Consider the following 47,798-nt stretch of genomic DNA (forward strand, 5'->3'; position numbering starts at 1 on the left):
AGGCATACATGCCGAGGTTGCCGGGGTTGGAACCGAAGCCGGTCACCGGCGTGAGACCGGCCGACTCACCGTTCGCCGCCACAGGCGCCGCGAGCATCCCGGCGACCAGGGCCAGCGGCGCCGCCAGCGCACACAGCACCACCCGGATACGCGCACGGACACGGGTACGGTCACGAACCGCCATGGAGNNTCTCCCGTCGTGAGGGGGGTGAGGGACGGGCGCACGGCCCGGGCGTCCTTCCCACGCCGGGCACCCGACCCCGCACGCTAGACAGGCACCGGCACCGCGCCATCGGANGCGGCACACACTCCTGAGAACTCCGGCCTGTGGCCAGCCTCCAGTGCGGCGCACCTGGCCGGCGATTCCCCCAGTGAACCAGACCTGCAGAAGGCCGCAGGAGTCTTTACACGCGGGTAATCTACGTGCATAGATAATGACGCGAACACGTCACTCTCTGCCTCCCGTCACCGCATCGCACGGCGTGACCGCGTTCTGCCGAAATCCCACTGATCCGTTCGCCCGACAGGGCCTCGCGTACGGAAAGGGGTACCACTCATGCTCTCCAGACTGTCCGTGAGAACCACCCTCGCCACTCTCGCCGTCGCCGGTCTGCTCGCCACCGCGCCCTCGGCGGTGGCGACCCCCACCGCCCCGGCAGCACAGCCCCTCGCGACACCGGCGTCCGCCACGTCGCCCTCCGCCGGTGTCACCGTGAAGATTCCGGACAAGGTCGCCGACCGTCTCGGCGCCGGCCGCACAGCGCTGATCGACGCCGTCGCCGCCGACGTTCTCTCCCGGTCCGACGACGCCAAGGGCCTCACCCCGTCGAAGGCCGTCGGCAAACTCGCCGCCGAGGACCGCGAGGTGGTCGTCGACGTCCGCACCGTCTCGCCCGGATGGGCCCGCGGTGTCGCGTACGTCGAAGCCCCGCGCACAGTCCACGCCCAGCCCGAGGGCTGGCTCTACATCGCCCACCGCAAAAACGGGCGCTGGGTCTCCGGCCTCGAAGGCGACCGCGAGTTCGCCGCCCACGTGGCGGCGTCACCGCTGGTCGGCAAGGCGGAGCGGAAGACCATGACGGACTACGCGCAGCGTCAGGCGGCCCCGGACCAGGAGGCGTCGCCGACCGGGGCCACGGCCAACACCGGCGGGCTGCTCCTGCCGTGGATGCCCGACTACTACATGACCGTGACCGGCGGTCCGCACTCGCACACCGGCGGGTCCGGCTACTGGAGCAGCCTCGACTTCGCCGGCGGCAACGCCAGCGGGCGGGTCCGCTCGTCCCGTGAAGGCACGGCGACCTCGATGTGCGGTGCCGGCGGCGGCTGGACCCGGGTCATCCACCCCGGCGGCTTCTCGACGGACTACTACCACATGCGGAACACGACCTACTACAACGGAACGTCGATCGGCAGCAGCGCCCTGCTCGGCACCATCGGCACCGACGTGTGCGCCGGCGGTTCGGCGTCCGGCGCGCACGTGCACTGGAGCCTGCGCACGTACGACGCCAACCTCGTCGGCCAGTACACGTGGCTGAACGGCCGCACCATCGGCGGCTGGACCTGGTGGAACGGCGCCAGCCAGTACACCGGCTGCGGCACCCGCCTCGGCGTCACCGCCTGCCCCGGCACAGCGATCTACAACCGCACCAGCTGACAGCCGCTCATCGGCGAAGGCGTGCGGGGCGCACCGTGGGCCGGCGATATCCGGTCCACGGTGCGCATCAGCCCGCAGTCGGTCCGGGACGAAAGGGAGATCCGCGTGCCCCGGCTCCTCGTCTACCCGGCCCAGGTGAGTCCTTCTCCGGCCATCCTGGCGAACGCCTCGTCGAGGTCGGCGGTACAGGCACCGAGGCAGACGCGGATGCGGCTGCCGGAGGCGTTGAGAGGGCCGCTGGGGCTGCTCATGTGCGCCTCGCCCAGAAGGACGCCGCAGCGGTCCAGCACCAGCTCACGGAAGTTGGTTCCGGGCTCGTCGAACACCGGCGGGATGCGTGCCAGCAGGTACGCGCCGCAGCAGCCGGCGGCATAGCCGTGCGGCGGGTAGCCCAGTACGCCGGTCAGCAGCCGTACGACCTGCTGGCGCCTCGCCTCGTACGCCACCCGCTGTGCGTCCAGATACGCGCCGCTGGCCTCGTCCGCAAGCCACTGGGCCATGGCCGCCTGCGCCGGGACGGCCGTGACGTTGGCTTGCCTCCAGGCGGCCAGGGAGTTGAGGGAAGCAGTGACGCCGGCCGAGTGTCACCAGGGAGGACCACCGCACGGCGATGAGTTTCGCGCCCTGCGCGAGTCATGATCAGTGGAGGCAGTACGCCACGGAAGGACACACCATGACCGACGCAAGCCCCGCCGCACCGGCCGCCAACCCGGACCTCGGCCCGCAGACCAGAGTTGTCGCCCGGCTCGCCGCCAGCGTCCCTGACGACCGACTGGAGGACCCCACGCCGTGCGAGGGCATGGCCGTACGCCACCTGCTGGGCCACCTGGTCGGCCTGACGGTCGCTTTCCGCGACGCGGGCCGCAAGGACCTGGGCCCCACCACCGGCACCGACCCGAACTCCGCGCCGCGCCCCGACATCGGCCCCGGCTGGCGCGAGGAACTGGCCCAGCAGCTGCCCGAGCTCGCCGAGGCGTGGCACGACCCGGCGGCCTGGGAGGGCGAGACCCAGGCCGGCGGCGTCACGCTCCCGGCCGCGTCGGCCGGCCGGGTCGCCCTCAACGAGCTGGTCCTGCACGGCTGGGACCTCGCCCGCGCCACCGGCCGGCGTTACGAGCCGGACGAGGAAGCGCTGCGTGTCTCGTACGAGCTGGTGGCGGCCACGCCCGACGGGCCCGCGCGGGAAGGGATGTTCGGGCCGGTCGTCGCGGTGCCGGAGGACGCGCCGCTGCTGGACCGGGTGGTGGGGCTCAGCGGCCGCCACCCCGGCTGGACGCCGCCCGGACGCTGACGCGCGTCCGTCGAGGGCGGTCTCGCCGCAGCTTGGGCGCGGACACGTGTTGATGCGGGTCGGCGCCCACCTCGGCGAGGACACCGTCGCCACCCGGGATCCCCCGCAGCGGCTACTGCTGGCCGACCGCAGCCGGGCCGAAGCGGCGGCGGTACTAGGCTGAGGAATCCGGCGACTCCGTCCGTGCCGGGGTCGTGTGACAGGCGTGGTACAGCTCAGCCACATGATCGTCAACTGCTGGTCAGTGCACGCACGTTGCTGCCTAGCATCGTGGCTGAGACGTAGTGAACAGATGATCTCAGGAGGCTCGTGGTGCGGAGCGGGGGGCCGGTGCACCTCGGCCGTACGGTCGCGGTGTGCGGATTACTGCTGGTCGGCTGTACCTCAGGTGGAGCTGACGCGTCCGGACCGGCTGCCGCGCAGAAGGCCGGTCCCACGGGAACCGCCGCCCCATCGCCGACCGCCGTCGCCGACATCGATCCGGACAGGCTCCCGGCATCCACGGCTCAGGCTGCTGCTCTGGTGCGAGAGGTCCTCGCGAAACCTTCCGAGTTCGGCCCGGACACGGTCCGCCAGGCTCCGTACGAAAGCGACCCCCGGCTATGGGCGGTTCTCGGGGACGACTGCGTCTGGCATCAGCAGGCGCTCCCGAGCGATGTCCTCGCTACCCTGACCCGTTCCTACGAGATACCGGCGAGCGGTGCCAAGGGCCCGCTGCGGCTCAGCGCCGTCGTCACGGTGCACCGCACCCCCGAGCAGGCCGACTGGGAGAACGCCGAGGTCCTGGAAGAGATGATGCGCTGCCCCGCGCAGCAGCTTCGCTCCGACGAGACGGTCACGTCGCTGAACGACGTCCCGAACTCCTTCGGTGACTCCGGGAACGAGTACGCCGATGACGCGCTCACCGAGTTCGGCTCCTACACGAGTGCCGAAGCCGGCGGCCCGCACCCGTACATCTGGGAGCAGACCCGCATCGGCCAGTTCACCCTCGCCGTCTCCGCCAAGGGCGCCGAGGGCTGGTCCCGGGCAGACCTGTTCGACCGGCTGCGGGATCCGCACGCCGGCATGCGCGCCCGCCTCAGAGCCGCGATCGAACGGAACGCGCCGCAGCCGAGCGGCAGCAAGCAGGCTGAGGACCGATGACCGGGAAACTGACCCCCTCCGACCCGGCCCGCATCGGCGGTCACCGTCTGCTCGCCCGGCTCGGCGCCGGCGGCATGGGCGTCGTCTACCTCGGCCGTGCCGAGTCGGGAGAGCTGGCCGCCGTCAAGGTGATCCTGCCCGAGTACGCCGACCAGGCCGAGTTCCGCGCGCGCTTCCGCCGCGAGGTCGCCGCCGCACGGCGCGTGGACAGCCCCTGGGCGGTGCCGGTCACCGGCGCCGACCCGGACGCACCCGCGCCCTGGCTGGCCACCGCCTTCGTCCCCGGCCCTTCGCTCGCCGAAGCCGTCGCCGCCTGCGGACCGCTGCCGCCGCACGGTGTGCGCGTCCTCGGCCGGATGCTGGCCCGCGCCCTGACCGCCGTACACGACGCGGGACTTGTCCACCGCGACGTCAAGCCCGGCAACGTGCTGCTCGCCGTCGACGGCCCCCGCCTCATCGACTTCGGCATCGCCCGTGCCACCGAGGAGACGGCGCTCACCTCGGCCGGCATGGTCGTCGGCACGCCCGGCTTCCTCGCCCCGGAGCAGGCCCGGGCGCAGCCCGCCTCGCCCGCCAGTGATGTTTTCGCCCTCGGCTGTCTCCTCTCCTACGCCGCCACCGGCCGCCCGCCCTTCGGCACCGGTGCCGTGGACGCCCTGCTGTACCGCACGGTGCACGACGAGCCCGACCTCGACGGTGTCCCCGACGCCACGCGCGCCTTGCTGGTGCGCTGTCTGGCCAAGGATCCGGCCGCCCGGCCCGTCGCCCGCGAGGTGGACGAGACGCTGGTCGAGGACACTCCCCCGGACACCGTCGACTGGCTGCCCGACGCCGTCGTACGACTCATCGCGGACCGCTCCGCATCGCTGCTCGCCCTGCCGGACATCGAGGCGACGGCCCTCGACGCGACGGCGGACGAACAGCCGGCGGAAGTTCCCGCGGACGCGCCCACTCCCACCAGCCGCCGCCGATTCCTCATGCTCGGCGGCGGCGCGGCCCTCCTCGCGGCCGGTGGCGGTGCCGCCCTCTGGGCCGCACAGCGCGACGACGGCACCGCCCCGGCCGCCTCGTCCGGCGCCCGCCGCTGGATCCTCGGCGTCCAGGCCGACTTGACGGGCCCGCAGAAGGCCATCGGGCAGGCCCAGAAACGCGGCGTCCGGCTGGCCGTCGACCAGTTCAACTCCCGCAAGGACAAACCCTTCACACTCACCCTCAAAACGGTCGACGACCGGGGCGATGCGACTCGTGCCGCCGAGGTGGCCCGCGCCCTCGCCGCCGACCGCGACCTGCTCGCCGTCATCGGCTCGACCGGCGACAAGACCACCGGGGCGAGCATCGGCAGCTACGACGCACAGCTCGTCTCCCTGATCACGGCCTCCTCCGCCCAGCCCGAGTACGGCACCGCGGAGCCCCGTCAATTCCTCCAGACCGTCCCCGACTACACGAGCCTGCCCGGCACGGCGGCCTACTCCCTGCACGCCCAGGGCGCCCGGCGCGTGGGCGTGCTGATCGACCGCGCCGGCGGCATCCCGGCCTGGCAGCTCGGCCATACGATGTTCCAGAGCCTCGGCGTCCTCGAGATCGCCGGTGAGCCTCGGGTCGTACCGCAGTTGGCCGGGACCCTCGCGCCGACGGTCGCCGAGATGGTCACCCACCAGCCGGACGGCTTCGTCTACACGGGCACCCCTGCCCGCGCCGCCGCCGTGGCACGCGCCCTCGCGCAGACGGACTTCGACGGGCTGCGCGTCCTCGGTTACCCGGCGGCCCAGCCGGAGTTCCTGACCGCCGCGGACACCGCCGCCGAGGGCTGGCAGACCTTCGCACCGTACGTCGACCCGTCGGCCGCCCCCGTCCGCGCCTTTGCCACCGCCTACCGAGAGCGCTACGGCTCCGTACCCCCCTACTGGGCGGCCGAGGCGTACGACGTGGCCCGCATGGTCATCACCCGCCTCACCGAGGCAGACGGCCGCCCCTCCGGGGACAGGCTGTACGACCTGCTGCAGAAGGGCACGTACAAGGGACTCGTCCGGACCTACGCGTTCGACAAGGAGTACCGGTGGTGGCTCAAGAGCAATGAGGTCTTCCGCTACGAGGTGAAGGGCGGCCGGTACTCCTACGCGGGCAAGGTGGACTTCTGATGCAGCCCCTGACCGCCGACGACCCCGAGGACATCTCCGGGCACCAACTGCTGGCCCGCCTCGGCGCGGGCGGCATGGGCGTCGTCTACCTCGCCCGTACGGCAGGCGGGGCGCTCGTCGCGCTCAAGACGATCCGTGCCGGGCACGCGGCGGACCCGGCCTTCCGCACCCGGTTCCGGCGCGAGGTGACAGCGGTCCGCGGGCTGACCGGGCCCTGGCTGGTACCGGTCGTGGCCGCTGACACCGAGGCCCAGGAGCCCTGGCTGGCCACGGAGTTCGTCCCCGGACCCTCGCTGGCCGAGGCGGTCGACGGCTTCGGCGCGCTGCCTGTCGCCGCCGTACGCACCCTGGGAGTCCGGCTGGCCGACGCGCTGAGTGCCGTACATGACGCCGGACTTGTGCACCGCGATGTGAAACCGGGCAACGTGCTCCTCGCCCTGGACGGCCCCCGGCTCATCGACTTCGGCATCGCGTATGCCGCGGGCGCCACCGCGCTGACCGCGCCGGACGCCGTCGTCGGCACCCCCGGCTTCCTCGCGCCGGAGCAGGCGCAGGCCCGCGCAGGGGAGGTCGGCCCGCCCAGCGACGTCTTCTCACTGGGCTGCGTCCTGGCCTACGCGGCCTCGGGCCGGCGCCCGTTCGGCACCGGGTACGCGGCGGGCGTCCTCTTCCGTACCGTGCACGAGGAGCCGGACCTGGCGGACGTCCCCCGCGAGCTGAGGGACTTGATCGGAACCTGCCTGGCCAAGGACCCGGCCCAGCGGCCGACGGCCCACGGGGCCGCCGCCGTGCTCCGGGACCCGCGCGTCCCCCTCGCGCAGGAGACCTCCGGGGACCAGCAGGAGCACTGGCTGCCGCCCGCGCTTCTCCGCGTGGTCGCTGAACGCTCCGCGCGAGCACTGGACGTGCCCGCCCCCGGGCGCCCCGCACGGCAACCGACGGACGAGGACCCGGCCGCCGGCCCGGCACCGTCGCACCCGGAGGACGCCCGCCCTCCGACCCGACGGCGCGCGCTGCTGATGGGGAGCGCGGCAGCAGCCTCCCTGGCCGCCGTCGGCGGCGGAGCCACCGCCTATCTTGCGGCCGGGAAAGCAGGCTCAGGCGGCGGCGGCCTTCCCGTGCACACCCTCGGCTTCCAGGCCGACCTCAGCGGCACGAACAAGGCGGACGGCCGCGCTCAGGAGCGCGGGGCGCGGCTCGCGGTGGAGCACCACAACGCGCGCGCCGGCATCACCTTCCGCCTCGCCCTCGACGCCGCCGACGACCGGGGCGACGCGACGAGGGCCAGAGACGCGGCCCAGCGCCTGACCGAAGCCGGGGTGAGCGCGGTCCTCGGACCCAGCACGGCCACCGCGGCGCTCGCCGCCGGCCCGCTCTACCAGGCCGCCGGCACCGCCATGGTGCTCATCTCCGTGGACGACGCGAGACTCGGCGACGCCGGACTGCGTACCCTGTGCAGCACCCGCGCCCCGGACAACCACCTGGCGCTCCCGCTGATCTCGTACCTGACCGACGTACGGCCGGTCGACCGCACCGCCGTCATCGACGACCGGGAAGCGGGCCCGGAGGGCTCGGACCTCACCGACTCCGTCGCCCAGAACCCGCCCCAGCAGGGCACGGCCAGCATCCACTCCGTAGCCGCCGAGAGCGACGACTTCAGCTCCGCCGTCCGCGCCGCCCTCGCCGCCAGGGCACAGGCTGTCGTCTTCAGCGGCACATCCCCCGAACGCGCCGCCCGCTGCGCCCGCGCCCTCACCGAGGCGGGCTTCTCCGGCCCGCGCCTCGGCACCTGGCACATCATGCAGCCGGCCTTCCTCCAACGGGCCGGAACGGCAGGCCAGGACTGGCTGTTCGGCACCCCCTTCACCGACCCCGGCAGCGTGTCCCGCGACTTCCGGGCCGCCTACCGCGCGCATTACGGCACCGCATCTGCCCGCTGGTCCCCGGAGGCGTACGACGCGGTGGGACTGGTCGCCCGCGCCCTCACGTCGCTGGGCGGCTCGGCGGACATCCGGCCACGATCCGTAACGCCGCGGCTTTTCGACGTCACCTACCGGGGACTCGCCAAGACCTTCCACGTCAGTACTGACGGCATCGACCCCCAGAAGTCGGGGGCTCTGTACTACCTGTTCCAGGCGAAGGGGAATGCCTTCCGCTTCCTGGGACGCTACGACCAGGTCAAGTGAGCTTGAAGGAGGGCCGCCGCACGGCCGGTCGCGCGGGCAGTGCCCGTCAGCCGACGGGCTGTACGAGGCGGGTCTCGTAGGCGAAGATCGCGGCCTGGGTGCGGTCCCGCAGCCCCAGCTTCTCCAGGACGCGGCCCACATGGGTCTTGACCGTGGACTCGGCGACGACGAGGCGGGCCGCGATCTCGGCGTTGGACAGCCCCTGCGCGATGAGGGCGAGGACCTCGGTCTCGCGGCCGGTGAGACCGGCGACGCGGGCTTCTGCCGGGAGGTTGAGCACCGGCTTGCGCTCGGCGAAGACGGTGATCAGGCGCTTGGTGACGGTGGGCGCGAGCAGGGCCTCGCCGGCGGCGACGACGCGAACGCCCTCGGCGAGCTGGCTGGCGGAGGCGTCCTTGAGGAGGAAGCCGCTGGCGCCGGCGCGGAGGGCCTCGTAGACGTACTCGTCGAGGTGGTACGTGGTGAGGATCAGGACCTTGGTGCCGAGCCCGGTGCCGGCGATCTGCCGGGTGGCCTCCAGCCCGTTGACCTCCGGCATCCGGATGTCCATGAGCACGACGTCAGGTGCCAGCAGGCGCACCTGCTCCACCGCGTCGCCGCCGTGGGCGGCCTCGCCGACGACCTCGATGCCGGGCTGGGCGTTGAGCAGCACGGTGAACCCCTCGCGCACCATGGACTGGTCGTCGGTGATGAGCACCCGGATGGTCATGTGCCGGCTGCCTTCTCGCGGATGTCGTCGGCGGAGCCGGCCACGGGAGCGCCGGCGGAGCCTTCGTGGGGGTCATCGGCCGGATCGCCGGTGGGGAGCAGCACCGCCACCTCGTAGCCGCCGTCCGGGGTCTCGCCCGCGGTCATCCGGCCGCCCAGCATCGCGACGCGCTCGCGCATCCCGGTGACGCCCTGCCCCGCGCCGGGCGACGGCGGCGGCTCGCCGGCCGGCGCCTCGTTGACGATCCGCAGGGCGAGACCGCCCAGGACGTAGGACAGCTCGACCTTCGCTGGGGCGCCCGGGGCATGGCGCAGCACGTTGCTCAGGGCCTCCTGGACGATGCGGTACGCCGACAGCTCGACGCCCTGCGGGAGTTCGCGTCGCGCGCCGGTGACGGTCTTCTCGACGGCCAGGCCCGCGTCGCGGACGTTGCCGAGCAGCCTGTCCAGGTCGGCGAGGGTGGGCTGGGGCGCGGACGGCGCCTCGTAGTCCTCGGTGCGTACGACGCCCAGGACGCGCCGCAGTTCGGCGAGCGCGGCGATGGCGTTCTCCCGGATCGTCGTGAAGGAGGCGGTCAGTTCGGGCGGCGGATTCTCCACCCGGTAGGGAGCGGCCTCCGCCTGGATCGCGATGACGGACATGTGGTGCGCGACGACATCGTGCAGCTCGTGCGCGATGGACGTGCGCTTCTCCAGCCGCGTACGCCGGGAGCGCTCCTGGGCGGTGAGCGCCCCGCTGGCCTCGGCGCGGCGGCTGGCGGCGGTCCAGCCGCGTACCGAGACGGCGACGGCGACCACGACGGCCGAGGCGACGGCCATCTCGACGACGTTCACGTCGTCGCGGAGCCGTGACGTCAGCGACAGGGCGGCGACACCGGCCAGGGCCGTGAGGAGCCACATCGCGACGGCGGTGCCGACGCCGCGGCGCGGCACGGCCAGCGCCAGCACGACCAGGTGCGACGCGAACGTCGCCTCCGCCCAGGGCCAGTCGTGGGAACCGCCGACCGTGGCGGCGATGCCGAAGCACATCACCATGGACAGCCACCAGGCGCCGACCGGCCGGAACAGGGCCAGCAGCAACGGGAGCGCGGCGGCGCAGCCGACGGGCAGGCCCACGTGGGCGCTGTCGAGGGGGCCGGTGAACGCGGAGGACCCGTACTGGTCGACGTACTCGCTGCCGCCGGTTCCGTACCACCCGCTGCCCCAGCCGAAGAGGACCCCGGCAAGGGCGATGACCGCGAGGTGCGGCAGCCAGACGACCACGCGCCTGAGGGCGGGGGGCAGGCTCATCCTCACCGGCGGCAGCGCGGGCAACGGCGTCAGCGCGAACGCTTCCTTGAACAGCTCGCGGCGCGTCGTACGCGTCCGGAGGCCCAGCAGCCGCAAGCCGTCCCGGATCACGTCGAACTCTCCGCGGACGCGGGGTGCTTTGCGCGTGGACTCGGTCACCCGCACACCGTACGGGGGCGCGGGGCGCGGCGGCGTCCTTCCGGATACGGATCCGGGCGGGTCCTCCTCAGGTACTACGCCGGGTCGCAGCGGCCGGGGCGCGCGTAGACGGCGACGCGCGCGCCGTGGACCTCCGTGGTGCCGCAGCGGCGGAAGTGCGCCCGCAGGACGGCCCGTTTCACTTCTTCGACGGGGGTGACGTCGCCGGGCTCGCCGGCCGGGTCGCGCAGCACGACGATCCGGTCGGCCGTGAGCATCCGGGTGCGGACGGCGGCGGGCGGCAGCTCCACCCCGTAGAGGGTGGCGGACGCGCGCGGGTCCGCCCGCGCCGCGAGGTCGATGAGCCCGGCGAACGCCGCGGGGTCGGCCGCCTGCCAGCCACGGCGCCTGGCCGGCAGGAAGAGCAGCCCGTCACCGGGCCGCCCCTGCGTCTCCACGGCGCGGGCGATGGCGCGCAGGTCGTCCTGGCGGCTCTCCGGGCTGCGCAGATGCAGCCCGACCGGAACCAGCGCCACCAGCACGGCCGCCGCGGTGAGGGCGGCGAGCAGCCGCCGGTGGCACCGGCGGCGCCAGAGTTGGTCCAGTGCGGTGCCGAGGAGCAGCGCCAGGCCCGCCTCCTCGTACAGGACGTAGCGGGAGACGTAGAGAGGGACGATCGCGGAGGACAGCAGCAGGAGTCCGCCGGGCAGGATCAGCAGCGCCAGCGCGAGGGCCCGCAGCAGCCGCGCGCCCGCCGGGAGGAAGGCGGCGCAGATCAGGCCGGCGAGGGCGGGGACGGCGTAGCCGAGGAACGCGCCGGAACCGGGCGGGCCGATCCAGGCCACCTGCTCCGACTGCCGGGAGCTGACCACGGCGAGCGGGGCCAGCGCTGCCGCCACCGCTCCCGCCGTCCAGGTCCAGGCCCGCCGGTCGCGGCGGGAGTTCGGCGAGACCCACAGGGCGGCACCGTGCGCGGCGACCGCGAGGACCGCGAACTCGTGCAGCAGGCAACCGGCGAGGGCCACCGCCCCGTAGCCCGCCCACAGCCGGGGCCGGCGCTCTCCCAGGGCGCGTACGAAGAGCCAGGTCGCCCAGGTGACGGCGGCGCAGACGAGCGCGTACGAGCGGCCTTCCTGCGCGTAGCGCTGCACCGCGGGCAGCAGCGCGAAGGCCACGCCCGCGAGCAGCCCGGCACGGGGTCCCGCCAGCCTGCCGCCGAGCAGCGCGACGCCGGCGGCTGCGGCGGACATGGCGAGCAGCGAGGGCAGGCGCAGCGCGTACAGGCTGTCGCCGAACACGGCGAACACCCCGTGCATCAGCAGGTAGTACAGGCCGTGGACCGCGTCCACGGTGGCGAGCGTGTCCAGGAGTTGGGGGAGGCTGCGCCGCGCCATGTCGTACGTGGCGGCCTCGTCCCACCACATCGACCCCCGGCGGGTGAGCCCCCACAGCCCGAGGACGAGGGTGGCGACGGCGGGGGTCAGGGCGCACAGCCATGGAGGCGGGGCGGACCGGCGGGAGGGGGCGCCGGCAGGCGGGGCGGGCACCTTGAGGCGTGGGGCGGGGGCGGCGGGCCGGGTGAGGGCCATGGTCGGGTCTCCTGTACGCGGGGCGGCACGCGCGCCGCCCGGCACGCCATTGCCGGCTGCGGACCCGCGCGCCCGGCGGTTTCAGGGCAGGGGGTGGTAAGGCGGCGGCGGAGCAGGGGGCGGGTGAGGCGGCGGCGGAGGACGGCGGGCGGCGTGCGCTCCCGCTCGGGAAGCGGGGGGCGCCGCGCGGCTCTTCGGGGCGAGCGCTCTGGTTTTCGGTCTCGCCACAACCTAGGACGGCGGCGGCCCCGGACACCTCCCCCTCGATGCGGAACCCCGAAGGTCCGCCTCAGGTGCCAGGTGGCCGCCCCGCGGCCGGTGCCGGGCCCGGGGAAACCGGGGCTTCCCCTTCCCGGCACGGTGTAGCATCTTGTGCGTACAACAGATGCGTACAAGTGCGGCGCCCGCGCCGTTTCCTGATGCCGACGAGGAGGTCGGCGTGAGCGGTCCAGAGAAGTCCAGGGTCCCCCTGTTCGCCACCATGCAGCGCATACCTGGCGGACTGATGCTGATCCCGCTGATCCTCGGCGCGGTCTTCGGCACCTTCGCCCCGGGGCGCTCGGGATCGGCAGCTTCACCACCGCGCTGTTCCAGGACAGCGCGCTGCCCCTCATCGCCCTGCTGATCTTCGCGACGGGTACCCAGGTCTCCCTGCGCACCGGCGGCCCGATCCTCGCCCACGCAGGCACGCTGCTGCTGATGAAGAGCCTGATCCCGGCCACGCTGGTCGTGCTGCTCGGGCTCGGCGTCGGCCTCGACGGACTGCTCGGCGTCTCGCTGCTCGCCCTGCTCGCCTCGATGGACAACAGCAACGGCGGCCTGTGGCTCGCCTTCTCCGGGCAGTACGGCGACGAGCGGGACCGCGGAGCCTACGTCGCCAGCGCCGTCAACGACGGCCCCTTCCTGACGCTGCTCTTCCTCGGCGCATCCGGCCTCGGCGACATCCCGTTCCTCGCTCTGCTCGGCGCGATCGTCCCGTTCCTGCTGGGCGTGCTGGTGGGCAACGTCGATGCCGAGTGGCGCAAGGTCGTCCAGCCGGTGCCGGACATCGTCATCCCATTCTTCGCGTTCTCCCTGGGCACCGGCATCGACCTCGGCGACATCGTCACCGGCGGGGTGACCGGCCTGCTGCTCGGCCTGGTGATCGCGCCGTTCACCGGCTCCCTGGTCTACGTCGGCTACCGGTACATCCTGCGCCGCGGCACCATGTCCGGCCTCGGCTTCGCCGCCGGCACCACCGCGGGCAACGCCATCGCCACCCCCGCCGTCGTGGCCGCCGCGGACCCCCGCTTCGAGGAGTACGTCGGCACGGCCACGGCGCAGGTCGCGGCGTCGGCCCTGGTCACGGCGATCGTCGCACCGCTGCTCGCGGCGTACGCGCTGAAGCGCAAGGGCGCACTGCGGCAGGGAGGCGTCGCCGACGAGACCGGGGACGCGGACGGCTCCGCGGGCGGCATCGCGGACGCCGCCAAGCAGGAGCAGCGCGCATGACGTACGAGGTGGCGATCGTCGCGACGCCGCCGTGCACGCGAGGGCGTCGGGCGCGGTCGCGGGACTGGTCGCCACCGGAGGCGACGGCGCCCGCGCGGTCCTGGAATGCTTGGGCGGGACCGGTATCCGGCTGTGCGACACCGTCGAGCCGGGCGTGCCGCTGGGCGTCGTCGTCGGCGGCCCGGCGGCCGGGCTGCCCGTGGCCACCAAGGCCGGGGGCTTCGGCAGCCCCGATGTACTGATCAAGGCCGCGCAGGCGGTACGAACGAAGAGGAGTCACCGGTGAACGACCCGCAGGTGCCCACGCTCGCCCTCACCCTGGGCGACGTGGCCGGAATCGGACCGGAGATCACGGCCCGTACCCTGCTGCACCACGACGAGCTGCGCGGCGTCAGCCGGCCGGTCGTGATCGGCGACGCCGACGCCGTCCGCAGAGCCGTCGAGCTGATCGGCGCGGACCCCGCCGTCGTACGCGTCGTCGACTCGCCCCGCGACGCCCGGAACGAGCCGGGGACCATCGACCTGGTCCAGGACGGGCCTTCCCTGGGCGCGGTCCCGTACGGACAACTCAGCGCGGCGGCGGGCGACGGCTCCGCCCGCTTCGTCAAACGCGCCTGCGCGCTGGCCCGCGACGGGCTGGTCGACGGCATCGTCACCGCGCCGCTGAACAAGGCCGCCATGCACGCCGGGGGCCACTTCTGGCCCGGGCACACCGAGTTGCTGGCGCACGAGTTCGGCGTCGAGAACTTCAGCCTCGTGCTCTCCGCGGGCGAGCTGTTCTTCTTCCACCTCACCACCCACGTGTCCCTCACCGAGGCCATCGCCGGGGTGACCCCCGCGCGCACCGACAACGTCCTGCGCCTGGTGGGGTCGTTCGCCCGCGCCCTCGGCCTGCCCGAGGAGCCGATCGGCGTCGCCGGCCTCAACCCGCACGCGGGCGAGAACCGCCTCTTCGGCGACGAGGACGCCGACGTGCTGGCTCCGGCGGTGGAGCGGGCGAGCGCCGCGGGCATCCGCGCCGTCGGACCGCTGCCCGCCGACGCGCTCATCCCGGCCGCGGTCAGGGGCGGGTGGAAGTTCGTCGTCGTCTGCTACCACGACCAGGGGCACGCCCCCTTCAAGGCGGTGTACGGCGACGACGGCGTGAACATCACCGTCGGCCTGCCCGTCGTCCGGGTCTCCGTCGACCACGGCACCGCCTTCGACATCGCGGGCAAGGGCGTCGCCCGGGAGGCGAGCCTGGTGCTGGCCACCCGGCGGGCCGCCGAACTGGCGCCGGGCTGGGGTCAGGTGTGGCAGACCGCGAAGGCGGGCGAGCAGGCCGCGGCAGCCACCGTGGAACGGCCGGGCACGGCCTCGTAGACTCCGGGCGATATGGCAGTCGACAGAAGTGACCCGCGGCCACTGCACCAGCAGGTCGCCCAGTCCCTGCGCCAGCAGATCCTGGGCCACGACCTGCCGCCGGGTGCTCCGCTGCCGAGCGAGGCCGAGCTGTGCGCCACGTTCGGCGTCGGGCGCAGCGTGGTGCGCCAGGCGGTGGCGGGACTGGCCGCCGACGGCCTGGTCATCCGCCGCCAGGGCCGGCCGACGCTGGTGGCGTCGCCGGCGGAGTACCGGCGGCTGGTGCAGCGGGCGACCGGTCTGTCCGACCAGTTCGCCGTCGCCGGGCAGGAGTTGCGCACCGTCGTACGCACGCTGGGCCCCGGCACCCCGCCACCGCGCGCCCAGGCGTTCCTGCACACGGCGGACGCGCTGCGCCTGGAGCGCCTCCGCCTCGTGGGCGGCGACCCGCTGGCGTACGTACGCACCTGGCTGCCGGCCGCAAAGCTCCCGGGGCTGCGCGCCGAGGACCTGACCGACGCCTCGCTGCACCGGCTGCTCTCCCGGAACTACGGGCTGCGGCCGGTCAGCGGACGGCGGCAGGTGCGTGCGGTCGCGGCCGACGACATGCTCGCTGAGGAGCTGCGGACCGATCCCGGCGGTCCGCTGCTGATGCTCGAAGGCGAGACGACCGACCAGCACGGGCACGCACTGGAGTGGTTCACCACCTGGCACCGCGCCGACCGCGTGGTCTTCGACATCGACGTCTCCGAGACCACCGAGACCGTACGGCTGAGTGCGCTCGACGCCGCGGGCACCGGGACCCCCGAGCCTGCCACCGGTACCCCCGGCACCGCGCCACCGGCACCTGCCGACCTGGACCGGGCCCGCGAACTCGCCGAGGAACTGCGGCGCCTGCTCGGCTGACGGGCTGCCCGGCCCGGGCGCCCTGGCCGGTACCGCCAGCGGGTGGCTTCGGTGATCCCGGCCCGGGACAGCCTGCCGGCGGCGGGCTCAGTCCGGGCAGAGGGTGTCGGTTGCGGGGCGCCGGCCCGTGGTGAGGAAGGCGGTGACGGCGAGGTCGCCGCAGGCGTTGCCGTTGTTCAGGTACGCGCCGTGGCCGCCGCTGTCGACCGTGACGAGGCGGGCGCGGTCGCCGAGGGCCGCGCGCATCTTCAGCGCGCCGGTGTAGGGGGTGTTCGGGTCGCGGAGGTTCTGCACCATGAGGATGTTGGACGGCCCGTCGCCGGTGATGCGGACGGGCTTGTCGGCGGGTTCGTCCTGCCAGAAGGAGCAGGGCGTGATGTTCACCGGCATGCCGGCGGTCAGCGGGTTGCGGGTGCGGTCGGCGGCTACCGCGCGCCGGTGCGCGGGGACGGAGGCCGGCCAGCGGACGTCATTGCACAGGACCGCGTGGGCCATGGACACGGCGGAGTCGGGCAGCGTCACGGTCAGCTCCGGCGGCAGTACGGGGGTGGCGTCCGGATCCCCGGCCTGCTGGATGAGCCGGGCCAGCGCGGGGAACGCGGAGTCGTCGGCCAGGGCGCTCTGCATGGCCTGCCGCAGCGTGCTGCCGTCCAGCGGGACGCCGTCGGTGGTCGTCTCCTTCGGGGCGCGGTCCAGCTCGGCCGCGAGGTCGAGGAAGAGCGTACGGACGTCAGCGGCCCGCTCCGCCAGCCGCAGTCCTTCGTCCGCGCGGGCAGGGTCGGCCGCCCAGGCGGCGAAGTCGGGAAAGCGGTCTTCGGTGCCCCGGGCCAGGTTCGCCAGCCAGCCGCGCCCGACCCGCTCCGGGTCGGGGTCGCCGCTGCCGTCCATCACCCAGCGGTCGGTGTGCTGCGGGTGACGCTGCGCGTAGCCCGCCGCCACGTAGCTTCCGTACGAGGTCGCATACGCCGAGATCCGCTCTTCTCCGAGCGCCTGGCGGAAGCGGTCGAGGTCGCGGACCTCGTTCGCGGTGGAGAAGCTGCGCAGCACCGCCCCGCCGTTGCGGGCGCACGCCTCGGCGGTGCGCCGGGCGCGGGCGGCGTTCTCGCCGATCCGGCCCTCCGCGTCCGGCCAGGGGCGCAGCGCCATGACGGTCCGGTCCTGCGCGGTGAGGCCGCAGCCGGCCGTCGTGCTGCCGCCCACGCCCCGCGGGTCGAGGCCGACGAGGTCGTACGCGCCGCCCAGCTCCGCGCGCAGCGCCTCCGCGCGCCGCGTCAGCCGCGCCACCCCGGAGTCGCCGGGGCCGCCGGGGATCACCAGCAGCGTCCCGCGGCGTGCCGCCGGGTCCTCGCTGCGGACCCGGGACACCGCGAGGGCGAGCTGCGGACCTTCGGGTCTGCGGTAGTCCAGCGGCACCGGCAGTTCAGCGCACTCCTGTCCGGCGGGGCCGTCGTCCTGAGCGCACGGGTGCCACGACAGCGCGGGCGCCCCGGCTCCGCGGCCCCCGGCGGCGGGGGCCGCGGAGCCGGAGGGCTGGGCGAGGACGTGGGGTGCCGTGACGGCGGAGGCGCAGAGACCGAGGACTATGGCGTGCCGCAGTCGGGACATGAGTCTTCTCTTTCTGCCGGGACCCTGGCCGCGGGTGTGCGGCCCATCGCATCGATGCTGCTCGCCGCGGGGGGACCGGGGACAGCAGCGACCGGTGGAATCCGCCGTCCACCGCTCGATGGACCCCCTCGGCGGCGGGCCGCCGCCGTGGCCAGCGCGAGAAGCGTCCTGAGCAGCTGCGGGACGAGGACGTAGACGACGAGAGGAACGACGATCGCGGTGATCACCAGGGTGCGCAGCGGGACCGCCAACGGCGCCAGCAGCGGGCCGCACACGAGCTGGGCCACGGTGATGCTCGGGTACACGGCCAGCCAGGTCACAAGCGTCCGCACGTGCACGGACGGCGGCGCCGGCGGGGCAGGCTGCGGCGACGGCCGGCGGGTGCGTGCCGTGGTCATGTTGCGCATGGTCGTGCCTCCGTGCGTCGGAGCTGTGCGGTGTGCGGTGTGCGGTGTGCGGTGACGAAGCTAGCCAACTAACTAGTTGGCTGTCAACCATCCGGTTGGTTGGAAGGCCGGCCGGGCGGCCCTAAGCTGTACGCATGACCGACAAGGCAGGCGGGGGCACCAAGGCGCGGTTGCTGGCCGCGGCCAGGCACGAGTTCGCCGAGCACGGCATCGCCGGCGCGCGTGTGGACCGGATCGCGGCGCTGGCGGGAGTGAACAAGGAACGCATCTACGGCTACTTCGGCAACAAACAGAAGCTGTTCGACGCGGTCGTCGCGCAGGCCCTCGACGAACTCGCCGAGGCCGTCCCCCTGCGCCCCGGCGACGACCCCGCGGAGTACGTCGGGCGGGTCTACGACTTCCACCACGCCAACTCCGACCTCGTCCGGCTCCTGATGTGGGAGGCGCTGCACTACCGGGACGACAGGCTCCCGGGCGAGGCCCAGCGCACCTCGCTCTATGACGAGAAGACCGCCGCCCTCGCCAAGACGCTCGGCGACGAGCGGTCGCCCGCGGTCGCCGCCTGCCTGCTCATCCTCATCGGCCTCGCCGCCTGGCCCGACGCCGTGCCGCAGATGACCCGCATGATCCTCGGCGACTCCGGCGCCGGCGCGGACGGCTCCAGGCAACTGCGCCGGCACCTCGTGGACTTCGCCCGCCGGTCCATCGACGGCCTCCAGGACGACACCGCGGCCGCACCCGCGCCGCGGCTCCAGGCCGACCAGGAATAGCCGGCGGAAAGAAGTGCGTCTCCCGCCGCCCGGTCTGCCGGTCCCTGGCGGGCCGTGAACGGTCTACGGGTGCGGCCGAAGGCCGTCTCCGCGCACGGCCTCGTACGGCGTGGCCGCCCGGGCCGCACCGAGCGCGGCCACCGCGGCCTCGATGTCCTGGGCACGCGTGCGGTGGCTGGTGATGCACAGCCGGATCGCGGACCGGTCGTCGAGTCGTACGACGCTGACCCAGGCCCGGCCACCGCGTACGACCCGGGCGACCACCGCGGCATGCCACTCCGCGCCGCGCTCCGGCCCCAGCGCCTCGGCCCCGGGGTCGGCGACGCACACCACCGGCAGCGGTGTGTCGTTCACGCGCCGCCAGCCGTCCCCGGCCAGCCGCCGGGCGAGCAGGCACCCCAGCTCGGTGTCGCGCTCCAACTGCCGCGCAAAGGCGTCCCGGCCGGCCCCCGCCAGCGCCAGGAACACCTTCAGCCCGGCGAAGCGACGCGACCACTGCACGCTCGTGACGTACGGGTCCGGCCCCGCGTCGCTGCCCGGGGGCATGTACGAGGTGCTCACCCGGAAGCTGTCGGCCAGGGCGCCGGGGTGCCGGGTGAGGAAGACGCCCGCGCCCATGGGGGCGGACAGCCACTTGTGCGCGTCGACGGTGACGCTGTCGGCCCGCTCCACGCCGGCGAGCAGCGGACGCAGCCGGTCCGACAGCGCCACCGCACCGGCCCAGGCCGCGTCGACGTGGAAGTGCAGGCCCCAGGCGCCCGCCAGCCGGACCAGCTCCGGCAACGGGTCCACGGCGCCGCGGCCCGTGGTGCCCGCGGTGCCGACCAGCAGGAACGGCACGCGCCCCGCCGCGACGTCCCCGTCGTGCAGGTCGCGCAGCCGCGCCACGTCCAGCCGGCCCGCCGCGTCGACCGGAACGAGCCGCACGGCGCGCCGGCCGAGCCCGGTCATGTGCGCGATCTTCAGCCAGGCCAGGTGGCTCTCGGCCGAGGTGTAGAGCACCGGCCGCCCCGGGAGCGCGGCGAGTCCGCTGTCCGGGTAGGCGGGGAAACGGCGGGTCAGGGCGACGACGACGGCGGTGAGGTTGGCCTCGGCGCCGCCGGTGGTGAAGCTGCCGTCCGCGCTGGGCGGCAGGCCCAGGCGGGCGGCGAGGAAGCGCAGCACGTGCCGTTCGATCTCGACGGCGGCCGGAGCGTGCCCGTAGGCGGCGAGCTGCGGGTTGACGCCGGCGGCGAGCAGCTCGCCGGCGACGCCCCACCATGTGGGCGTGGGTACGAACAGGCCCAGGTAGCGCGGGTGCGTGGGGTGCACGCCCCAGCGCCGCAGCGCCGCGGTCACCTCCTGAAGCAGCTCGCCCGCGGGGCGCGGCCCGGCGAAGTCATGGGCGGCCAGCCAGTCGCGGATCCGGTCGGTGCCCGGCTCGGCGGGCGCCACCGGGCCGTCGGCCACCGCCTCCGCGTGCTGCACGACCAGCCGGACGGCCTCGGCGAGCAGCCCGGCTCCCGCCTCGGCGCCCGCGTCCAGCGGACCCGGCCCGCCGAGGGCAGCGGGCGGGTCCGCGGCACTGTCTTCCATGAGTCCACTCTGGAGCCGGCACCGCGCACCCTCCAGCGCCAAAGTCGACGCACTCCACTGGGCCAAACGACGGGACCGATGTCACTCAGGACGGAGGGCCGGACATGCCGGCCGTCCGCGGGCCCGCCGAAGCGGCGGCGCTCTCCGCGGGCCACCGGCTACGCGGCGTTGAGGAGCCGCTCCCGCAGCAGGGCGGCGCCGGATTCGGCCAGCCAGTCCGCGAGCGTACGCAGTCCGGGGTGGATGACGCGCAGCGCCTCGATGTCGGCACGCCAGCGCGATCCGGCCGCCCAGGACTCCCGGACCTCGGCGATCTCGGGGCTGAGGGCGGTCGCCTCGGCGTGCGTGAGCTGTTCGTAGCGGATCGCGACCCCGGTGGCCTCGCTGATCGCGGCGACCGCCGCGGCCGGTGTGGGGGCGTCCCCGGCCAGCTCCAGGGTCCGTCCCGCGAACCGGTCCGGCTGCTGGAAGGCCAGTGCGGCGAACTCGGCGATGTCCTCCACCGCGATGATCTGGACGGGTTCGTCCGGCGGGAAGAGGTGCCGGTGCACGCCGCCGGCGATCCCGTCGAGCCCCATGGGCAGCGAGCCGAGGTAGTTCGACATGAACCGCACCGGGCGCAGCACGGTCACCGACCGGATCCGCTCACGCAGGTAGTCCTCGATGCGCTTCTTCCCCTCGGAGCCGCCGAGGCGGCCCGGGGTGGACGCGATACCCGTGAACACCACGTGCCCGACTCCCGCCGCCGCGGCGGCATCGACGAGTGCCCGGCCCCGGGCGAACTCCTGCGCCACACCGGAGCCGTCCGGGCCGAAGGCGACGGGCGGCACGGCGAACAGCGCCGCCGCTCCCTCCAGCGCCGCGGGCAGACTCGACGGATCGTCGAAGTCGCCGCGTACGAGTTCGGCCCCCGCGGTCTGCAGCGCCGCGGCCGGCGGAGCAGCCGTGTCCCGTACGAGCGCGCGCACCGGCCTGCCGGCCGCCAGGAGCCGGCGCGCGGTGGCGCCGCCCTGCCGGCCGGTCGCACCGGTCACGACGACCACGCGGTCAGTTGTCATATCGTCCTCCACCCCGGGATGGTCGGCAGTACGGTTCGGATCAGGCAGGGCCCGGGGACGATGTGGAATGCTCCACCCGGTTGAGCGGCACGGACAAGGGATTACGTGACATGACCGCAGCTCCCCGGGACGCCGGCCGGGCCGACGCCCGCCGCAACCGCGCGAAGGTGCTCGCCGCCGCGTCGCGGGCGTTCGACGAACACGGCCTGGACATCTCGCTCAGCGTGATCGCACGGCAGGCGGGGGTCGGCGCCGGCACGGTGTACCGGCACTTCCCCAGCAAGGAGATCCTGCTGGAGGCGGTACTCGTCCGGCAGGTCGACAGCCTGGTGGACGCCGCCAGGCGGTGGGCGACGCGCACCGACCCTGTCGCGGCGCTCTTCGGCTTCCTCCTGGTGACCGTCGACACGTCGTACGGGCGCACGCACGCCTGCGACGCCCTGGCCGCGCAGACGAGCTGGCCGCGGCCGGGCCTGACCGCGTCGGTGCGGCGGTTCCGCCAGGCGCTCGACGGGCTGCTCCGCGCCGCCCAGCAGGCCGGCGGGGTCCGCCGCGACGTCGGCACGGACGACGTCGTCGCGCTCACCGCCGGGTGCGCGGCGATGCAGGCCGCCCACCGTGACCGGAGGGGCGGCACCCGCATCGTGCGGCTGACGCTGGAGAGCCTGCGGACCCCGCACACCGTGACGCAAGGGCGGGCCTTTCGTGACAGCACCCGCACCACCCCTGACACGGCGCCGCGGTGCGAGGACTGCGGGGCCCTGATCGAGGCCCGCCCCACCGGCCGCCCGGCCCGCTACTGCGGCGCGACCTGCCGCCAGCGGGCACACCGCCGCCGTCGCCGCACGGCCACGCCTTCCTAGCGCCCCCTGGCCGACGGCCCTATGACGGAGGACCGGCCACGCAGGACGCCGCCCGGGGCCCTGGTCGCCGTTGCCCAGGACGGTGACGCATGGGGCAGCGTCTGGCACGCGCCCACCCCGCTCGACGTCACGCTCAAGGACCCGGCCGAGGCCGCATGAGGAGGGAGGGCTGGACGCATTATGCAGACCGGTCTAGCGTGTAGGCCATGGCGGTCAAGGGAATGCAGACGCGGGCACGGCTGGTCGACGCCGCACGCACGCTGATAGAGGCGCGCGGCTACCACGGCACGGGCCTGAACGACGTGATCGCGGCGGGCAGCGCCCCGCGCGGCTCGCTGTACCACCACTTCCCCGGCGGCAAGGACCAGTTGACCGCCGAGGCGCTGGTCGTCTCCGGGAGGGAGGTCGGCGGCCTCGTCCGCGACCTCGCCGACGCCGCTCCCGACGCGCGGTCGCTGGTGGAGTCGGTGCTGGACGCGCTGGCCGGCCGGATGGAGGAAGCGGCGTACGCGAAGGGCTGCCCGGTCGCGACGGTCGCCCTGGAGGTGAGCGCCGGCAACGACGCGCTGCAGCGCGTCTGCGCGGAGGTCTACGACGGGTGGCAGCGCACGCTCGCCGACCGGCTGATCGCCGACGGGCGCTCCGGGGCCGACGCCGAGGCGCTGGCCGGCGCGCTGCTGGCGCTGATCGAGGGGGCGCTGGTGCTCTCCCGTGCGCGCCGCAGCCGGGTGCCGATGGAGCAGGCCCGGCGCGCGGCGGGGGTGCTGCTGGGCGGTTGAGGGCGCGGACTCCCGCCCGGGAGCCGCCGCCTGGAGCGTACGTCCCTCGCGCGAAGCGCCTTCCCTTCGTACGTACCGGATCCCTTGCCGCGTCGCATCGCGAAAATATGCAGATCGGTCTACTTATACAGGAGCAGTGATGACCCCAGAGCCCGACACCCTCGTCGCCGGCGCGACCGGCCTCATCGGCCGATGGCTCACCGCGGAACTCCTCACCCGGGGGCGCTCCGTCGCCGCCACCGTCCGCGGCACCCCGGCCCGCGGCGAGGAACTGCGCACCTGGCTCCGCGACCACGACGTCGACGACCGCGCCCTGACGGTCGTCTCCGCCGACGTCACCCGCCCCGGCCTCGGCCTCGCCCAAGTCGCGGCCGACCGGCTCACCGCCGTACGCGACGTCTTCAACACCGCCGCACTCTTCCGCTTCGGCCTCGCCCGCGACGAGGCCCGGCGCGTCAACGTCGACGGCGCCCTGAACGTGCTGAGCTGGGCGACCACCCGCCCCCGCCTGCGCCGGCTGGTCCACGTATCCGGATACCGCGTCAGCGGAGCCGAGCCGCTGCCCCACCCCGCGCCCGAGGACCGACTGGCCCGCCTCTACCGCCGCTACGGCGCGTACGAGGCGTCCAAGCACGAGGCCGACGCCGCCCTGCGCGCCGCCGCCGAGCGGTCCGCCGTCCCGCTGACCCTGGTCAACCCGGCCACCGTCATCGGGCACTCGCACACCGGCGAAGCGGGCCAGTACGTCGGCCTGGCCGAGATGGTCGAGCGGCTGTGGGCCGGGAAGCTCCCGGCGCTGGCCGGCACCCGGCGCACCTTCGTCCCCGTCGTCACCGTCGACCACCTCGCCCGCTTCCTCGCCGCCGTGCCCGGACACGACCGCGAACCGCTCCACGCCCACTGGGTCCTGGACGACGCCACCCCCGAACTGCCGGACCTCATCGCGCTGCTCGCCCGCCACCTCGGCGTACGGTCCCCGCGCGCGACCCTGCCCGTGGGCCTCGTACGCCGCCTGCCCCGCGCCCTGACCCGGACCGAGCCCGAGACGCTGACCTTCCTGTCCGAGGACCGCTACGACACGGCCTCCGCCGACGCGCTCGCCGGCGCCGCCGGATTCGGCCACCCGCCCGTCGCCGACGCGCTGCGCCGCTGGGCCGACCGGCTCGTCGCCGAACGGTTCGGAAGCGCCGACCCGCCGTTGCCCGGCGGGATGACGTCCGTCGCCGGCACCCGGACGTACGTCGCGGGCGACCGCCGCGACGCCGGACACGTCCTGCTCCACGGCCTGCCGCTCGACGCGGAGACATGGCAGGGGCTGCTGCCGGAGCTGGACGGCCCCGTGCTGGTCGCGGACCTGCCGGGACTCGGCCGCTCCGCTCCCTTGCCCGGGAACTCCACGGCCACCGCCGACTGGCTCGCCGACCTGATGGCACCCCTGCACGGCCGGCCGGTCCTCGTCGCCCACTCGGCTGCCGCCGCACCGGCGCTGCGCCACGCGCACGCCCACCCCGACCGGATCGCCGCGCTGGTCCTCGTCTCGCCGTACTTCCTCCAGCCCCGCCCCCGACCGCACCTGCGCATCCCCGCACTCACCGGCCCGCTGCTGCGCACCATGCCGGCCCGCCGGCTCGCCACGGCGCTCCTCGGCGGTGCACCGCCCGGCACCGACGGCGCGGACGCCCCCGGCTCCGCCTCGCGCGCGCTGGACGACGCCGTCGCCCAACTCCGGCGCCCCGGGGTCGCCCGCCGCACCGCCCGCCGCCTCGCCCAGGCCCAGCGCCCCGCCGAGCGCACCGCGCTGCGGGCACTGACGGCCGGCTGCCCGGTGCCGGTCCGCATCGTCACGGGTGCCCTCGACCCGCTCGGTGCCGATGCCCCCGGCCTCCCCCGCACCGTCGTCCCCGACGCCGGCCACCACCCGCAGCTCAGCCACCCCGCGCACGTCGCCGCGGCGATACGGGCCGAAGCCCCGGCCGCCGCACGCACGGAACGGGCCCCGGCGACGGCCGCCGGACCCGAACGGGACGGGACCGCCTGAGCGCCCCCGTCCGCCGGCCGCCGCGCAAGCGGCACCCCCGTACCCGAACTCCCGAGCTGGCCGACGCCTTCCTCACCGTCCTCATGGACGGCCTCCGCCCGCGGCCGTCGCCTCGGGGCGACCAGGTCGGCGCAGTACGCGGCGGAGGAGCGTGACGGCCGGGTGGATCTCGGTGTCCCCGATGTTGCCGTAGCCGATGACCAGGGCGGGGTCCGCCGACTGCCGCGTGCGGTAGTCGGCGAGGTCGGCAACCCGCAGCCCGGCGGCTGCCGCGGCCAGGACCGTGCCGCGGGTGTCGGTGCCCTCCGGCAGGTGCAGCACGAGGTGCAGACCCGCCTCGGTGCCGGCGGTCCGGCCCTCCGGCACCTGGGCGGCGAGCGCGTGGACCAGCAGGTCCCGGCGGGTACGGAACCGCCGCCGGGCCGCGCGCAGATGAGCGTCGTACCACCCGCGGTCGATGAAGGCGGCCAGCGCAAGCTGGTCCAGCACCGGCGGCGCGGCGGCGACGGGGTTGGCCGCCCGCAGCGCCGGGATCACCGCGCCGGGCGTGACCAGCCAGCCCAGGCCGAGTGCCGGCGAGAGCGTCTTGCTCACCGAGCCCAGGAGGAAGACCCGGCCCGGGGCCATCCCCTGCATGACCGCGACCGGGTGGCGGTCGTAGCGGAACTCGGCGTCGTAGTCGTCCTCGATGACGAACCCGTCCACCTCGCGGGCCCAGTTCACCACCTCCGCCCGGCGGGACGCGGACAGGACCACGCCGGTGGGGAACTGGTGCGCCGCCCCGACGACGACCGCACGCGCCGGAGTACGTACGAGGTCGTCGACGCGCAGGCCGTCGCCGTCCACGGGGACGGGGTGCACCCGCAGCCCCGCGCTCGTCGCGGCCACCCGCAGCCGCCCCCAGCCCGGCTCCTCCACGGCCACGTCCGCCACGCCCCGGGCGCGCAGCGCCCGGCACGTACGCACCAGGCCGTCGGTGGCACCGGCGCAGACGGACACGGACTCCGTGCCGGTGTCCGCGCCGCGCGCCCGCCGCAGGTACTGCGCCACGGTGGCGCGCAGCGCCGTGTGCCCGGCGGGGTCGGGCAGGCCGAGGTCGTAGCGGACGGCAGAGCTGGTGACCGCCCGGACGGCCTCGGCCCATCTGCGGCGCGGGAAGGCACGCAGGTCGGTCAGGCCGGGCGCCAGGTCGTAGCGGACCGGAGGCGGCTCCGGCACGCGGCGCGCGGGGCGCGCGGAGGGCCGCGGCGGCGCGGTGTCCGGCGTCCACGAGACGCGCGTCGCGGAACCGACCCGCGCGGAGAGGTAACCCTCCGCGGTGAGCTGTCCGTACGCCTCGGTGACCACCCAGCGGGAGCAGCCGAGTTCCTCGGCGAGCACCCGGCTCGGCGGAACCGCGGCGCCCTCGGTCAGCCGGCCCTCTCTGATCGCCGCACGGAGTGCGTGCGCGAGGCGATCGTGCAGGCCACGGCGTCCGCCTTCGGCGGCACCGACGTCCAGCAGCGTCGCCCAGGCAGAATTGGTCTGGAAATCTGCCATGGCATTGGAGCATATAGCCAAGCCGTATCGGGCTAGCGTGAGTGTCATGACTGAGAACCTGGCCCTGGGGACGATGCTGTTCGGCACGGTGCAGGACGAGCGCCGTTCGTTCGAGATCCTGGACCGCTTCGTGGACGCCGGCGGCGTGTGGATCGACACCGCCGACTGCTATGCCTTCTGGGAGGATCCGACCGGCTTCGGCGGGCAGAGCGAGGCGCTGCTGGGGCGGTGGCTGGCACGCCGCCCGGGTGTACGCGACCGGGTGAAGATCAGCACCAAGGTGGGATGCGAGCCCCGCGAGGCCGTTCCGGGGGCCGCCGCCCAAGGGCTCTCCGCCGCGGTGGTCAAGAGCGGGATCGAGGGCAGCCTACGGCGCCTCGGCACGGACCACGTGGAGCTGTACTGGGCACACAAGCCCGACCCGGACACGCCGCTGGAAGAGACTGTCTCCGCCTTCGCCGAGCTGGTGGCCGCGGGTACGGTCGGACGGCTCGGCTGCTCCAACTACCCCGCCTGGCAGGTCGAACGCGCCCGCCGGCTCGCCCGCGACCAGGGCGGTGCCGGCTTCACCGCGGTGCAGCAGCACCACACGTACCTGCAGCCCCGCCCCGCCACCAGCCCCACCGTGGTGCACCGTTTCGGCGCGGTCACCGACGAGGTGCTCCACTATCTGGAGCACCACCCGGACATGGCGCTGTGGGCGTACACGCCGCTGCTGACCGGCCGCTACACCCGCGCGGACAGGCCGCTGCCGGCGGAGTACGAGCACCCCGGGACCGACCGCCGCCTCACGGTCCTCGGCGAGCTGGCCGCCGAGACCGGCGCCACCCGCAACCAGGTGGTGCTGGCGTGGCTGACCGGAGGGAATCCGGCCGCCACGCCCGTCGTCGGCGTCAGCTCCACCGCCCAGCTCGACGAGGCAATCGCTGGGACGGAGCTGAAACTGCCCCCGGAGCACCACGACCGCCTGAACTCCGCCGCGTGAGCGGTTGCCCGCCGGGCCGGGGCCGATGCCGGGGCAAGTGACGGCGGTTGCTGCTGTGAGTGCGCAGGCGGCTCGCTGCTGCCTTCCGAGCCATGACCGAGAACGTGTATGCGGGCAATGCCGGCAGGGATGCGGTGCTGGACCGGGGGTGGCTGCTCGGGCATTTCAAGGACGCCCCCGATCCTCGTCACAGCGAGGACGTGGAGATCAAATGGGGCGTCCACCCTCAGGGCGACGAGCGGGCTCAGTGGGTGACTGGCGAAGAACGCACGGCACTGTTGGTCCTCATCAGCGGGCGCTTCCGGGTGGAACTGCCCGGGCGCAGCGTTCTCCTGGCCGAGCAGGGGGACTACGTCGTGTGGGGCCAGGGCGTTGATCACTCCTGGTTCGCGGAGGAAGAGTCCGTGGTTCTGACGGTCCGCTGGCCCTCGGTCCCCGGCTGCAAGGTGACCGATGAGGACGATTCCGCTGCTGGTCAGAGCCACTCGGTCAGGACCGCGGCCGGGAACCGGAGTTCATGAGGCAGCCGCCGGCGCCACGAACGGACATGACCACGGCGAAGGTGGCCGGGCCGGTCGGCTGGAGCCAGGCCGGCCCGCCCCCGGGACGGTGTCGTTCACCATGAGGGTGAGCGCCGCGCCGCCGAGCAGGGCGACGCCGGCGAGCGCGGACAGCGAGGGAGGCGGCATGTCGCCGCTGCGTACGGGCCATCCAGGCTCGGCTCCGCCCACGCCTGGCTGGAGCGCGGCTGCACACCCCGGGGCTCTCTGGGCGCCCGGCTGGATTGCGCGGGAGGCGTGACGGTCACCGCCGGCCCCGCCTGCCTGCGCGGCACGGCCCTGTGGTGAGTGCGGACGGCCGCCTCGGTCGCGGGGTGCTCAGAACGCGCGTACCGCGGGCGGCAGGCCGGGGAAGTCTGCCGACTCGCTCACCTGCGCCCACTTCTCGACGTCGGCCAGCGCGGCGCCGTAGACGCGGGTGAGATTGCGCACCGCCTCGGCGCCGAGCGGGAGTCGCAGCGGTGCGCCGGGGATGTCGAGCACGTCGCGGATCACCTGCGCGGCGCGTGCCGGGTCGCCCTCCTGGATGCCGTCCGCCTCGGCCATGTTCGCGCGCACGGCGCCGATGACGTCGTCGTAGACGGAGTTCTGCCGGGCCGTGTTGAGCACGTCGGCGGCGTTGAACGCGGTACGGAAACGGCTGGGCTCGACGATGAGGACGCGGATGCCGAAGGGCGCGACCTCGCCCGCCAGCGCCTCCGACCACCCCTCCAGCGCGAACTTCCCCGCCGAGTAGCTGCCGACGGCGGGAAACGACATCCGCCCGCCCTGGCTGCTCATCTGCACGATCGCGCCCGCGCGCCGCTCCCGGAGGTGCGGCAGGACGGCACGCACGTAGGCGGCCGGGCCGAACAGGTGCTGCTCCAGCATGGCCCGTAGCGCCTCGTCCGTGATCTCCTCGGCGGCGCCGACCTGGCCGGCGCCGGCGTTGTTGACGAGCACGTCCACGCGCCCGAACGCCGCCAGCGCCCGCCGTACGACCGCGTCCGCTTCCGCCGTATCGCGGACGTCGTGCTCGACGGGCAGGAACCGGTCCGGGTACCGCGCCCGCAGCTCGGCGAACCGGTCAGCCCGGCGCGCGGTCCCGGTCACGTTCTCGCCGGCCGCGAGCGCCGCCTCGGCGAGGGCCAGGCCGATGCCCGAGCTGGCGCCCGTGATGATCCATGTCTTGCTGTCGTTCGTGGTGGTCATGGCTGTGACCGTAGGAGTTGGAGCGCCCTCGAACGCAAGCGAAGCCCCCGGCCGGCCAACGTCAGATCGGCGTGGGCGGCGGCTCGCCGCCGGGGAGCGGCAGGGACACGATGCGGCGGGCCTCGGTGTTCTCCATGCCGAACATCCGCAGCACGTTGAGCACGGTCTGGTCGGCGATGTCATCGACCGGGAGCTGCGGGTCGAGCGTGCACAGATGCATCGTGGCGACCAGGCACCCCGCCGTGCACGCGAGCGCGACCCCGACGTCCTCGGTCGCGAAGCGGCCGGCGGCGACCGCCGCCTCGATGTCCCGGCGGGCGTGCGCCGCGTGCCCGTAGGAGGCGGCGAGCAGTGCGCCCCCGCTGTTCATCATCACGCGCGCGATCCGGGGGCGGGTACGGACCAGGCGGCCGGTCAGCCGCATCGACGTGGCGAAGACCACGGCCGGGTCGTCGACGTCCGCGAGCAGGCTCTCCAGCCAGGCGGCGTGGGTCTCCAGGGCCTCGGCGATCGCCGCGTCGAGGAGTTCGGCCTTGGAGGAGAAGTGGTTGTAGAACGACCCGAAGCCGATGTCGGCCGCCTCGGTGATCTGCTGGATGCTGACGTCGAGGTCACCGCGCTGGGCGTAGATCTCCTGGGCGGCCTCGATCAGCGCCCTGCGCGTACGCAGCTTGCGCCGTTCTCCACGCGAAGGGGCACGTTCGGACATGGCCGGGATCGTATCCGGACCGGGCGCCGGCTCAGCCACCGGTCCCCCGGGCGCGGCGGGGCGGCGGCTGCGGCCCGCCGCGGGTCCTCCCCGCGCTCACCTCGGGAACCCGGCCGGCCCGGCGGCCCGGATCACCCGGTCCGGGTCGACGCGCACCCATCCGACGTGCGCGCGCCGCAGCCACCCCGCGAGGAGGCGTTCGCCCTCGGCGCCCGCCGGGTCGATGGTAAGCCACGCCGTCGGCAGCGCGTCGGGGACGGCCGCGAGGTCGACGCCGGGGAGCGCGACGACGGCGGTACGGTCGCCCAGCAGCCGGTCGACCAGCACGGGGGTGCCGTCCGGGCCGGGCAGGCGGACGAGCGGCAGGAGCGCGCCCCGTACGCCGCGGGGGGTGCCCCGCGGCACGCGGGCGCCGAGGGTGAGCGCCGGGGTGCGGCTGTCGAGCAGGGCGCGCCGGACCAGGCGGGAGCGGGCGAGCGGGGGCACGAGGCGGCGGCGGGCGACCGAGGCGGCCCGGCCCCCGCCGGTCATCACCAGGCCCACGGTCCGGGCCCGTTTGATCATCGTCGTGGCGTGCGGCCGGCGCTCGGCCTCGTACGAGTCCAGCAGCTCCGGCCCGGCATGCCCGCGCAGCACCGCGGCCAGCTTCCACGCGAGGTTCTGCGCGTCCCGCAGGCCCGCGCCCATGCCCTGGCCGATGAACGGTGGCGTGACGTGGGCGGCGTCACCGGCGAGGAAGACCCGCCCCGCGCGCCAGCGTTGCGCGACCCGGGCGCGGAAGGTGTACTCCGTGCACTTGACCAGGGCCAGTTCCCCGTCCGGGATCCGGGTAACCCAGGGCCCGATCAGCCGGCGCAGCGCGGGGACGCAGCCGTAGTCGGCGGCGGTCTCGCCGTCGAGCAGCCGGAACTCCCAGCGGTAGCGGTCGGGGCCGATGCGCATGAACGTGCCGGCCCGCCGGGGGTCGCACACCTGGTGCACGCCGTCCCAGGCATCGAGGCCGGCCCGGCAGTGGACGTCGGCGACGAGCCAGCGCTGCTCGAACCCGAGATCGTCGCTCCCGACGCCGAGCAGGCGGCGGACTGTGCTGTTGGCGCCGTCGCAGGCGATGACGTACGGCGCCCGCAGGCCGGCCTGGGCGCCGCCCGGCCGGCGTACGCGGGCGGTGACCGACGCGTCGTCGGCGAGGTCGAGGCCGAGCAGCTCGTGGCCGCCGAGGATCTCGACGCCGGGCAGCCGGGCGAGGTTGTCGCGCAGCAGGCGTTCGAGGTCGGGCTGGTCGAACATGTTGGCCTGCGGAAGCCCGGCGGCGGTCGTCAGTTCGCGGGTGAAGGTGGCCAGCTCGCGATGGCGCCCGTCGACCAGCCGGAGTCCCGCCGCGGGGCGGGTGTGGGCGGCGAACTCCTCGCCGACGCCCAGTTGGTGGAGGATCCGGTAGACCTCGTCGTCGAGGTGGACGGCCCGCGGAAGCGGGTAGACGTCGTGGTGGCGCTCGACGACCGCGACCCGCAGGTCGTGCTGGCCCAGCAGGGTCGCGGCCGACAGGCCGGTGGGACCGCCGCCGACCACGATCACGTCCCAGGGGCCGGCGGGCGCACCAGGGCGGGCCGGCGTCACCGGTCCGCCTCTCCGGTCGCGGGTCCGGTCGCGGTCCGGCTCCCGGGTCCGGCCTCGTCTCCGGTGCGTACGTCGACGTCGTAGCCCTCCAGGGCAGCGGCGGCGGCGCCCACGTCACCCCCGCCGGTCAGGCGCACGACCAGCCGGCCGGCCTCGTGGCCGGCACCGACCTCGACGCCGTCGACGCCGTGCTCGGCCAGTTCGTCGCGGAAGTGCCGTACGGCCGCCGCCTCGCGCAGCTCGGGCTTGAAAGGCTTGCCGATCTCGGTGACCGGTATCGCGTCGAGCACCGTGACCGTCTTGGGGCGCGCCGCCGGTTCGCTGATGTGCCGGGCGGCCCAGTCCATCAGCTCCGCGGGGGTGGTTCCGGGGGTGTCGAGCGCGACGAAGGCCACCGGAACCTCGCCGGCGGAGCGGTCGGGCCGGCCGACGGCGCCTGCGGCGGTCACGGCGGGGTGGCCGAGCAGGGCGTCCTCGATGACCGCGGGGTCGATGTTGTGGCCGCCGCGGATGATGAGGTCCTTCTGCCGGCCGCGCAGGTGGATCCGCTCGTCCCGTACGAAGCCCAGGTCCCCCGTGCGCAACCGGCCGTCGACGACGACGCCGTCGGCGGACACCCACCGGCGACCGCCGTCGCGCCGTACGTACCCCGCGAACACCGTCGGACCGCTGACGACCAGCTCACCCACCTCGCCCGCGGGGAGCGTACGCACCCGGCCGCGGGCCTCGTCGACCTCGGCCGCCGCCACCTCCTGGTACGGCAGCCGCTGCCCCACGGACCCGGGGTGTACGTCGCCGGGCAGGGTCGCCGACGACGCGCAGGTGCCCTCGGTGAGGCCGTAGCCCTCCAGCAGTTCGAGGCCCGTCGCCTCGGTGAACGCCCGCCGTACGCCGTCCGGCAGCGGCGCGGCGCCGACGACCGGGAGCTGCAGCGAGCTGATGTCGGCGTCGACCGCAATGGCGGAGAGGACGGCGTAGACGGTCGGCACGGCCGACATGGCGCGCGGCCGGTAGTGCTCGACGAGCCGCCAGAACGCGGCGTACAGCTGGGGGTCGCGGTAGCCGAGCGGGCTCGGCCAGATCGCGGTGGCGCCGCTCACCAGCGGCGCCAGGGCGGTGACCAGGAGCGCGTTGACGTGGAAGAGCGGCAGGCCGGCGACGATGCGCTCGCCGGTGCCGGCGCCGCCGGCGAGCGCGATGCTCCACGCCATCACCGCCTGGTTGCGGTGGGTGTGGGCGGCCACCTTGGGGGTGCCGGTGGTGCCGCCGGTGTGGAAGAACGCGGCGAGGTCGCCGGGCGCCGGCGGGGCGGCCGGGAGCCCGGCGGGCGCGGGTGGGCCGCCGTCGAGCAGATCCCGGAGCCGTACGGTGTGCAGCCCGGGGCGTGTCTCCAGCTCGGCCGCCGGATCCGTCCCGCCGCCGTCGGGCGAGAGCGCGACGAGCACCTCGATCCCGAGGCCGGGGGCGGAGTCGAGGAGCCGCTTCCACAGCACCTCGTCGAGTTCGGGTCCCGCGGTGACCAGCACGCGGGAGCCGGTCAGGCGCACGAGGTGCGCGACGTGGCGTACGTCGAGCGCGGCGTTGACGGGGGCCGCGATCCCGACGGCCTCGGCCGCCAGGGTGGTGGCCAGCAGGTCGCTGCAGTTGGGCGACATCAGCGTGACCGCGTCGTCGCGCCCGACTCCCCACCCGTGGAGGGCGTGGGCAATGGCGTGCACGCGGTCGCGCAACGCGCCGAACGTGACCGCCACATGGTCCTCGATCGCGGTCGCGTCGGGGATCCACAGCGAGCACGGCTCGTCGGGCCAGCGCTGCGCGGCGCGTACGAGCAGCTCGTACGTCGTGAGGGCGAGGTCGCGGTCGGCGAGCGGGACCTGTTCGACGGCGTGCAGGTCCGCCGGCGACGTCAGGGGCGGGAGGCCGGCGGGGTTCACAGCGCGGCCCTCCGCTCCTGCTTGCGCACGACGTTGGTCTGCTGGCCGAGATCGATGCCGCGTACGGGATCGGTGATGGTGGCGGCGACCACGTCGCCGTCCTGGAGGTAGCGCGGATTGCCCGCCTGCCGTTTGAAAAACGCCTTCCACTTCACCGCGGGCGGCAGCAGGGCGCCGATCTTCTCTGCCATCGGCCCGGGTGAGCGGAGGGCGGTGCCGCCCGGCGTGCCGGTGAGCAGCAGGTCGCCGGGTTCGAGCGCCTGGAACCGGGCGAGCAGCGTGAGCGCGCGTACGGGCTTGACGATCATGTCCGCCACGGTGCTGTCCTGGCGCACCTCGCCGTTGACGCTCAGGGTCAGCCGCAGCCGCTCCAGGGCGGCCAGTTCGCCGCCGTCGAGCAGGGTGAGGAACGGGCCGACCGGGGTGAAGGTCGGGTAGGACTTCGACTCGTAGAACTGCGTGCGGGTGAGCTGGACGTCGCGGGCGCTGACGTCGTCGGCGACGACGACGCCCGCGACGACGTCGGCCAGGCCGTCCTCGGCCACCGGCGTGCCGACGTCGAGCCGGCGCCCGATCACCAGGCCGAGTTCGACCTCGTAGTCGAGGAAGCCGACGTGGTCGGGGCAGCGGATGTCGGCGTCGGGCCCGCAGACCGAGCCCGACGCCTTGCGGAAGAAGGCCGGGGGCACGGTGTCGGGGTCCATGCCGGAGTCGCGGGCGTGGCTGCGGTAGTTGACCATCTGGGCGACCACCCGGGCCGGCACGGTGACCGGGGAGAGCAGGTCCACGTCCGCGGCGCGGGGCCCCTCGGGGTCGGGGACGGCCGCGGCCTTCTCGACCGCCTGCCGGTCGGCGAGGAGCGCCCGGGTGGTGGTCGCGTCGGTGTCGATACGTGTCAGCCGGCCGTCGTTCTCGACCCACCAGCCGTCTTCGGTGCGAGCCACGTTCGTACTCATGCCGCCATCGCTTTCGCCAGTGCCGTAAGGACGCTCTTGTCGATCTCGTTGGTCTCGTCGCCGAGAGCCTTGAGCAGGGCCGCGACCAGGCCGGGACCCGGCTTGCCGCCGAGGAAGTCGCGGGAGACGGGCGGGCCCCACTGGGCGAGGCCGCCGGCGCTCATCGGCGCCCAGCCGGGCTCCAGGGAGGCGTCGAAGAGGTCGCCGTCCGCGTAGTGCTCGACCATCATCCGTTCGGGGTCGCGCCAGTAGTCGAAGATCTGGCTGCCCTGGATGTGCCGGCCGATGCCCCACACGCGCCGGTAGCCCTGGTCGGCGAGGTACTGCCCGCCCGCCGCCACCGCGTCGAGGTCGGTGACCTGGTACGCGGAGTGCACGTAGCCGGTGCGCGGGCCGAGGTGCATGGCCAGCGTGTGGTGGTCGGCGGGCACCGATCCGAGGTCGCAGCGCAGGAAGGCCATCGTGGGGCCGCGGTCGCGGAGGTCGTCGAGGTAGAGGAAGTCGCTGACGATCAGGCCGAGCGCCTCCAGGTACCACGACAGGGCGCGCTGGAATCTCGTCGTCTCCAGCACGACGTGCCCGAGTCGCTGCACTTCCGCCGCGGCCCGCGGGGGCCGCTGGGTGGCGTTGAACCGGACCGGCTTGGTGCCGGCGTTCATGTCGAGCGGGTCGCGCTCGGCCAGGGCCGGCAACCGGTCGATGCCGGCGGCGACCCGTACCGGGATGCCGCTCGGGTCGGTCAGTTGGACGGCCTGTCCGCCCGCCAGCGGGAGGACGTTCGCGCCCGCCCAGCGGGCCAGCCGGCGTACGTCAGCGACCGACTCCGCGAGGAAGGCGGGCCCGGTGAAGCGGGCGTTCCGGCCGCGGCGTACGACCAGGCACGGCAGGGCCGACCAGGTGCCGCGCAGGCTCAGCCGGCCGGGCGTGCGCTCGTGGACGGCGAAGCCGAAGTCGCGGGCGAACCGCTCGGCGCGGTCGAGATCGGGCTTGACGAACTCCAGCCACCCCAGCTCGACGACTTTGATCACCGGATTGCGGGCGCGGCCCCGGTGTTCTCCGCGCAGCGCGCCGAGTTCGCTGTGGAGGCCGCGGTGGACGTCGGCCGGGGCGGCTCCGGCCGGCCGCTCGATCTCGATCACCGGTCGGCACCCCTCTCGCCGGAGGTCTCGCCGGAGTTCTCGTCCGAGTTCTCGCCGGGCTTCTCGCCGGGTGGCGCGTCGCTGCCCTCGCCGAGCGCGATCGTCATGAGGTCGCGGCCGACCGACACCCGTCCCTGGAAGCCGCCTTGCCGGACCTCGGCTTCGAACTCGGCTTCCTGGTCGGGTGACGCGGGCTCCGGGATGAGGTGCGTCAGCACCAGGTGCGGCACGCCCGCGCGCTTGGCCAGCTCGCCCAGCGCCACCGTGTCGGAGTGGTAGCTGAAGATGGTCTCGAAAGGGGTGCCCCGGATGAACTCCGCGAGCGCCGAGGCCCGGCACGCCTCGTGGACCAGGACGTCGGCGCCGGCGGAGAGCAGCGCGACCTCGTCGCAGACCCGCGTGTCGCCGGAGACGACGACCACGCCGTCGGGGGTCGTGATCCGGTAGCCGACGGCCTGCTCGACGGGCTCGTGCCGGACGCGGACGGCCTCGACGCCGACCCGGCCGCACGGGCTGCGCCAGACCTCGGCCGGCGTGTCCGGGAGGGCGAACCAGTGCCCGGCCGCCTCGGGCGGGGTGTGCTGCACGTGCCGCACCCGCACCTCCACGTCGTACACGTTTGCCGCCAGCGCCCGCCGGACGAACCCGGGCGCGTGCCCGTCGGCCGCCACCACGGGCAGCGGGCCCGTGCCGTGCATGTGGTCCTGGATCCAGCGCGTGTGCACCAGGTCGGCGACGTCGCTGACGTGGTCGCTGTGCAGGTGCGTGAGCAGCAGCGCCGAGAGCTGGTGCGGGCTGACCCCGGCCTGGGTCAGCCGCATCAGCGTGGACCGCCCGGCGTCGATCTGGAGACGGACGTCGTCGTGGCTCACGAGCACGCCGGGACCGGCCCGCTCCGCGCTCGGAAAGGGGACGCCGGTGCCGGTCAGCGTCACGGTGGTCGTCATCTGCGGGCTCCTCCCGGTTACCTCTGTGTAAATGATTGATTTATCAGTTGTGATGTGTCAACCATTACTGAGCCAAACCTCATGAACGAGAGCGGGGACCGATGACCGAACCCGAGACCAGCACCGCACGGAAACCGATCCCCGGCCCGCCCCGTCGCGCGGCGGACATCGCGCGGCACGTCGTCGACGCCGTCGCCGCGCCGGCCGTCTTCCTGGTCGTCGAGTCCCGCCGGGGCCCCGAGTGGGGAGCCGTCGCCGCGATGCTGGCCGCGCTGGCGGTGGCCGTGCTCCGCCGTCACCGCGGCGACCCGCTGGTCGTGGTCACCGTGTCGACGTCGGTCGTGGCGTTCCACAGCGTGAGCGCCATCGCCTTCGGCGAAGGGCGTGCGTTCTACTTCCCCGAGCTCGTCATCAACGTCGTCGGTCTGGTGGCGTGTACCGTCTCCCTGCTGATCGGACGCCCGCTCACCGGGGCGGTCTGCCGCAGGGTCCGGGTGGAGCCAGCGGCGGCCGGAGACCCGGCGGCCCGGCGGCGCCATCGCCGGCTGACCGCCGTGTGGGCCGCGCTGTGGACGAGTCACCTGGTGCCGCTCGGCTACCTCTACGCCGTCGACTCGATCGTCGGACTCACGCTGCTCAGCGCGCTGTTCTGCAAGCCGACGGTGCTGGCGGCGGCCGTCCTCACGGTCGTGGTCGTACGCCGTGCAGCGCCGGCCCGACCGCGGGCTCACGGCGTCCCGCAGGACCGCGGCACGACCGCGACCGCGCCCGCAGGTCCCCTCGCCCACCGCCGAAAGGAAACACCGCAATGACCTCTTCGATCCTCCAGCAGGCCGCCGGGATGTGGGCCGGCCGGCGCGAGCCCACCTCGGTGGTCGAGCCCACCATGCCCCGGTCCGAGGAGGTGGCGGACGGGGTGTTGATGGTGCCCGGCTTCGGGCACGCCTTCGCCCTCCGGCACGCGCACGGGCTCGTGCTCTTCGACACCGGCGCCGAGCTGTTCGCCGGTCAGTTGCACGACCAGGTCACCGCCTGGCACCCCGGGCCGGTCACCCACGCGGTCTACTCGCACGGTCACGTCGACCACGTCGGCGGCGCCGGCCACGTGCGCGAGGCCCTGGAGAACACTGCGCGGTACCTGGAGACCCTCGTGGACCAGACGATCGCCTGCCTCAACGACGGGGCGACGCTGGCCGAGACCCTGCACCGCGTACGGGTGCCGGACGACCTGGCCGCACTGCACTACCTGCAGCCGCTCTACGACGAGCCGGAGTTCGTCGTCCGCAACGTGTGGCGCCAGTTCGCCGGCTGGTACGACGGCAACCCCGCCCACCTCAAGCCCGCCGCCGACGACGCGCTGGCGGCCGAACTCGCCGCGCTCGCCGGGGGCGCCCGGGTACTCGCCGACCGCGCGCTGGAACTGGCCCGCGGCGGCTCCCGCCGGCTGGCGTGCCACCTCGCCCAGCTCGCCGGCGACGCCGCTCCGGACGACACCGGCGTCCACGCGGCGCGCGCCGAGGTCTACGCGCTGCGTACGGCCGAGGAACGCAGCACCATGGCGACCGGCATCTTCGCCTGGGCCGAGGCCGAGTCCCGGGGCGTCCTCGCCGGTACGGACGCGATGACCGAACTCGCCCCGGCCACACCGGCGACACCGCCCCGCTGACCCCCGCCTCGGCCCCCGCCCCCCCCGGTCCCCCAACCCCCGGCCCTCCTCCGGTTCCCGGACCCGGACCCCGGTTCCGGCCGGAGGGCGGGCTGGAGAGCCGGGCCGGGCCGCACCGGGTAGCGCCGGATCCTGTCACCGGTCGGTCGCCGGCTCCAGTTCGCGATCCGGTGCGTCCGCCGTGCCCGCGGCCGGTGCCGCCTCCCGGAGCTTGCCGCCCTCGACGTCGAGGTCCGGCAGCAGCCGGTTCAGCCAGCCGGGCAGCCACCAGGCGGCCTTGCCGCACAGGGCGAGCAGGGCGGGCACCAGCGTCATGCGTACGAGGAAGGCGTCCACGACGACGCCGAAGGCGAGCGCGAAGGCCATCGGCTTGAAGATCGCGTCCGCGCCGGGGACGAAACCCGCGAACACCGCGAACATGATCAGGGCCGCCGCCGTGACCACCCGCGAGGCGTGCCGCGCCCCGGTCACGACCGCCCGCCGCGGCGGCTCCCCGTGCACGTACGCCTCGCGCATCCGGGAGACGAGGAACACCTGGTAGTCCATGGCCAGTCCGAAGAGCACCGCCATCAGGATGATCGGCAGGAAGCTGACCACCGGGCCGGTCTTCTCCACTCCGATGAGGCCGGCGAGCCAGCCCCACTGGAAGACGGCGACGACCGCGCCGAACGAGGCGGCGACGGACAGCAGGAAGCCGAGGGCCGCCTGGAGCGGCACCACCAGGGAGCGGAAGACGAGGAGCAGCAGGAGCAGCGACAGGCCGACCACAATGACGGCGAACGGCGCCATGGAGGCGGCGAGCCGGCCGGACACGTCGATGTTGACGGCGGTCGGCCCGGTCACCGACACCTCGGCCCCGGTACGGTCCTCCCAGCCGGGCGCGGTGTCGCGCAGCTCCTGCACCACGTCCTGGGTCTCGGGCTCCGCGGGGCCGGTCTCCGGCACCAGTTGTACGAGCACGCCGCCGGAGCCGGGGTCGACGCGGGGCTCGGCCACGGTCGTGACCCCGGGCAGCCCGCGGGCGTCGGAGGCGATGGCCTCGGCGGCCTCCTGCCCCTGGGCGGGGTCCTCCGCTTCGGCGAACACGAGCAGCGCGCCGTTGAAGCCCGGGCCGAAGTGCTCGTCGATCAGGTCGAACGCCTCACGCTGGGTGGTGCCCGCGGCGGCGGTGCCGTTGTCGGGGAGGGCGAGTTCGAGGTTCTTCGCGGGTACGGCCACGGCGGCGAGCGCGGCGACGACCGCGCACACGGTGACCAGCGGGCGCCGGATGGCCAGCCGCGCCCAGCGCTCGCCGCCGCCGGTGGCGCCGAGCTCGCGCCACTCGGCGCGCGACGCCGCCTTGGGGCGCAGCCGTTCGCCGGCGACGCCGAACAGCGCCGGCAGCAGGGTGACGGCGACCGCCACCGCGATGAGCACGGTCGCGGCGGCTGCCAGGCCCATGACGGTCAGGAACGGGATGCCGACGACCGTCAGGCCGCACAGTGCGATCACCACGGTCAGGCCGGCGAACACGACGGCGCTGCCCGCGGTGCCCGTGGCCCTGGCAGCCGATTCCTCCGCCGGCATGCCGCGGGCCAGTTGGGAGCGGTGCCGGCTGAGGATGAACAGTGCGTAGTCGATCCCGACGGCCAGGCCCAGCATCAGCGCCAGCGTCGGCGCGGTGTTCGTGATCGAGACCGCGTCGGTGAGGGACAGCAGCCCCGTCAGCCCGACCGCGACACCGGCGAGCGCGGTGACGAGCGGCATGCCGGCGGCGAAGAGCGAGCCGAAGGTCACGGCCAGCACGGCGAAGGCGATGACGACGCCGACGACCTCCTGGGCGTGGCCGCCCTCCTCCCCGGAGTTGCCGTAGGCGGCGCCGCCGGCCTCGGCGGTCAGCCCGGCGTCGCGGGCGGCGGCCAGGGTGTGCTCCAGTTCGTCGAGGGAGCCGTCCTCCAGACCGCTCTGGGCCACCTCGTACTGCGCCTGGCTGAGCGCGGCGGTGCCGTCCTGCGAGACGCTCTTGGTCTCGAACGGGTCGCTGACGGCGGCGACTTGGGGTGCCTTCCCGGCCGCCGCGAGGGACTCGTCGATCGCGGCGGCGTACTGCGGCTCGGTGATGTCGTGTCCCTCGGGCGCGGCGAAGACGAGCTGCGCGCTGGTGCCGGCGGCCTGCGGGAAGGTCTCCTCCATGGTGTCCAGGGCCTGCTGCGACTCCGAGCCGGGGATGGTGAAGTCGTCGTCCAGCTCGCCGCCGAAGGCGAGCATGCAGCTCACGGCCGCGGCCAGGATCACCAGCCAGGCGGCGAGCACGGTTCGCCGGCGGCGGAACGCGCCGCGGCCGAGCCGGTAGAGCAGGGAAGCCATCGGGTCGTACTCCTTCGGTGGGTCAGGTCTGGAGGGTTGCGGGGCCGCCCGACAGGCCCAGCTCCAGGCCGTCGTCGGTGACGGCGAGCGAGCTGGGCTCAAGGCCGAGGGGGAGGTCACCGAGCGGAATCCGCCGCTCGGCGCGCGCGGAGGCGGCGTCGGCGGCCTCCGCGGGCAGCGGCCGGCCGTTGAGGGTCGGCTCGCCTGGCTCCAGCTCGATGGCGGAACCCTGCAGCCGCGGCGTCAGCGGCAGCTCGACGATTCCGCCGGGCCCGGCGCGTACCACCAGGCGGCCGGCCTGCGGATCGGGCTCGATCTGCGCCGCGCCGCCGCCCGGCGCGAGCGCGGCGGCGTCGATACGTGCCTCGACGGTGCTGGAGTCCACCGACACCGCGCCCTGCCCCCGGGTGACGTTGGTCAGCCGGGCGTCGATGTCGAGGCCGCTGCGCCCGCCCACGGTGGCGTCCTCGGCCGACACGTCGACCTGCGGCAGCGAGCCCCCGGTGAGCTGGAGCAGCACGGGTGTGGTGCCCAGATCGACATCCGGCGATACGTGCAGCTTCCGCTCCGCGCCGTCGGCGATCCGCCCGCCGACCCGGGCGCGTACGACGCCCTCGGCCACCGCTGCCGCACTCACGACGACCAGCAGGGACGCGACGGCCACGACCGTGAACCGGCGGTGCGCGCGCAGGCGTCGCCATACCTTCCTAAAAACTGTCATGACTGACACGTTACCCGAAGTGTCAGGACTGACATTTTTCTTATCGGCGTGCAAGAATGCGGAACGTGAGCGGGACAACGGGACGCCGCGAGCGGAAGAAGGCGGCCACGCGCGCGGCGTTGCAGCAGGCGGCGCTGGCGATGTTCGAGGAGCGCGGCTTCGAGCAGACCACGGTGCGTGACATCGCGGAGGCCGCGGATGTGACGGAACGCACCTTCTTCCGCTACTTCCCCTCCAAGGAGGACCTCGTCCTCGGCGAGATCTACGACCTGATCCCGGCACTCCAGCAGCGGGTGGCCGCACGCCCCGCCGCAGAGCCGCCGCTGACCGCGGTGCTGAACGGCCTGAACGACGTGGCCGGCGAGCGCCCCGGCGGCTTCGCCATCCTCTTCAGCGGCCCGCCCGCCCGCTTCATGACCGCGCCCACACGCCCCGGCCGGCTCCTGCTCGACTTCGAGAACGCACTCGCCGAAACACTCCGCACCCGCCTGGAGGCCGCCGACGACCGGAAACCGGCCGCCAGCGACGTGGAACTGCGCGCCTCCGTCCTGGCCCGCGCGTCGGTCGCGGCCATGCGCAGCGCGCTGATCGCCCACGCCGACCGCCCGGAAGAGGGCCGCGCACACCGGGACTCCATCGCCGACCTCATGCGCGCAGCGTTCACGGTCCTGGGCGCCTGACGCGGCCGGAGACCGTCCGGCCGTTGCGCACGGCCGACCCGGGCTCAGCTCTGCTGCAGTGCGCGGAACGCGTCGAACCAGGCGTAGTTGCGGCCCGGAGTGCCGTCCGCGTGCGGCCGCACGGTGCGGTTCGCGTAGACGGGGTTGAGGATCCACGGCGGCTTGTCCGGGCCGAAGTCCTGTGCCATGGACCGGATCTGGACTCCGGCGTAGGCGGCCACCGCCAGCCTCCCCGTATCGCGGAACATCCGCACCTGGTTGGCGAGGTAGGTCTTGCGGGTCTCGAACCACGGGCTGAGGGCCAGGAAGTCGTTCCACTTCTGCTGCGCGAACGGGCTGCGGATCGCGTCCGCGATGACCTGCCACACCAGGGTGTCCGGGGAGATGCCGTACCGGACGGCGAACTCGGCCGGCACCTTGTCCTCCATGTGCTGATTCCAGTGATGGACCAGGGAGAACTCTGTGGCCAGGAACTTCTGGCCGGCACGCAGCCGGGGCAGGACGTAGTCGAGGAACCTGGCGGACGCCTCTATGCAGCCGACGTGCGGATGGATGTCGACCCCGTCGATGGCCTGGGTGGTGCGCACGTACGTCATCCAGCGCTCGGTCGCCGGGGTCTGCTGTGCCGGATCGTCAAGGCGGTTCAGCGCACCCATGTAGAGGCCGGTCCGGCAGGCCGCGCCGCCGCAGTGCGCCGCGCGGTACGCGATGACATGCGCCGCGAGCCGCTCATAGAAGCCGTTGAGGATGCTGTTGCGCTCGGCCGGCATGGTCTCCAGGAACGGCTCGTTGCCGATGGTGAGGATGTCGGCCCTGCCCATCACGGCGCCGAGCACCGCATCCACCCGGTCGAGCAGCGCGGCCATGGCGGTGCTCCCCGCCCGGGGAAGGGGCGTGCTGCCGTACGGGAACTTCAGCGACAGCACCGTCCGGTAACCGCGCCGGGCGGCGTCGAGCACGGCAGCCACGGCAGGCTGCCCGGCCGGGTCGCCCTGGTCGCCTTCGCGCACCGGGCAGAAACCGCGCAGCCAACTGGCCGACAGTGCGTCCAGGTAGGCGGGGTCCAGGTCGGAGGGATCCTCATTGAAGTTGACTCCCAGGGCACCCGAGGGCGCGGCAGCCGACTCGTGACACGCACGACGCTCGGACGCGGATTCCCGCTGCCCGGTCACCCCGTTCGCCACCGCGCCGCCACCAAGTCCGGCAAGCACCACCGCCCCGGACCCGGCAAGCAGCAGCCGCCGGGACGGGCGTCGCTGGGGACGAGGCGGACGGGGCGCGGCCGAGCGGCCCGCTGTTTCATGTCCGTGTACTGTCAAGCCGCCCATGCGGCACAGCATGGGAAGGCCGGCCGATTTACGTCAACATCCCGGATAGATAATCCGGACGACGCCACGGGGCACCACGCCGCCGGCAGCGCCCGGCGCCGGCCCTCGCTCCTCGCCCTTCGGGTGGTCTGTCACGGCGGTGGCAGTTCGCCGGTGCCCCGGGGCACCAGCCGGACCTGCACCGTCCGGCGCTTCGCCCCCCGGCGGGCGCCGTCGAGCCGGTCGAGCGCCAGTTCGGCGGCGGCGGTGCCGATCGCCCGCGGGTCCTGGGTGACGACCGTCAGTCCCGGCCGCAGGACGTCTGCCAGCGGGAGGTCGTCGAAGCCGACCAGTGCCACGTCCTGGCGGCCGTCCACGGTCAGCGCCTGTACCGCGCCGAGGGTGGCGAAGTTGTTGCCGGTGAAGATCGCGGTCGGCGGCCGGTCGAGAGCCAGCAGCCGGCGCACCTCCCCGGCCGCCGCGTCCGGGTCATGGGCATCGGCGGCCAGCGTCCGGTCGTACGGGATGCCGGCCTCGGCCAGCGCGTCGCGGTAGCCGCGGAAGCGCTCCTGACGGGTGAACAGCGAGGCGGGCAGGTCTCTGATGTAGGCGATCCTGCGGTGTCCGTGCGCGATCAGGTGGGCGGTGCCCTCCTTGGCGCCCTGCCGGTTGGCGCTGACCACGCAGTCCGCGGCCAGGCCGGCCGCGGGCCGGTCGAGGAAGACCAGGGGCAGCCCGCTCTCCCGCTCCCGGCGCAGGTAGCGGTGGTCGCCGTCGGCCGCGGGCACGATCATCAGGGTGCTGATGCGGCGGGCGAGGAAGGTGGTGACCAGCGTCTTCTCCCGCTCCACCGACTCGCCGGAGGAGCCGATGAGCAGGGTGAGCCCGCGGCTGCCCACCGCCTCCTCGATGCCGCTGGCGACCGTGCCGAAGAAGGGGTTGCTCATGTCTGGCACGACCAGGCCGACCGTGGAGTCGCGGGACCCGATGCGCATGTTGCGCGCCATCAGGTTCGGCTGGAAGCCGAGTTCCTCGATGACCGTCATGATCTTCGCGCGGGTCTCATCGGCGACCGGACCGTCTCCGTTGAGGACCCTGGAGACGGTCTTGGCGCTCACTCCCACCCGCTTGGCCACATCCGTCAGCGTGGTCCGCCGCTGGCTCGGCATCTGCGTTGCCTCTTCTTTGTCCGCGCAGGCCGTCCGGCCACAGCACCAGCAGGTCAGCTCGAGCGCAGCCCGGCGGCCCGCACCGCCTTCTCGTCGGCTACGACCGTACCTCCGTTCCCCGTCGCGGGCTCCAGCGCCCCGGTCATGATCGCCACGACCTCGGACATGGTGTGGTCGGCGGGGTCGAGCTGCGCGACCCGGCGGCCGAGCCGCTGGACGTGGATACGGTCCGCGATCTCGAAGACGTGCGGCATGTTGTGGCTGATCAGCACGACCGGCAGGCCGCGGTCGCGGACTCGGCGGATCATGTCGAGGACCTGCGCCGACTCCTTCACACCCAGCGCCGCCGTCGGCTCGTCCATCACCACCACGTGCTGCGCCCACGCCACCGCGCGGGCCACCGCCACGCCCTGCCGCTGGCCGCCGGAGAGCGACTCGACGGCCTGGGTCAGCGAGGGCAGTCCGATCTTCAGTTCGGCCATGTGGGCGGCGGACTCGGCGCGCATCCGGCGCGTGTCCAGCATCCGGAAGACCCGGCCCAGCACGCCTTTCCTGCGCAGTTCGCGGCCCAGGAACATGTTGCTGGCGATGTCGAGTGAGGCGGCGACGGCCAGGTCCTGGTAGACGGTCTCGATGCCGTGCCTGCGCGCGTCGAGCGGGTCGCGCAGGCGCACCTGCCGCCCGTCCAGTTCGATCGTGCCCTCGTCCGGTTGCAGCGCCCCGGTGAGCGCTTTGATGAGGCTGGACTTGCCGGCGCCGTTGTCGCCGATGACGGCGAGCACCTCGCCGGGCAGCAGGTCGAAGTCGCAGCCGTCCAGGGCGGTGACCTGGCCGTAGCGCTTGACCAGGCCGCGAGCACGCAGCACGGGCGCGGCGTCCGGTGCCGGGGCCGCAGCCGGCTGCGGCATGGTCTCGTCCTTCGTCATCGGCCGGCCCTCCTGCGGGAGATCTGGTCGACGGTGACGGCGAGGATCACCAGCCCGCCGGTGATGAGGGTCTGGTAGATGGAGCCGACGCCCATCAGTTGCAGACCGTTGCGGAAGACTCCGACGATCAGCGCGCCGATGAGGGTGCCGAGGACTACGCCCCGGCCGCCGAAGAGGCTGGTGCCGCCGAGGACGACCGCGGTGATGGAGTTGAGGTTGTCGTCGGTGCCGGCTTTGGGGTCTCCGACGCCGGTGCGGGAGACGAGCAGGAGGGCGGCGATTCCGTAGATGAGCCCGGCGAGGGTGAAGATGCCCAGGCGCAGCCGGTCCACCCGGATGCCGGTCAGCCGGGCCACCTCGGGGCTGTTGCCGAGGGCGTAGGTGTGCTTGCCCCAGGCGGTGCGGCCGAGGAGGTAGGCGAAGAGGAGGAACAGGACGACGGTGAGGACGGAGCCGTACGTGACGTCGGTTCTGCCCATCGGGAAGGTCTCGCCGAGGGCCGTCAGCTCGTCCGGCAGGCCGGTGACGGTCTGGTCGTCGGAGTAGATATGGGTGAGCGCGAAGGCGATGTTGAGCATGCCGAGCGTGACGATGAACGGCGGCAGGCGGACGAAGGTGACGAGCGCGCCGTTGGCGAACCCGAGCAGTGCACAGACGGTGAGCCCGGCGGCGATGGCGAGCAGCGGGGGCAGCCCGCTGTCGGTGGCGAGCTTGGTCATGACGATGCTGCCGAACGCCATGATCATGCCGCAGGACAGGTCGATGCCCGCGGTGAGGATGATCAGGGTCTGGCCGAGGGCGAGGGTGCCGACGACCATCACCTGCTGCATGACGAGCGAGAGGTTGCCGCCGGAGAGGAACTGCTCGCTCTGCGTGGAGAAGAAGGCGCAGGCGACGAGGAGGGCGACCAGCGGGCCCGTGGTGGGGTAGGTCGCGACGGTGCGCCAGTTGAGCGGCGCGTTGGCGGGTGGTGCGGCCGTAGCCGGAGGCTGCGGCTTGGTGGTCGTGCTCAAGTCGATGGCTCCTTGGGTGGCTTGCGGGTCGTACGGAGGGATCGTCCGCGGCTCGCGGACGCGGCGGACCGGGACCGGTCAGCCCCAGCAGTGGTCGAGCCCGTAACCGGTGTCCTCGGCCTCGACGCCCTGGGCGGGACGGTCGGTGATGAGGGTGACTCCGGTGTCGGTGTAGCCGGAGACGCTCTTGTCCTTGCGTACGTGGTCGGCGACGGCCCGCACGCCTTCGCCGGCCATCTTCAGCGGGTACTGCTGCGAGGTCGCCGCGATCTTCCCGGACTTGACCGCCTCGGTGCCGGTGCAGCCGCCGTCGACGGAGACGATCAGCACGTCGTCCTCACGGCCCTTGGCCTTCAGCGCGGTGTAGGCGCCGAGCGCGGCCGGTTCGTTGATGGTGTAGACGACGTTGATGTCGGGCGCCTTCTGCAGGCAGTTCTCCATGGCGGTCTGGCCCTTGGCCTGGTCGCCCTGGGTGTCCTGGGCGCAGACGAGGGACTCGTCGCCCTCCTTGATCCCGTAGCCCTTCAGGAAGCCGTCGTGACGCAACTGCCCGACCGAGATACCGGGGGCCAGGTCGAGCATGGCGATCTTCGCGTCCTCGCCTGCCATCTGCGCCTTGGCGTACGCGCCGATGAGTTCGCCTGCCTTGAGGTTGTCCGTGGCGAAGAGCGCGTCGGTGGCGTCCTGGGGTTCCGTCGGGGTGTCGAGGGCGATGACGACGACGCCCTTGTCGCGCGCCTGCTCGATGGCGGGGACGATGGCCTCGGAGTCGTTGGGCGTGATGAGGATGCCGTCGACGCCGGCGGCGACCATGTTCTCGATGGCGGTGACCTGGCCCTCGTTGTCGCCGTCGAACTTCCCCGCGGCGGTGGAGAGATCGACCTTGTTCCGCCCCGCGGACTCCTCCGCGCCCTCCTTCATCTTCACGAAGAAGGGGTTGGTGTCGGTCTTGGTGATGAGACCGACCTTGAGCTCGTCGTCTCCTGAGGACCCCTGCGCCCCCTCGCCGCACGAGGCCAGCAGCAGTGCTGCTGCGGCACAGGCGGCGATCCTGGCGGCGGTGGTGCGGCGGACTGCTGTGTTCATGGACCTGCCCTACCTTTCAAGTCGTGGGTTCGAACTGGTCATTCGTAAGATCGGTGGGCCCAGGGGCTCTGGGTATGGCTGCATGGGTTGCGCCCTACCTTTCAAGTCGTGGGTTCGAACTGGTCATTCGTAAGATCGGTGGGCCCAGGGGCTCTGGGTATGGCTGCATGGGTTGCGCCCGTGATGGCTTAAGGAGCTTGGCCGCCCGGAGCCCCGCGACGACTCGACCGCCAATTGGGAGATGCGACTCGATCGCTGCGTAGGGCAACGTCGGCGAGGTCGTCTGCTGGGCTGTGAACGCGCGACGAGCTGGCGGAGGTGACCGTGCCCCAGA

41 protein-coding genes and 2 pseudogenes are annotated in these 47,798 nt (G+C 73.9%); 19 read left to right on the forward strand and 24 right to left on the reverse strand.

Features of this window, described 5'->3' with window-relative positions:
• A pseudogene (locus B124_RS30465) lies at positions 1-184 on the reverse strand (extracellular catalytic domain type 1 short-chain-length polyhydroxyalkanoate depolymerase); the annotation flags it as partial.
• Between the two features lie 372 nt (positions 185-556).
• Here B124_RS30465 and B124_RS30470 point away from each other — a divergent pair.
• The gene (locus tag B124_RS30470) at positions 557-1,657 is read left to right on the forward strand and encodes a M23 family metallopeptidase (RefSeq protein WP_496506217.1); all 1,101 of its coding nucleotides are present in this window, start codon (positions 557-559) and stop codon (positions 1,655-1,657) included.
• A 122-nt stretch (positions 1,658-1,779) separates the two neighbouring features.
• On the opposite strand, the gene B124_RS30475 is transcribed toward B124_RS30470, so the two are convergent.
• Positions 1,780-2,157: a hypothetical protein gene (locus B124_RS30475; RefSeq protein WP_496506218.1), complete on the reverse strand. Its 378-nt coding sequence runs from the start codon at positions 2,155-2,157 to the stop codon at positions 1,780-1,782.
• 173 nt (positions 2,158-2,330) lie between these two features.
• Here B124_RS30475 and B124_RS30480 point away from each other — a divergent pair, with 173 nt between their 5' ends.
• From B124_RS30480 to B124_RS30495, 4 genes are all read left to right on the forward strand, one after another.
• Positions 2,331-2,948, forward strand: coding sequence for a TIGR03086 family metal-binding protein (locus B124_RS30480; protein ID WP_496506219.1), 618 nt, complete (start codon positions 2,331-2,333; stop codon positions 2,946-2,948).
• A gap of 522 nt (positions 2,949-3,470) precedes the next feature.
• Complete coding sequence (locus B124_RS30485) at positions 3,471-4,091, forward strand: hypothetical protein (protein WP_496506220.1); 621 nt, start codon at positions 3,471-3,473, stop codon at positions 4,089-4,091.
• Positions 4,088-6,229: a bifunctional serine/threonine-protein kinase/ABC transporter substrate-binding protein gene (locus B124_RS30490; RefSeq protein ID WP_496506221.1), complete on the forward strand. Its 2,142-nt coding sequence runs from the start codon at positions 4,088-4,090 to the stop codon at positions 6,227-6,229. Before B124_RS30485 ends, B124_RS30490 begins: the two co-directional genes overlap by 4 nt.
• Positions 6,229-8,415, forward strand: coding sequence for a bifunctional serine/threonine-protein kinase/ABC transporter substrate-binding protein (locus B124_RS30495; protein ID WP_496506222.1), 2,187 nt, complete (start codon positions 6,229-6,231; stop codon positions 8,413-8,415). The genes B124_RS30490 and B124_RS30495 overlap by 1 nt, the downstream gene beginning before the upstream one ends.
• A 46-nt stretch (positions 8,416-8,461) precedes the next feature.
• Here the strand turns inward: B124_RS30495 and B124_RS30500 are convergent, their stop codons facing one another.
• From B124_RS30500 to B124_RS30510, 3 genes are all read right to left on the reverse strand, one after another.
• Positions 8,462-9,124, reverse strand: coding sequence for a response regulator (locus B124_RS30500; RefSeq protein ID WP_496506223.1), 663 nt, complete (start codon positions 9,122-9,124; stop codon positions 8,462-8,464).
• Positions 9,121-10,578, reverse strand: coding sequence for a sensor histidine kinase (locus tag B124_RS30505; protein ID WP_496506224.1), 1,458 nt, complete (start codon positions 10,576-10,578; stop codon positions 9,121-9,123). The genes B124_RS30500 and B124_RS30505 overlap by 4 nt, the downstream gene beginning before the upstream one ends.
• 68 nt (positions 10,579-10,646) lie before the next feature.
• Entirely contained in the window at positions 10,647-12,140 is a 1,494-nt protein-coding gene (locus B124_RS30510; RefSeq protein WP_496506225.1) for a glycosyltransferase family 39 protein, read from the reverse strand.
• Between the two features lie 505 nt (positions 12,141-12,645).
• Between B124_RS30510 and B124_RS30515 the strand changes: the two are divergent.
• The 4 genes and pseudogenes from B124_RS30515 to B124_RS30530 all read left to right on the forward strand — a co-directional run bounded on the left by B124_RS30515 (position 12,646) and on the right by B124_RS30530 (position 15,878).
• A pseudogene (locus B124_RS30515) lies at positions 12,646-13,631 on the forward strand (2-keto-3-deoxygluconate permease).
• Positions 13,632-13,662: 31 nt separating this feature from the next.
• Entirely contained in the window at positions 13,663-13,917 is a 255-nt protein-coding gene (locus tag B124_RS30520; protein WP_496506226.1) for a nucleotide-binding domain containing protein, read from the forward strand.
• Positions 13,914-14,993, forward strand: a complete 1,080-nt coding sequence (pdxA, locus tag B124_RS30525) for a 4-hydroxythreonine-4-phosphate dehydrogenase PdxA (RefSeq protein WP_496506227.1) — start codon at positions 13,914-13,916, stop codon at positions 14,991-14,993. Before B124_RS30520 ends, pdxA begins: the two co-directional genes overlap by 4 nt.
• Before the next feature lie 12 nt (positions 14,994-15,005).
• Positions 15,006-15,878 carry a GntR family transcriptional regulator gene (locus B124_RS30530; RefSeq protein WP_496506228.1) on the forward strand — a complete coding sequence of 291 codons (873 nt, stop codon included), beginning with the start codon at positions 15,006-15,008 and terminating at the stop codon, positions 15,876-15,878.
• An 87-nt stretch (positions 15,879-15,965) separates the two neighbouring features.
• Here B124_RS30530 and B124_RS30535 read toward each other — a convergent pair whose 3' ends face one another.
• Positions 15,966-17,483 (reverse strand): alpha/beta hydrolase, encoded by a 1,518-nt coding sequence (locus B124_RS30535; RefSeq protein ID WP_496506229.1) that lies wholly within the window; start codon positions 17,481-17,483, stop codon positions 15,966-15,968.
• Positions 17,459-17,881: a hypothetical protein gene (locus B124_RS30540; RefSeq protein WP_496506230.1), complete on the reverse strand. Its 423-nt coding sequence runs from the start codon at positions 17,879-17,881 to the stop codon at positions 17,459-17,461. The genes B124_RS30535 and B124_RS30540 overlap by 25 nt, the downstream gene beginning before the upstream one ends.
• A 143-nt stretch (positions 17,882-18,024) precedes the next feature.
• Here B124_RS30540 and B124_RS30545 point away from each other — a divergent pair, with 143 nt between their 5' ends.
• On the forward strand, positions 18,025-18,660 hold the full coding sequence (locus B124_RS30545) for a TetR/AcrR family transcriptional regulator (protein ID WP_496506231.1): 636 nt from the start codon (positions 18,025-18,027) through the stop codon (positions 18,658-18,660).
• Between the two features lie 63 nt (positions 18,661-18,723).
• Here the strand turns inward: B124_RS30545 and B124_RS30550 are convergent, their stop codons facing one another.
• Complete coding sequence (locus tag B124_RS30550; RefSeq protein ID WP_496506232.1) at positions 18,724-20,235, reverse strand: pyridoxal phosphate-dependent decarboxylase family protein; 1,512 nt, start codon at positions 20,233-20,235, stop codon at positions 18,724-18,726.
• Positions 20,236-20,393: 158 nt separating this feature from the next.
• The gene (locus B124_RS30555) at positions 20,394-21,293 is read right to left on the reverse strand and encodes an NmrA family NAD(P)-binding protein (RefSeq protein ID WP_496506233.1); all 900 of its coding nucleotides are present in this window, start codon (positions 21,291-21,293) and stop codon (positions 20,394-20,396) included.
• A gap of 110 nt (positions 21,294-21,403) precedes the next feature.
• Between B124_RS30555 and B124_RS30560 the strand changes: the two genes are divergently transcribed.
• The 4 genes from B124_RS30560 (at position 21,404) to B124_RS30575 (ending at position 24,973) form a co-directional block, all read left to right on the forward strand.
• Positions 21,404-22,156, forward strand: a complete 753-nt coding sequence (locus B124_RS30560; RefSeq protein ID WP_496506234.1) for a TetR/AcrR family transcriptional regulator — start codon at positions 21,404-21,406, stop codon at positions 22,154-22,156.
• A gap of 21 nt (positions 22,157-22,177) precedes the next feature.
• On the forward strand, positions 22,178-22,315 hold the full coding sequence (locus B124_RS30565) for a hypothetical protein (protein ID WP_496506235.1): 138 nt from the start codon (positions 22,178-22,180) through the stop codon (positions 22,313-22,315).
• A 47-nt stretch (positions 22,316-22,362) separates the two neighbouring features.
• The gene (locus B124_RS30570; RefSeq protein ID WP_496506236.1) at positions 22,363-22,935 is read left to right on the forward strand and encodes a TetR/AcrR family transcriptional regulator; all 573 of its coding nucleotides are present in this window, start codon (positions 22,363-22,365) and stop codon (positions 22,933-22,935) included.
• Between the two features lie 139 nt (positions 22,936-23,074).
• Entirely contained in the window at positions 23,075-24,973 is a 1,899-nt protein-coding gene (locus B124_RS30575) for an alpha/beta fold hydrolase (RefSeq protein WP_496506237.1), read from the forward strand.
• Positions 24,974-25,054: 81 nt separating this feature from the next.
• Here the strand turns inward: B124_RS30575 and pdxR are convergent, their stop codons facing one another.
• Positions 25,055-26,512, reverse strand: a complete 1,458-nt coding sequence (gene pdxR / locus B124_RS30580) for a MocR-like pyridoxine biosynthesis transcription factor PdxR (protein ID WP_496506238.1) — start codon at positions 26,510-26,512, stop codon at positions 25,055-25,057.
• A 46-nt stretch (positions 26,513-26,558) separates the two neighbouring features.
• On the opposite strand from pdxR, the gene B124_RS30585 reads away from it, so the two are divergent.
• Positions 26,559-27,497, forward strand: a complete 939-nt coding sequence (locus B124_RS30585) for an aldo/keto reductase (RefSeq protein WP_496506239.1) — start codon at positions 26,559-26,561, stop codon at positions 27,495-27,497.
• A 92-nt stretch (positions 27,498-27,589) separates the two neighbouring features.
• Entirely contained in the window at positions 27,590-28,018 is a 429-nt protein-coding gene (locus B124_RS30590; protein WP_496506240.1) for a cupin domain-containing protein, read from the forward strand.
• A gap of 357 nt (positions 28,019-28,375) precedes the next feature.
• On the opposite strand, the gene B124_RS30595 is transcribed toward B124_RS30590, so the two are convergent.
• The 7 genes from B124_RS30595 to B124_RS30625 form a co-directional block, all read right to left on the reverse strand.
• On the reverse strand, positions 28,376-29,248 hold the full coding sequence (locus tag B124_RS30595; protein WP_496506241.1) for an SDR family NAD(P)-dependent oxidoreductase: 873 nt from the start codon (positions 29,246-29,248) through the stop codon (positions 28,376-28,378).
• A gap of 61 nt (positions 29,249-29,309) precedes the next feature.
• Positions 29,310-29,957 carry a TetR/AcrR family transcriptional regulator gene (locus B124_RS30600; protein WP_496506242.1) on the reverse strand — a complete coding sequence of 216 codons (648 nt, stop codon included), beginning with the start codon at positions 29,955-29,957 and terminating at the stop codon, positions 29,310-29,312.
• 96 nt (positions 29,958-30,053) lie between these two features.
• Positions 30,054-31,574: a bifunctional 3-(3-hydroxy-phenyl)propionate/3-hydroxycinnamic acid hydroxylase MhpA gene (gene mhpA / locus B124_RS30605; RefSeq protein WP_496506243.1), complete on the reverse strand. Its 1,521-nt coding sequence runs from the start codon at positions 31,572-31,574 to the stop codon at positions 30,054-30,056.
• A complete protein-coding gene (locus tag B124_RS30610; RefSeq protein ID WP_496506244.1) occupies positions 31,571-33,508 on the reverse strand; it encodes an AMP-binding protein in 1,938 nt (645 codons plus the stop codon). Before B124_RS30610 ends, mhpA begins: the two co-directional genes overlap by 4 nt.
• Positions 33,505-34,464: a fumarylacetoacetate hydrolase family protein gene (locus B124_RS30615; RefSeq protein WP_496506245.1), complete on the reverse strand. Its 960-nt coding sequence runs from the start codon at positions 34,462-34,464 to the stop codon at positions 33,505-33,507. The genes B124_RS30610 and B124_RS30615 overlap by 4 nt, the downstream gene beginning before the upstream one ends.
• Positions 34,461-35,603, reverse strand: coding sequence for a VOC family protein (locus tag B124_RS30620; protein WP_496506246.1), 1,143 nt, complete (start codon positions 35,601-35,603; stop codon positions 34,461-34,463). The genes B124_RS30615 and B124_RS30620 overlap by 4 nt, the downstream gene beginning before the upstream one ends.
• Positions 35,600-36,550 carry an MBL fold metallo-hydrolase gene (locus B124_RS30625; RefSeq protein WP_496506247.1) on the reverse strand — a complete coding sequence of 317 codons (951 nt, stop codon included), beginning with the start codon at positions 36,548-36,550 and terminating at the stop codon, positions 35,600-35,602. Before B124_RS30625 ends, B124_RS30620 begins: the two co-directional genes overlap by 4 nt.
• 101 nt (positions 36,551-36,651) lie before the next feature.
• Between B124_RS30625 and B124_RS30630 the strand changes: the two genes are divergently transcribed.
• Both B124_RS30630 and B124_RS30635 read left to right on the forward strand, forming a co-directional pair.
• A complete protein-coding gene (locus B124_RS30630; protein ID WP_496506248.1) occupies positions 36,652-37,362 on the forward strand; it encodes a DUF3159 domain-containing protein in 711 nt (236 codons plus the stop codon).
• The gene (locus B124_RS30635; RefSeq protein WP_496506249.1) at positions 37,359-38,216 is read left to right on the forward strand and encodes an alkyl sulfatase dimerization domain-containing protein; all 858 of its coding nucleotides are present in this window, start codon (positions 37,359-37,361) and stop codon (positions 38,214-38,216) included. The genes B124_RS30630 and B124_RS30635 overlap by 4 nt, the downstream gene beginning before the upstream one ends.
• 135 nt (positions 38,217-38,351) lie before the next feature.
• Here the strand turns inward: B124_RS30635 and B124_RS30640 are convergent, their stop codons facing one another.
• Positions 38,352-40,562, reverse strand: a complete 2,211-nt coding sequence (locus tag B124_RS30640) for an MMPL family transporter (protein WP_496506250.1) — start codon at positions 40,560-40,562, stop codon at positions 38,352-38,354.
• Between the two features lie 22 nt (positions 40,563-40,584).
• Complete coding sequence (locus B124_RS30645; protein ID WP_496506251.1) at positions 40,585-41,283, reverse strand: LmeA family phospholipid-binding protein; 699 nt, start codon at positions 41,281-41,283, stop codon at positions 40,585-40,587.
• Positions 41,284-41,348: 65 nt separating this feature from the next.
• Between B124_RS30645 and B124_RS30650 the strand changes: the two genes are divergently transcribed.
• Positions 41,349-41,963 carry a TetR family transcriptional regulator gene (locus tag B124_RS30650; RefSeq protein ID WP_496506252.1) on the forward strand — a complete coding sequence of 205 codons (615 nt, stop codon included), beginning with the start codon at positions 41,349-41,351 and terminating at the stop codon, positions 41,961-41,963.
• 44 nt (positions 41,964-42,007) lie between these two features.
• Here B124_RS30650 and B124_RS30655 read toward each other — a convergent pair whose 3' ends face one another.
• The 5 genes from B124_RS30655 to B124_RS30675 all read right to left on the reverse strand — a co-directional run bounded on the left by B124_RS30655 (position 42,008) and on the right by B124_RS30675 (position 47,464).
• Positions 42,008-43,147, reverse strand: coding sequence for a hypothetical protein (locus B124_RS30655; protein ID WP_496506253.1), 1,140 nt, complete (start codon positions 43,145-43,147; stop codon positions 42,008-42,010).
• 275 nt (positions 43,148-43,422) lie between these two features.
• The gene (locus B124_RS30660) at positions 43,423-44,439 is read right to left on the reverse strand and encodes a LacI family DNA-binding transcriptional regulator (protein ID WP_496506254.1); all 1,017 of its coding nucleotides are present in this window, start codon (positions 44,437-44,439) and stop codon (positions 43,423-43,425) included.
• Between the two features lie 53 nt (positions 44,440-44,492).
• Positions 44,493-45,365, reverse strand: a complete 873-nt coding sequence (locus B124_RS30665) for an ATP-binding cassette domain-containing protein (protein WP_496506255.1) — start codon at positions 45,363-45,365, stop codon at positions 44,493-44,495.
• Entirely contained in the window at positions 45,362-46,378 is a 1,017-nt protein-coding gene (locus B124_RS30670) for an ABC transporter permease (RefSeq protein WP_496506256.1), read from the reverse strand. The genes B124_RS30665 and B124_RS30670 overlap by 4 nt, the downstream gene beginning before the upstream one ends.
• 78 nt (positions 46,379-46,456) lie before the next feature.
• Positions 46,457-47,464 (reverse strand): sugar ABC transporter substrate-binding protein, encoded by a 1,008-nt coding sequence (locus tag B124_RS30675; RefSeq protein ID WP_496506257.1) that lies wholly within the window; start codon positions 47,462-47,464, stop codon positions 46,457-46,459.
• Positions 47,465-47,798: the final 334 nt, after the last annotated feature.

The sequence above is a fragment of the Streptomyces sp. CNP082 genome (assembly GCF_059570535.1).

Bases quoted from the DNA above. Each gene is read 5' to 3' on its own strand.
- B124_RS30600 (WP_496506242.1), bottom strand. From the start codon at position 29,957: ATGTCCGAACGTGCCCCTTCGCGTGGAGAACGGCGCAAGCTGCGTACG.
- B124_RS30660 (WP_496506254.1), bottom strand. From the start codon at position 44,439: ATGCCGAGCCAGCGGCGGACCACGCTGACGGATGTGGCCAAGCGGGTG.
- B124_RS30490 (WP_496506221.1), top strand. From the start codon at position 4,088: ATGACCGGGAAACTGACCCCCTCCGACCCGGCCCGCATCGGCGGTCAC.
- pdxR (WP_496506238.1), bottom strand. From the start codon at position 26,512: ATGGCAGATTTCCAGACCAATTCTGCCTGGGCGACGCTGCTGGACGTC.
- B124_RS30480 (WP_496506219.1), top strand. From the start codon at position 2,331: ATGACCGACGCAAGCCCCGCCGCACCGGCCGCCAACCCGGACCTCGGC.
- B124_RS30500 (WP_496506223.1), bottom strand. From the start codon at position 9,124: ATGACCATCCGGGTGCTCATCACCGACGACCAGTCCATGGTGCGCGAG.
- B124_RS30555 (WP_496506233.1), bottom strand. From the start codon at position 21,293: ATGACAACTGACCGCGTGGTCGTCGTGACCGGTGCGACCGGCCGGCAG.
- B124_RS30575 (WP_496506237.1), top strand. From the start codon at position 23,075: ATGACCCCAGAGCCCGACACCCTCGTCGCCGGCGCGACCGGCCTCATC.
- B124_RS30530 (WP_496506228.1), top strand. From the start codon at position 15,006: ATGGCAGTCGACAGAAGTGACCCGCGGCCACTGCACCAGCAGGTCGCC.
- B124_RS30565 (WP_496506235.1), top strand. From the start codon at position 22,178: ATGACGGAGGACCGGCCACGCAGGACGCCGCCCGGGGCCCTGGTCGCC.
- B124_RS30595 (WP_496506241.1), bottom strand. From the start codon at position 29,248: ATGACCACCACGAACGACAGCAAGACATGGATCATCACGGGCGCCAGC.
- B124_RS30590 (WP_496506240.1), top strand. From the start codon at position 27,590: ATGACCGAGAACGTGTATGCGGGCAATGCCGGCAGGGATGCGGTGCTG.
- B124_RS30635 (WP_496506249.1), top strand. From the start codon at position 37,359: ATGACCTCTTCGATCCTCCAGCAGGCCGCCGGGATGTGGGCCGGCCGG.
- B124_RS30470 (WP_496506217.1), top strand. From the start codon at position 557: ATGCTCTCCAGACTGTCCGTGAGAACCACCCTCGCCACTCTCGCCGTC.
- B124_RS30535 (WP_496506229.1), bottom strand. From the start codon at position 17,483: ATGTCCCGACTGCGGCACGCCATAGTCCTCGGTCTCTGCGCCTCCGCC.
- B124_RS30615 (WP_496506245.1), bottom strand. From the start codon at position 34,464: ATGAGTACGAACGTGGCTCGCACCGAAGACGGCTGGTGGGTCGAGAAC.
- B124_RS30560 (WP_496506234.1), top strand. From the start codon at position 21,404: ATGACCGCAGCTCCCCGGGACGCCGGCCGGGCCGACGCCCGCCGCAAC.
- B124_RS30540 (WP_496506230.1), bottom strand. From the start codon at position 17,881: ATGACCACGGCACGCACCCGCCGGCCGTCGCCGCAGCCTGCCCCGCCG.
- B124_RS30570 (WP_496506236.1), top strand. From the start codon at position 22,363: ATGGCGGTCAAGGGAATGCAGACGCGGGCACGGCTGGTCGACGCCGCA.
- B124_RS30675 (WP_496506257.1), bottom strand. From the start codon at position 47,464: ATGAACACAGCAGTCCGCCGCACCACCGCCGCCAGGATCGCCGCCTGT.
- B124_RS30630 (WP_496506248.1), top strand. From the start codon at position 36,652: ATGACCGAACCCGAGACCAGCACCGCACGGAAACCGATCCCCGGCCCG.
- B124_RS30640 (WP_496506250.1), bottom strand. From the start codon at position 40,562: ATGGCTTCCCTGCTCTACCGGCTCGGCCGCGGCGCGTTCCGCCGCCGG.
- B124_RS30545 (WP_496506231.1), top strand. From the start codon at position 18,025: ATGACCGACAAGGCAGGCGGGGGCACCAAGGCGCGGTTGCTGGCCGCG.
- B124_RS30495 (WP_496506222.1), top strand. From the start codon at position 6,229: ATGCAGCCCCTGACCGCCGACGACCCCGAGGACATCTCCGGGCACCAA.
- B124_RS30510 (WP_496506225.1), bottom strand. From the start codon at position 12,140: ATGGCCCTCACCCGGCCCGCCGCCCCCGCCCCACGCCTCAAGGTGCCC.
- B124_RS30645 (WP_496506251.1), bottom strand. From the start codon at position 41,283: ATGACAGTTTTTAGGAAGGTATGGCGACGCCTGCGCGCGCACCGCCGG.
- B124_RS30475 (WP_496506218.1), bottom strand. From the start codon at position 2,157: ATGGCCCAGTGGCTTGCGGACGAGGCCAGCGGCGCGTATCTGGACGCA.
- B124_RS30585 (WP_496506239.1), top strand. From the start codon at position 26,559: ATGACTGAGAACCTGGCCCTGGGGACGATGCTGTTCGGCACGGTGCAG.
- B124_RS30550 (WP_496506232.1), bottom strand. From the start codon at position 20,235: ATGGAAGACAGTGCCGCGGACCCGCCCGCTGCCCTCGGCGGGCCGGGT.
- B124_RS30665 (WP_496506255.1), bottom strand. From the start codon at position 45,365: ATGACGAAGGACGAGACCATGCCGCAGCCGGCTGCGGCCCCGGCACCG.
- B124_RS30625 (WP_496506247.1), bottom strand. From the start codon at position 36,550: ATGACGACCACCGTGACGCTGACCGGCACCGGCGTCCCCTTTCCGAGC.